This is a genomic window from Limnoraphis robusta BA-68 BA1, from assembly GCF_034932365.1.
Classification (GTDB): domain Bacteria; phylum Cyanobacteriota; class Cyanobacteriia; order Cyanobacteriales; family Microcoleaceae; genus Capilliphycus; species Capilliphycus robustus.
Genome location: NZ_JAYGHR010000083.1, coordinates 1 through 57,671 on the forward strand (window position 1 = coordinate 1; position 57,671 = coordinate 57,671).

At 40.1% G+C, this 57,671-nt stretch carries 60 protein-coding genes (1 of these 60 running past the window's edge); 35 read left to right on the forward strand and 25 right to left on the reverse strand.

Annotated features, from left to right (window positions below; all coding sequences use genetic code 11):
* Window positions 1–135 precede the first annotated feature (135 nt).
* The 3 genes from VB836_RS24325 (at window position 136) to VB836_RS24335 (ending at window position 8,449) form a co-directional block, all read left to right on the forward strand.
* Window positions 136–948 carry an FkbM family methyltransferase gene (locus tag VB836_RS24325; protein WP_323223340.1) on the forward strand — a complete coding sequence of 271 codons (813 nt, stop codon included), beginning with the start codon at window positions 136–138 and terminating at the stop codon, window positions 946–948.
* A gap of 281 nt (window positions 949–1,229) precedes the next feature.
* Window positions 1,230–6,317 (forward strand): PAS domain S-box protein, encoded by a 5,088-nt coding sequence (locus VB836_RS24330; RefSeq protein ID WP_323223342.1) that lies wholly within the window; start codon window positions 1,230–1,232, stop codon window positions 6,315–6,317.
* 14 nt (window positions 6,318–6,331) lie between these two features.
* On the forward strand, window positions 6,332–8,449 hold the full coding sequence (locus VB836_RS24335) for a diguanylate cyclase domain-containing protein (protein WP_323223345.1): 2,118 nt from the start codon (window positions 6,332–6,334) through the stop codon (window positions 8,447–8,449).
* A 38-nt stretch (window positions 8,450–8,487) separates the two neighbouring features.
* Here the strand turns inward: VB836_RS24335 and VB836_RS24340 are convergent, their stop codons facing one another.
* A complete protein-coding gene (locus tag VB836_RS24340; protein WP_046278066.1) occupies window positions 8,488–8,817 on the reverse strand; it encodes a four-helix bundle copper-binding protein in 330 nt (109 codons plus the stop codon).
* Window positions 8,818–9,425: 608 nt separating this feature from the next.
* On the opposite strand from VB836_RS24340, the gene VB836_RS24345 reads away from it, so the two are divergent.
* From VB836_RS24345 to VB836_RS30410, 3 genes are all read left to right on the forward strand, one after another.
* A complete protein-coding gene (locus VB836_RS24345) occupies window positions 9,426–11,507 on the forward strand; it encodes an elongation factor G (protein ID WP_323223348.1) in 2,082 nt (693 codons plus the stop codon).
* A gap of 289 nt (window positions 11,508–11,796) precedes the next feature.
* Complete coding sequence (locus VB836_RS24350) at window positions 11,797–12,420, forward strand: IS607 family transposase (RefSeq protein ID WP_046278629.1); 624 nt, start codon at window positions 11,797–11,799, stop codon at window positions 12,418–12,420.
* A gap of 3 nt (window positions 12,421–12,423) precedes the next feature.
* The gene (locus VB836_RS30410; protein ID WP_082172210.1) at window positions 12,424–12,480 is read left to right on the forward strand and encodes a helix-turn-helix domain-containing protein; all 57 of its coding nucleotides are present in this window, start codon (window positions 12,424–12,426) and stop codon (window positions 12,478–12,480) included.
* A 3-nt stretch (window positions 12,481–12,483) separates the two neighbouring features.
* Here VB836_RS30410 and VB836_RS24355 read toward each other — a convergent pair whose 3' ends face one another.
* Window positions 12,484–12,975, reverse strand: coding sequence for a pentapeptide repeat-containing protein (locus VB836_RS24355; protein ID WP_323223350.1), 492 nt, complete (start codon window positions 12,973–12,975; stop codon window positions 12,484–12,486).
* 227 nt (window positions 12,976–13,202) lie between these two features.
* Here VB836_RS24355 and VB836_RS24360 point away from each other — a divergent pair, with 227 nt between their 5' ends.
* Window positions 13,203–13,682, forward strand: a complete 480-nt coding sequence (locus VB836_RS24360; RefSeq protein WP_046278631.1) for an MEKHLA domain-containing protein — start codon at window positions 13,203–13,205, stop codon at window positions 13,680–13,682.
* 14 nt (window positions 13,683–13,696) lie between these two features.
* Here the strand turns inward: VB836_RS24360 and VB836_RS24365 are convergent, their stop codons facing one another.
* Window positions 13,697–14,203: a hypothetical protein gene (locus tag VB836_RS24365; RefSeq protein ID WP_046278632.1), complete on the reverse strand. Its 507-nt coding sequence runs from the start codon at window positions 14,201–14,203 to the stop codon at window positions 13,697–13,699.
* A 53-nt stretch (window positions 14,204–14,256) separates the two neighbouring features.
* Here VB836_RS24365 and VB836_RS24370 point away from each other — a divergent pair, with 53 nt between their 5' ends.
* The gene (locus tag VB836_RS24370) at window positions 14,257–15,174 is read left to right on the forward strand and encodes a histone deacetylase family protein (RefSeq protein ID WP_323223352.1); all 918 of its coding nucleotides are present in this window, start codon (window positions 14,257–14,259) and stop codon (window positions 15,172–15,174) included.
* Between the two features lie 343 nt (window positions 15,175–15,517).
* On the opposite strand, the gene VB836_RS24375 is transcribed toward VB836_RS24370, so the two are convergent.
* Complete coding sequence (locus VB836_RS24375; RefSeq protein ID WP_046278634.1) at window positions 15,518–15,721, reverse strand: DUF751 family protein; 204 nt, start codon at window positions 15,719–15,721, stop codon at window positions 15,518–15,520.
* Between the two features lie 148 nt (window positions 15,722–15,869).
* On the opposite strand from VB836_RS24375, the gene psb35 reads away from it, so the two are divergent.
* A complete protein-coding gene (gene psb35 / locus VB836_RS24380) occupies window positions 15,870–16,103 on the forward strand; it encodes a photosystem II assembly protein Psb35 (protein ID WP_407659748.1) in 234 nt (77 codons plus the stop codon).
* Between the two features lie 1,222 nt (window positions 16,104–17,325).
* A complete protein-coding gene (locus VB836_RS24385) occupies window positions 17,326–17,754 on the forward strand; it encodes a hypothetical protein (protein ID WP_407659749.1) in 429 nt (142 codons plus the stop codon).
* 236 nt (window positions 17,755–17,990) lie between these two features.
* On the opposite strand, the gene VB836_RS24390 is transcribed toward VB836_RS24385, so the two are convergent.
* The 8 genes from VB836_RS24390 to VB836_RS24425 all read right to left on the reverse strand — a co-directional run bounded on the left by VB836_RS24390 (window position 17,991) and on the right by VB836_RS24425 (window position 24,108).
* Window positions 17,991–18,251 (reverse strand): hypothetical protein, encoded by a 261-nt coding sequence (locus VB836_RS24390; protein WP_323223354.1) that lies wholly within the window; start codon window positions 18,249–18,251, stop codon window positions 17,991–17,993.
* A gap of 541 nt (window positions 18,252–18,792) precedes the next feature.
* Window positions 18,793–19,986 carry a hypothetical protein gene (locus VB836_RS24395; protein ID WP_323223356.1) on the reverse strand — a complete coding sequence of 398 codons (1,194 nt, stop codon included), beginning with the start codon at window positions 19,984–19,986 and terminating at the stop codon, window positions 18,793–18,795.
* Window position 19,987: 1 nt separating this feature from the next.
* Window positions 19,988–20,761, reverse strand: coding sequence for a hypothetical protein (locus VB836_RS24400; protein WP_323223358.1), 774 nt, complete (start codon window positions 20,759–20,761; stop codon window positions 19,988–19,990).
* A 5-nt stretch (window positions 20,762–20,766) separates the two neighbouring features.
* Entirely contained in the window at window positions 20,767–21,171 is a 405-nt protein-coding gene (locus VB836_RS24405; RefSeq protein ID WP_046280866.1) for a hypothetical protein, read from the reverse strand.
* On the reverse strand, window positions 21,171–21,548 hold the full coding sequence (locus VB836_RS24410) for a hypothetical protein (RefSeq protein WP_323223360.1): 378 nt from the start codon (window positions 21,546–21,548) through the stop codon (window positions 21,171–21,173). The genes VB836_RS24405 and VB836_RS24410 overlap by 1 nt, the downstream gene beginning before the upstream one ends.
* 37 nt (window positions 21,549–21,585) lie before the next feature.
* Window positions 21,586–21,918, reverse strand: coding sequence for a hypothetical protein (locus VB836_RS24415; RefSeq protein ID WP_323223362.1), 333 nt, complete (start codon window positions 21,916–21,918; stop codon window positions 21,586–21,588).
* The gene (locus VB836_RS24420; protein ID WP_323223364.1) at window positions 21,905–22,351 is read right to left on the reverse strand and encodes a hypothetical protein; all 447 of its coding nucleotides are present in this window, start codon (window positions 22,349–22,351) and stop codon (window positions 21,905–21,907) included. Before VB836_RS24420 ends, VB836_RS24415 begins: the two co-directional genes overlap by 14 nt.
* A gap of 170 nt (window positions 22,352–22,521) precedes the next feature.
* Window positions 22,522–24,108, reverse strand: a complete 1,587-nt coding sequence (locus tag VB836_RS24425; protein WP_323223366.1) for a hypothetical protein — start codon at window positions 24,106–24,108, stop codon at window positions 22,522–22,524.
* Between VB836_RS24425 and VB836_RS24430 the strand changes: the two genes are divergently transcribed.
* The 5 genes from VB836_RS24430 to VB836_RS24450 all read left to right on the forward strand — a co-directional run bounded on the left by VB836_RS24430 (window position 24,107) and on the right by VB836_RS24450 (window position 25,941).
* The gene (locus VB836_RS24430; protein WP_323223367.1) at window positions 24,107–24,421 is read left to right on the forward strand and encodes a hypothetical protein; all 315 of its coding nucleotides are present in this window, start codon (window positions 24,107–24,109) and stop codon (window positions 24,419–24,421) included. The genes VB836_RS24425 and VB836_RS24430 overlap by 2 nt on opposite strands.
* Before the next feature lie 97 nt (window positions 24,422–24,518).
* Entirely contained in the window at window positions 24,519–24,761 is a 243-nt protein-coding gene (locus VB836_RS24435) for a hypothetical protein (protein WP_323223369.1), read from the forward strand.
* Between the two features lie 48 nt (window positions 24,762–24,809).
* Window positions 24,810–25,424 (forward strand): hypothetical protein, encoded by a 615-nt coding sequence (locus VB836_RS24440; protein WP_323223371.1) that lies wholly within the window; start codon window positions 24,810–24,812, stop codon window positions 25,422–25,424.
* Window positions 25,425–25,433: 9 nt separating this feature from the next.
* Window positions 25,434–25,784 carry a hypothetical protein gene (locus tag VB836_RS24445; RefSeq protein ID WP_323223373.1) on the forward strand — a complete coding sequence of 117 codons (351 nt, stop codon included), beginning with the start codon at window positions 25,434–25,436 and terminating at the stop codon, window positions 25,782–25,784.
* A gap of 1 nt (window position 25,785) precedes the next feature.
* Entirely contained in the window at window positions 25,786–25,941 is a 156-nt protein-coding gene (locus VB836_RS24450) for a hypothetical protein (RefSeq protein WP_323223375.1), read from the forward strand.
* 50 nt (window positions 25,942–25,991) lie between these two features.
* Here the strand turns inward: VB836_RS24450 and VB836_RS24455 are convergent, their stop codons facing one another.
* Window positions 25,992–26,549 carry a hypothetical protein gene (locus VB836_RS24455; RefSeq protein ID WP_323223377.1) on the reverse strand — a complete coding sequence of 186 codons (558 nt, stop codon included), beginning with the start codon at window positions 26,547–26,549 and terminating at the stop codon, window positions 25,992–25,994.
* A 43-nt stretch (window positions 26,550–26,592) separates the two neighbouring features.
* Here VB836_RS24455 and VB836_RS24460 point away from each other — a divergent pair, with 43 nt between their 5' ends.
* From VB836_RS24460 to VB836_RS24470, 3 genes are read left to right on the forward strand one after another with little or no spacing between them, the layout of a single operon-like run.
* Window positions 26,593–26,955 (forward strand): hypothetical protein, encoded by a 363-nt coding sequence (locus tag VB836_RS24460; RefSeq protein ID WP_323223379.1) that lies wholly within the window; start codon window positions 26,593–26,595, stop codon window positions 26,953–26,955.
* Window position 26,956: 1 nt separating this feature from the next.
* Window positions 26,957–27,532, forward strand: a complete 576-nt coding sequence (locus tag VB836_RS24465; protein WP_323223381.1) for a hypothetical protein — start codon at window positions 26,957–26,959, stop codon at window positions 27,530–27,532.
* Complete coding sequence (locus VB836_RS24470) at window positions 27,532–29,070, forward strand: hypothetical protein (protein ID WP_323223383.1); 1,539 nt, start codon at window positions 27,532–27,534, stop codon at window positions 29,068–29,070. Before VB836_RS24465 ends, VB836_RS24470 begins: the two co-directional genes overlap by 1 nt.
* Before the next feature lie 1,200 nt (window positions 29,071–30,270).
* Here VB836_RS24470 and VB836_RS24475 read toward each other — a convergent pair.
* Window positions 30,271–31,689, reverse strand: coding sequence for a recombinase (locus tag VB836_RS24475; RefSeq protein ID WP_323223385.1), 1,419 nt, complete (start codon window positions 31,687–31,689; stop codon window positions 30,271–30,273).
* Window positions 31,690–31,963: 274 nt separating this feature from the next.
* On the opposite strand from VB836_RS24475, the gene purS reads away from it, so the two are divergent.
* The 3 genes from purS (at window position 31,964) to VB836_RS24490 (ending at window position 34,686) form a co-directional block, all read left to right on the forward strand.
* Window positions 31,964–32,242: a phosphoribosylformylglycinamidine synthase subunit PurS gene (gene purS, locus VB836_RS24480; RefSeq protein WP_323223386.1), complete on the forward strand. Its 279-nt coding sequence runs from the start codon at window positions 31,964–31,966 to the stop codon at window positions 32,240–32,242.
* Window positions 32,243–32,269: 27 nt separating this feature from the next.
* Complete coding sequence (gene purQ, locus VB836_RS24485) at window positions 32,270–32,944, forward strand: phosphoribosylformylglycinamidine synthase subunit PurQ (RefSeq protein ID WP_046280471.1); 675 nt, start codon at window positions 32,270–32,272, stop codon at window positions 32,942–32,944.
* A gap of 245 nt (window positions 32,945–33,189) precedes the next feature.
* Window positions 33,190–34,686 (forward strand): pre-peptidase C-terminal domain-containing protein, encoded by a 1,497-nt coding sequence (locus tag VB836_RS24490; RefSeq protein WP_323223388.1) that lies wholly within the window; start codon window positions 33,190–33,192, stop codon window positions 34,684–34,686.
* Between the two features lie 114 nt (window positions 34,687–34,800).
* Here the strand turns inward: VB836_RS24490 and VB836_RS24495 are convergent, their stop codons facing one another.
* Entirely contained in the window at window positions 34,801–35,337 is a 537-nt protein-coding gene (locus tag VB836_RS24495; protein WP_323223390.1) for a hypothetical protein, read from the reverse strand.
* Between the two features lie 89 nt (window positions 35,338–35,426).
* On the opposite strand from VB836_RS24495, the gene ruvB reads away from it, so the two are divergent.
* On the forward strand, window positions 35,427–36,557 hold the full coding sequence (gene ruvB, locus VB836_RS24500; protein WP_046278039.1) for a Holliday junction branch migration DNA helicase RuvB: 1,131 nt from the start codon (window positions 35,427–35,429) through the stop codon (window positions 36,555–36,557).
* 231 nt (window positions 36,558–36,788) lie between these two features.
* Complete coding sequence (locus VB836_RS24505) at window positions 36,789–37,700, forward strand: mechanosensitive ion channel family protein (protein WP_323223392.1); 912 nt, start codon at window positions 36,789–36,791, stop codon at window positions 37,698–37,700.
* 86 nt (window positions 37,701–37,786) lie between these two features.
* On the opposite strand, the gene VB836_RS24510 is transcribed toward VB836_RS24505, so the two are convergent.
* Entirely contained in the window at window positions 37,787–38,041 is a 255-nt protein-coding gene (locus tag VB836_RS24510) for a hypothetical protein (protein ID WP_046278041.1), read from the reverse strand.
* Window positions 38,042–38,286: 245 nt separating this feature from the next.
* Between VB836_RS24510 and VB836_RS24515 the strand changes: the two genes are divergently transcribed.
* Both VB836_RS24515 and VB836_RS24520 read left to right on the forward strand, forming a co-directional pair.
* Window positions 38,287–38,616: a hypothetical protein gene (locus tag VB836_RS24515; protein WP_046278042.1), complete on the forward strand. Its 330-nt coding sequence runs from the start codon at window positions 38,287–38,289 to the stop codon at window positions 38,614–38,616.
* Between the two features lie 357 nt (window positions 38,617–38,973).
* Entirely contained in the window at window positions 38,974–41,421 is a 2,448-nt protein-coding gene (locus tag VB836_RS24520; protein ID WP_323223394.1) for an exonuclease domain-containing protein, read from the forward strand.
* 88 nt (window positions 41,422–41,509) lie between these two features.
* On the opposite strand, the gene speD is transcribed toward VB836_RS24520, so the two are convergent.
* Entirely contained in the window at window positions 41,510–41,923 is a 414-nt protein-coding gene (speD, locus tag VB836_RS24525; RefSeq protein ID WP_323223395.1) for an adenosylmethionine decarboxylase, read from the reverse strand.
* A gap of 254 nt (window positions 41,924–42,177) precedes the next feature.
* A complete protein-coding gene (locus VB836_RS24530) occupies window positions 42,178–43,095 on the reverse strand; it encodes a metallophosphoesterase (RefSeq protein WP_323223397.1) in 918 nt (305 codons plus the stop codon).
* 113 nt (window positions 43,096–43,208) lie between these two features.
* Here VB836_RS24530 and VB836_RS24535 point away from each other — a divergent pair, with 113 nt between their 5' ends.
* The 3 genes from VB836_RS24535 (at window position 43,209) to VB836_RS24545 (ending at window position 46,661) form a co-directional block, all read left to right on the forward strand.
* Complete coding sequence (locus tag VB836_RS24535) at window positions 43,209–44,156, forward strand: hypothetical protein (protein ID WP_323223399.1); 948 nt, start codon at window positions 43,209–43,211, stop codon at window positions 44,154–44,156.
* Window positions 44,157–44,244: 88 nt separating this feature from the next.
* A complete protein-coding gene (locus VB836_RS24540; protein ID WP_323223400.1) occupies window positions 44,245–45,669 on the forward strand; it encodes a protein adenylyltransferase SelO in 1,425 nt (474 codons plus the stop codon).
* Between the two features lie 68 nt (window positions 45,670–45,737).
* Window positions 45,738–46,661 carry a M28 family peptidase gene (locus VB836_RS24545; RefSeq protein WP_323223402.1) on the forward strand — a complete coding sequence of 308 codons (924 nt, stop codon included), beginning with the start codon at window positions 45,738–45,740 and terminating at the stop codon, window positions 46,659–46,661.
* A gap of 5 nt (window positions 46,662–46,666) precedes the next feature.
* Here the strand turns inward: VB836_RS24545 and VB836_RS24550 are convergent, their stop codons facing one another.
* Complete coding sequence (locus VB836_RS24550; protein WP_323223404.1) at window positions 46,667–47,083, reverse strand: hypothetical protein; 417 nt, start codon at window positions 47,081–47,083, stop codon at window positions 46,667–46,669.
* 391 nt (window positions 47,084–47,474) lie between these two features.
* Between VB836_RS24550 and VB836_RS24555 the strand changes: the two genes are divergently transcribed.
* From VB836_RS24555 to VB836_RS24575, 5 genes are all read left to right on the forward strand, one after another.
* Window positions 47,475–47,891 carry an AbrB family transcriptional regulator gene (locus VB836_RS24555; protein ID WP_046278050.1) on the forward strand — a complete coding sequence of 139 codons (417 nt, stop codon included), beginning with the start codon at window positions 47,475–47,477 and terminating at the stop codon, window positions 47,889–47,891.
* 130 nt (window positions 47,892–48,021) lie between these two features.
* Window positions 48,022–48,459 (forward strand): secondary thiamine-phosphate synthase enzyme YjbQ, encoded by a 438-nt coding sequence (locus VB836_RS24560; RefSeq protein ID WP_323223405.1) that lies wholly within the window; start codon window positions 48,022–48,024, stop codon window positions 48,457–48,459.
* Window positions 48,460–48,532: 73 nt separating this feature from the next.
* Window positions 48,533–50,299: a vanadium-dependent haloperoxidase gene (locus tag VB836_RS24565; RefSeq protein WP_323223407.1), complete on the forward strand. Its 1,767-nt coding sequence runs from the start codon at window positions 48,533–48,535 to the stop codon at window positions 50,297–50,299.
* Window positions 50,300–50,427: 128 nt separating this feature from the next.
* Window positions 50,428–51,564, forward strand: coding sequence for an RNA-guided endonuclease InsQ/TnpB family protein (locus tag VB836_RS24570; RefSeq protein ID WP_407659751.1), 1,137 nt, complete (start codon window positions 50,428–50,430; stop codon window positions 51,562–51,564).
* Window positions 51,565–51,627: 63 nt separating this feature from the next.
* Window positions 51,628–52,404, forward strand: a complete 777-nt coding sequence (locus tag VB836_RS24575; RefSeq protein WP_046278053.1) for a cysteine hydrolase family protein — start codon at window positions 51,628–51,630, stop codon at window positions 52,402–52,404.
* 98 nt (window positions 52,405–52,502) lie between these two features.
* Here VB836_RS24575 and VB836_RS24580 read toward each other — a convergent pair whose 3' ends face one another.
* From VB836_RS24580 to VB836_RS24595, 4 genes are all read right to left on the reverse strand, one after another.
* Window positions 52,503–53,375: a hypothetical protein gene (locus VB836_RS24580; protein ID WP_323223409.1), complete on the reverse strand. Its 873-nt coding sequence runs from the start codon at window positions 53,373–53,375 to the stop codon at window positions 52,503–52,505.
* Window positions 53,376–53,586: 211 nt separating this feature from the next.
* Window positions 53,587–53,805 (reverse strand): hypothetical protein, encoded by a 219-nt coding sequence (locus VB836_RS24585; RefSeq protein ID WP_046278055.1) that lies wholly within the window; start codon window positions 53,803–53,805, stop codon window positions 53,587–53,589.
* Between the two features lie 343 nt (window positions 53,806–54,148).
* On the reverse strand, window positions 54,149–54,958 hold the full coding sequence (locus VB836_RS24590; RefSeq protein WP_323223411.1) for a glucose 1-dehydrogenase: 810 nt from the start codon (window positions 54,956–54,958) through the stop codon (window positions 54,149–54,151).
* A gap of 115 nt (window positions 54,959–55,073) precedes the next feature.
* Window positions 55,074–55,466, reverse strand: a complete 393-nt coding sequence (locus VB836_RS24595; protein ID WP_323223413.1) for a CsbD family protein — start codon at window positions 55,464–55,466, stop codon at window positions 55,074–55,076.
* A 267-nt stretch (window positions 55,467–55,733) separates the two neighbouring features.
* Here VB836_RS24595 and VB836_RS24600 point away from each other — a divergent pair, with 267 nt between their 5' ends.
* On the forward strand, window positions 55,734–55,916 hold the full coding sequence (locus VB836_RS24600) for a CsbD family protein (protein ID WP_323223415.1): 183 nt from the start codon (window positions 55,734–55,736) through the stop codon (window positions 55,914–55,916).
* A gap of 544 nt (window positions 55,917–56,460) precedes the next feature.
* A complete protein-coding gene (locus VB836_RS24605) occupies window positions 56,461–56,937 on the forward strand; it encodes a response regulator (protein WP_323223417.1) in 477 nt (158 codons plus the stop codon).
* On the opposite strand, the gene VB836_RS24610 is transcribed toward VB836_RS24605, so the two are convergent.
* Both VB836_RS24610 and VB836_RS24615 read right to left on the reverse strand, forming a co-directional pair.
* Window positions 56,861–57,265 (reverse strand): DUF2294 domain-containing protein, encoded by a 405-nt coding sequence (locus tag VB836_RS24610; RefSeq protein ID WP_323223419.1) that lies wholly within the window; start codon window positions 57,263–57,265, stop codon window positions 56,861–56,863. The two genes, VB836_RS24605 and VB836_RS24610, sit on opposite strands and share 77 nt — an antisense overlap.
* A 50-nt stretch (window positions 57,266–57,315) precedes the next feature.
* Window positions 57,316–57,671 carry the 3' portion of a DUF2294 domain-containing protein gene (locus VB836_RS24615; protein WP_323223421.1) on the reverse strand. Its footprint extends 64 nt past the window's final position, so the window shows 356 of its 420 coding nt (coding positions 65–420); its start codon lies off the right edge, out of view — the gene reads right to left on this strand; the stop codon is at window positions 57,316–57,318.

Below are 57,671 nucleotides of genomic sequence, written 5' to 3' on the forward strand. Positions count from 1 at the left end.
GGGCTGGGGTCACGGGGCTGGGGGATTTAGGGGAATTTAGGGAGATATTTAAGGAAGATTGATCATCTGTAGCATTTTTTCAGTATTTCATATAAAATCGGGTGAATTAACTCAATCAACCTTCAAATAAACTCAATGCGTGTTGAACCTTGTTGTCAGGCTTTGTTGAAGAATATTATACCTGAAATAGATCCAAGTCGAGAAGGATTTTGTTTGGATATTGGAGTGGGAACTTTTGCTTTTTACTGTGAGTTGTTTGCCCGTTTGAATTATGCTACTGTTGCGGTTGAACCAGTGCCTGTAGCCAAGCTGTATAAACTCTGTCAACAGTATAATATTACTTTAGTTGAGAGTTGTTTGTCCGATAAAAATGGGACTCAAACTCTGTATATGGGTCAATTTGCCAAGCTGATTAATTCAAATTTTAATTCACTCTCTCCAAGCTGGTTCGGTTCTTCCAAAACAGCGCGAGAAGTTCCGACTATTGATTTATTAGGACTTTTGGAAAGAATCAAAGCTGAAAAAATTACCTGTTTTAAGATTGATGTAGAAGGCTGGGAATCGGTTATTATTAAACAATTTTTGAACTTACCTGAACATCAACGGCCCAAGGTTGTTATGTTTGAATATGGAGGCGGGGGTAGTCGTTTAAGTGGCGAAAAAGGTTGGTCTCCTAAGTTTTTAGAGGCGACAATGAGTTGTCTAAAAACTTTAAAAAAATCGGGCTATAGCTTCAGTATTATGATTGATTATGCGTCTAATACGAAAGCAAAAGTATTTGATTTGCAATCCCTATCCCTAGAGGATAACACCCTCTTTTATTCCAACGCCATCTATGGAAATATCATTAGTTTTTACAACTGTGTCTACTCAGAATCATCTGTTACTCAGATTTGTCAACCCTATGAGAGTAGTTTAAGCAGTTGGTTCGTTGAAAGATTTCTCTAATTCTATTAATCTCATGTTGGCGAGAGATGAATTGAATTAACCCTCTGAAAGCCTGACTAGAACCTTCTGATCAATACAGAGTCTATAAAATTTGCACCCGGATATGAAACCGGGTTTCTGACAACTGCCTTTAGCTTATAGGCAATATTTTTCGTTATCGAAACCCGGTTTCTCAGGTTTTGTTGAGATTGGTGGAAAATGTTAGTTTTTCCTAACTCTCTCCAAAAATTATCAGGATAGGATAGGGAGAGGTACTCCTCTGTTGAGAAATGCTTTGCTGTATGGTGATCAAACGCTTCAGCCAGTGGTTAACAAAAGTCAGTGTGATTCCGCTTCGCACTTTATTAATTGTACCTGTTGTACTCCAAATTATCGGTGCAGTAGGAATTGTTGGTTATTTATCCTACCGTAGTGGACAGAATGCTGTAGAAGAACTAACAAACCAATTGATGCTGGAAATCGGTGATAAGATTACTCAAAGTCTCAACAATTATCTCCATATATCTGATGAGATTACCGAAATTAATGCTAAATTAATCGGTTTAGGTCTGTTAGACTGGCAGAATAAATCGCAATTGGAAGATTACTTTGTCGAACAAATTAACACGTTTGAGCAGGTCAGTTCAGTCTATATTGCGACTGAAGAAAAAGACTTTCTTGTTATTGCTAAACCTCAATCTGAATCTTTGGTGATTCGATTGGTGATTCGCGAGTGGAATCCCCGCACAGGTGATCTGGAAAATTATGTTGCTGATCAGCAAGGAAACCGCCTCTATTTACGGGATACTATTCCCAATTATGATCCTCATAATGATCCACCCACTCAGCCTTGGTATGCAATCGCCAAATCTGCAAAAAATGGCACTTGGCGAATGGTTGTTTCAGGTGTTAAAAAAGAAGAATTAATTTTAGTTATGGTTCGATCTTTACCCTTCTATGATTCACAAGGTAATCTTCAAGGGGTTCTGGGTGCAACGGTTTTTTTAGATAAAATGGGTGAGTTTCTGCGTCAATTAAAGATCGGCAAAACCGGACAAACATTTATTGTCGATGATCAGGGATTTTTTATTGCAACTTCAACCGATGAATTGCCCTTTCATCAACCTTATTCTTCTCCTAAACTAGAGACTTTTGATCCTCAAAACTTGAGAGTTTCTCTAGAAGATAGTCAAAATCCAGTCACGCAAGCAGTCGGGAAATTTCTGTTCAGTCAATTTAGCAGTTTAGATGCCATTCATCAAGCTGTAGACTTACGACTCAAACACCAGAATCAAGATTATTATATCCGAGTTATACCCTATTCATTAGATTCTAACTCTAATTGGTTCATTGTCGTGACGATTCCCGTATCCGACTTTATGGGAAGAATTAAGAATAATGTTCATCGAACAGTGTTGTTGTGTGTAGCCGCTTTTGCGCTTTCAATTTTGATAGCCCAATTAACCACTAAAATAATAATTAAACCCATCAATAAATTAAATAAAGCCGCTCAAGAATTAGCTCAAAACCATCTCAGTCTGTCTCTTGAAAAGACGAGGATTAAAGAAGTGAATCAACTCAGTCATGCTTTTGAACAGATGGCTGATAAACTGAGGGTATCATTTCAAGCCTTAAAATTAAGTGAACAGCGATTTTCTACTTTACTTGATAGTGTTCCGATTGGCATTAGTGTATTTGATAAAACGGGACAACATATTCTGATCAACCAAGTTGGTGAACAGATTTTAGGACAAGGAATTAAAACGATTCCAGCCGAACGGCTTTCAGAAGTTTATCAGGTTTATGTTGCGGGTACAAATCAGCTTTATCCCCCGGAAAAATTACCCGAAATTCGAGCTTTAAAAGGGAATACTGTTCACGTTGATGATCTAGAGATAGAAGTCAATAATCGTCGTATTCCTCTAGAAGTAACATCAATTCCCGTATTCGATGAATTCCGAATTGTGCGTTATTCTATAATAGCATTTCAAGACATCACCGAACGTCGGAAAAATGATAAACTTCGCCTTAATTATCAACAACAACTCGAACAGGAAATCACCGAACGAACATTAGCTTTACAAATAAGTGAAGAACGATTACAGCTTGTGATTGATGCTACACTCGATGGAATTTTGGATTGGGATATTATTAATAATACGGCTTGGTTATCTCCTCAATTTTATAAACTTCTAGGCTTTGCCGTTACAGAGATTGAACTTGCTCCAGCGACTCTATTTCAGAATCTCATTCATCCCGATGATCGTCATCACTTCCAGCAAATTCTAACAAATCATTTAGAGAATAATCATCCTTATATTATAGAGTTGCGAGTTCAACGATCCGATGGTAGTTATGGCTGGTTTCTCTGCAAAGCCCAAGCTTTAAGAAATAAAAATGGTGAACCCTATCGTATGCTTGGTTCATGTTCAAATATTAGCGATCGCAAACAAGCAGAAGAATTACTATATCAATCAGAAGCCCGCTATTTGTCGATTTTAGAGTATCAAACTGAATTCATCACCCGATTTCAACCGGATGGCACTCTGAGTTTTGTTAATGATGCCTATTGCCGCTATTTCGGTGTTTCTAAGGAGGATCTGCTTGGACATAGTTATCAACCCATTATTTATCCAGAAGACCAACCGATTATTGATGGCTGTCTTGCTTGCCTTTCTCCTCAACAACCCGTTATAAAAATTGAAAATCGAGTGATTGTCAATGGCACTGTGCGTTGGACGCAATGGACAAACCAAGCGATTTATGACACACAAGGAAATCTGGTGGAATTACAGTCTGTTGGTCGTGATATTGATGATCGCAAACAAGCTGAAATCGCCCTACAAAAAACGAACCAACAACTACAAGCTTTTTTGGATAATGCACCTGCGGCGATCCATTTATTTGATGTTGAGGAGCGTTATCTGCGGGTGAATCGAGCCTTTGCTAACCTGTTTAATTTATCTGAAGAACAAATCGTCGGCAAAAGGTTTGCGGATTTCTTTACGGAAGAGGTTATTAACATCTTTAGAACTCGGATAAACCAACTTATTGAGATCGGTCAACCCGTGACAGTAGAAGACGAACTGTTAATTAATGGCGACCTCAAAACCTTTGAATCTATTCTCTTTCCCGTGATAGATGAAGGCGGTAGACTCAGAGAAATTTGGGCGATTGCGACCGATATTAGCGAGCGCAAACAAGCAGAAATTGAACTGCGTAAAAGTCGGGATTTACGAGATGCGATTTTCCATGAATCTGCGGATGCACTCTTTTTAGTTGATTCTGAGAGTCTCTTGACAATTGACTGTAACCGTCGTGCAGTTGAACTGTTTGAAGCCAAAAATAGAGAAGAATTAATTGGGATTGAAGGTCATATCTTACAAAAACGGCAATTTACTCCCCAAGAAGTTCAAAACAGTCGGGAGGCTGTTGATCAAAAAGGTTTTTGGGATTTAGAAATTGAATATTTAACTAAACAAGGACGTTCTTTTTGGGGGAATTTAGCGGCTCGAAAAATTTATATTGATGGTCAACTCTTTCACTTGGTGCGAGTCACAGATATTAGCGATCGCAAGCTTGCTGAACAAGCTCTCCGTCAAAGTGAAAAACAATTGCGGTTATTAGCGGATGCTTTACCTGTGTTTATTTCCTATGCTGATTCTGAGGAACGCTATCAGTTTGTTAATAAAAAATACGAAGAACAGTTTGGATTAAATCGGGAAGAAATTTGTGGTAAAACGACCCGTGAAGTCATTGGAGACATCAATTATCATCTAATTCGTGGATCTATTGAGCAAGCTTTAATGGGAGAATCCGTCAGTTATGAAGTGCAATTTCAGAATTTAGCTGATTTAGGAGAGCACTATCTTTCAGTGATGCTGATTCCGAATTTTGATGAATCTTTTGGAGTTCAAGGATATTATAGCTTAATTATCGATATTAGCGATCGCAAACAGATTGAACTACAACTACAAAAAGCCAAAGAAGCCGCCGAAGCCGCTAGCCAAGCCAAAGGGACATTTATTGCCAATATGAGTCACGAATTGCGATCGCCACTTAATGCGATTTTAGGCTTTGCTCGAATCTTGAAAAATGACTCCAAACTCTCATCCTATCAACGCAAGAACGCTGATATAATTTATCGCAGTGGAGAGCATCTCTTGAACCTGATTAATCAAGTTCTAGATTTAGCGAAAATCGAGGCAAACCGAACAACTCTCGACCTAACAGATTTTCATTTCGATGCTCTGCTTGATGATATTTATAATATGTTCTCTCTCAAGACTGAAAGTCAAGGACTGAATCTCAATATACAGAAAGCTTCTGATGTTCCAAGCTACATTTGTACCGATGAAATGAAACTCCGTCAAGTTTTAATTAATCTGTTGAGTAATGCTGTAAAATTTACAAAACAAGGATCTATTACTCTGCGAGTTTTTGTAGCATCCGAAAGTTCTGATCCTGTGATGTTAAATTTTGAAGTAGAAGATACAGGGGCTGGCATTGCACCCGAAGAACAAACTCATCTATTTGAAGCATTTAATCAAACAGAAGCCGGACGAAAAATTCAACATGGAACTGGACTGGGTTTAACTATCTGTCGAGAATTTGTGCAGTTAATGGGGGGTAAGATAAGCCTAGACAGTCAACAGAATGTCGGGAGTATATTTAGATTTAATATTGCTGCTAAAACCCTTAAATTACCTTCAAAAACATCGCCTTTGAAAATCGATAAAATTATCGGTTTAGCACCCGAACAACCTGCTTACCGCCTGTTAGTTGTTGATGATAATTCGGCTAACCGTCGATTATTAGTTCAACTCCTCACCCCTCTAGGGTTTGCTGTACAAGAAGCCGAAAACGGGGCTGAAGCGATTACCCTTTGGCAACAATGGCAGCCTGATTTAATCTGGATGGACTTACGAATGCCTGTATTAGATGGTTATCAAGCAACAAGACAAATTCGCCAGCAAGAACAGTTTCAAAATGTAACAAATTCAGTTATAATTATTGCAATCTCTGCCAATCAATTGCCAGAAGATCACCAAACCCTCGGCTTTAATCACTTTATCCATAAACCCTTTGAAGAGTTAGAAATCTTTACAGCCCTACAGCAGCATTTAGGGGTGCAATACAGCTATGCTGAAAGTATCTCAGAACAATGTGAAATAGCTGTCAACACAGATGGTTGGCAAACTGTTGCCAATTTACCTGATCACCTCCTGAAAAAACTTGAGGACGCCCTAATACTCGGCGATCCCCAGATTATTCAGCAAACAATCCAGTCACTAAATAACCCCAATAATCATCTAGCTGAGACTCTAACCTTATGGGCTGATCGGTTTGAGTACAGCCGGATACTAGATTTAATTCGTTCAGTTCGTTAAGAAATAGAAGTATTATGTCTCCAATTCATGATATTCTGATTGTAGATGATAGTCCGGCTGACTTAAACTTATTAATAAACATCTTGTCAACAACAGGATACCGTACCCGCATCGCACCCACAGGAAAGCTCGCTATTCAATCGGCTTTAGCGCATCCGCCTGATTTGATTATGCTGGATATCAAACTTCCTGATCTCGATGGATACACCGTTTGTCAGCAGCTCAAATTAGACGAGAACACTTTTCACATTCCGATTATTTTTTTGAGTGCGCTTGATAGAGTATTAGATAAAGTTAAAGCCTTTGAAGTTGGGGGTGCAGACTATATTACTAAACCCTATGAATCAGAGGAAGTTTTAGCGAGAATAAAGCTTCATCTGGCTCATCAACGACTCCTGCAACAACTCGAAGCCCAAAACCGACAATTACGACAGCAAGAAGAACGTTGGCAATTATTACTTCAAGGAACAGGAGACGGTATTTTTGACTGGAATGTACAAACAGGCGATGTGTTCATGTCAACCCAGCTCAAACAAATGCTGGGTTATACCGATGAGGAGATAGAAAATCGCTTTGAAAGTTTTAAATATCTTCTTCATCCTGATGATAAAGATCAGGTTTTAATGACTCTTGAGCATTATTTTAAACACCAAACTCCTGATTATCAAATTGAATATCGTTTACGCTGCAAAGATAATAGTTATAAATGGATTTTGGCACGGGGACAAGCCATTTGGACTGAAGATGCTACTCCTCTGCGGATGATCGGCTTTCATCAAGATATCAGCGATCGCAAAAATAATGAACTGATTCGTCAACAAATTTCTGATGATTTGCGCCGCAACGAACAGAAATTTAGAGGCGCATTTGATACGATCACCGCCGGAATGTGTTTAGTCTCTTTATTTGGGCAATTGCTCGATGTAAACATTGCCCTGGCTAAAATGTTGGGATATTCTCAGACTGAACTACTATCACTCCAACTCGCTGATTTGATTCATCCTGATGATCAAGGCATCGATCATCAGTTGACAAGGCAAATGTTTGCCCGAGAAATTCCCGGCTATCAGATTGAGAAGCGATTTGTTACCAAAACGGGAGAACTGATTTGGGGCGTGATGAATATTTCACTGATGTATGATACTCAAAAATCCCCTCATTATCTGATTGTTCAGATTGTTAATATTAGCGATCGCAAACGAATTGAAGAAGCCCTCTGTCAAAGTGCAGCTACTCAACGAGCAATTTTAAAAGCAATTCCTGATTTGTTGATCCGTCTGGATCGATACGGAATCTGTATTAGTATTAGTTTTAGTGAAAACATCCGAGAACATCGTTCAGTGCCATACCAGATGTGGAAATCGATCTACAAAACCTTACCTTGTCCTCTGGCTCATCAACAAATGCAGTCTGTTCGCCAAGCGTTAAAAACAGGTGAACGGCAAATTTATGAACAAGTGATCAAAGTCAATGGAGAACTGTGCTATGAAGAAATTCGGATTGTTAAACTCAATGATGATGAAGTGTTGATGATGATTCGGGATATTAGCGAACAGCAAGCTGCACTTCGTGATCGCATTCGAGCTGAAAAAGAGTTACAAGAGGCTAATAAAACCTTAGAACTGTTAGCCCATACAGATGGCTTAACTCAAATTGCGAACCGTCGTTATTTTGATGATTATCTCCTGAAAGAATGGCTGCGTTTAGCACGGGAACAACTACCTTTATCGCTAATTTTATTAGACATCGATCACTTCAAAGCTTATAATGATTACTATGGGCATCAAGCAGGTGATCAATGTTTAATTTCAATTGCTCAAGCGATTAAAAGAACTATAAAACGTCCAGCCGATTTAGTCGCCCGTTATGGCGGTGAAGAATTTGTGATTGTTTTACCCATGACGAACCGAGAAGGGGCGATTATTGTTGCTCAACAGATTCAGCAGAGCATTCATGATCTTGCTATTTTTCATCAAAAGTCTGAAGTGAGTAATATTGTGACCATCAGCATGGGAATTAGCAGCACAATTCCCGATTATCAAGCTCAACCTGATGTGTTAATTGCTCAAGCGGACAAACTACTCTACACTGCCAAACAACAGGGACGTAATCAGTATGTTGTCTATTCTTGATAGAAGGCCCCTTCCCTTCTTTAGATTACACTGAAATATTAAACCGCAGCACCAACCGTTGCAATTTTGCGGTATTCTTCTACGGCTTTTTGACAAATTTCTGCACAGCTTTGACAATGGGAATTATCATGTTTGGAACATTCTTTAGCACAAGCTTCACAAATTTCTGCACAAGTTCGACACAGTTGAGCAATAAACTTAGAACCTCGACCCATAAAACCTGCTATCGTCCAGCAAATTTGCGAACAGTCGCGACACAAACGAGCGCATTCAGGCATACTTCCAATACATTGATCGGCGCAATGTTCACATTCTAAGGCACATTGAACAGCAATTTCTAGGCTTGATTGATTTATATTTTGAGTCATTCTTTCAATCTCCATCAAAAATTTTTTGCTCTTACTAAGCCCAAGTTACCAAAGTGATAAAATTTTACTCATCTTCCTAAAGACATAAACAGTCACCAGCCTTGTCGGGAGGTGCCTGCGTATTGATGTCTGTCTTGTAAGATCAATTGCCCCTACCAGTCAGCAGTCACCATCTCCCCACCTCCCCATTGCCTTCAACACCCTAAATTTTGCAATATTCAGTTACAAAACTTGCAGAAAAGAAATATTGTATTTTTTAGTTAAGCAGTGGTTAACTCGCGACCAAAAGACTATAAATTATAGAAGTAGCGAACCTCGATCTCAGACGCATTGAGGATAGAACATTGCCGAGATAGAAGCGATCGCTAAAAATCACCAACATCTTCGATTGGATAGCCTTTTAGTCGATTCTTATCCGTAAGTTCGAGATCAACCGAAAGAAGAATTGACCAAACTCAACGTTTATCCAAGGGTCAAAATGTTGTTCTTTCTACAAATTCAGCCCGAGTAAAAACCTGAAAACATCCTTAAATTTTTAATCTTTCGTCCACAGTTCTGTTTGTAATTCTCACATTTTCATTCATTTGACGAGTACAGGAGACAAGACGATGACAACAAATATCCCTTCAGACAACCGTAATGTCGCTATTGTTGGCCCCTATCTTAGTGGTAAAACCGCACTGCTTGAAAGCATCCTCTACGTTACAGGCGTCACCACCCGTAAAGGCACCGCAAAAGATAATAACCGGGTTGGAGATACAGCGCCCGAGGCCCAAGATCGCAATATGACTGTTGAAGTCAATGCCGCTAGTACCCAGTATGGCGGCATTCGTTTTACATTCCTCGACTGTCCAGGTTCAGTGGAATTTGCCCAAGAAACCTATAACGCCCTGGTTGGGGCAGGGTTAGCGGTGATCGTTTGTGAACCCGATACCAACCGTATTTTAACGCTTTCGCCCCTGTTCAAATTCCTCGATGACTGGGAAATTCCCCATCTGGTTTTCATCAATAAAATGGATCGGGCGTTTACTGATGAAGAAAGCTGCAACAGCAACTACAGCGCACTTCTCGCCGCCCTAAAAAGCGTTTCTTCTCGCCCCATTGTTCCCCATCAATACCCCATCGCCCAAGGTCAAGAATTGGTGGGCTTTATTGATCTTGTTACCGAACAGGCCTATCATTATCATCCGGGTGCGCCTTCTGATCCGGTTGCACTCCCCGATGAACTCTCTGAAGCTGAACACCTCGCCCGTCAAGAGATGTTAGAGGAGTTAGCCAACTTTGATGATCATCTCTTAGAAGAACTCTTAGAAGACATTGAACCGCCCCAAGAAGAAATTGTCAAAGACTTGAAAATGGAACTGGGAGCTGATTTAATTGTTCCTGTGTTTATCGGTGCGGCTGAGGCGGAGTATGGTGTGCGGAGTTTGTTAGATGCGTTAGTACGAGAAGCCCCTGAACCGTTTGTTACCGCCCATCGTCGCGGACTCAAACCCAAGGCGGATCTGCCGATTGCTCAAGTGTTGAAAACCTATTATACCCCTCAAGGTGGTAAACTCTCCTTAGTGCGGGTATGGCAAGGTGAACTCACCGAAGGCATTGTTCTCAACGGCGTGCGGGCGGCGGGTATGTACCGTTTGATGGGTCAACAAACTGAAAGCACCCAGTTAGCGAAAACAGGCGAAATTGTGGCGTTAGCGCGGATGGATACTATTCAAACCGGAGACACCCTCTCAACGGAACCCCAACAGGTGAAAGCCTTACCAAAAGCTGAAGTTTTACCGCCTGTTTTTGCCTTAGCGATCGCTCCACAGCAGCGTAAAGATGAAGTGAAGCTGACGGGTGCTTTAAGTAAAATGTTGGAAGAAGATCCGGCGTTAGCTTGGGAGCAACACGGCGATACTCACGAAGTCATCTTGTGGGGTCAAGGGGAAATTCACATCCAAGTGACGTTAGATCGGCTGCGTCGCAAGTATAATCTAGCGATGACAACCCATTTACCCCGTGTTCCCTACAAAGAAACCATTCGCAAAACCACTCATTCTCACGGACGCTACAAACACCAAAGCGGCGGACACGGACAGTTTGGTGATGTGTATCTCGATATCCAACCGTTAGGACGGGGTGAAGGGTTCAACTTCAACGAAACCGTTGTCGGCGGTGTGGTTCCCAAACAGTATATTCCCGGTGTGGAAACAGGTGTGCGGGAATACCTGCAACAAGGGCCGTTAGGGTTCCCCGTCGTTGATGTGGCGGTAACACTCACAAATGGATCTTATCATGCAGTCGATAGTTCAGAACAGGCCTTTAAACAGGCTGCACGGTTGGCGATGCAGACGGGGATGATGAACTGTGATCCGATTTTACTTGAACCGATCGCTTTAGTGGAAATTTCGGCACCGAATGAGTTTACCTCCCAGATGTTCCAGTTAATTACCGGACGACGCGGACAGGTGTTAAATTATGAGGTGATCACCGGTTGGAAGGGTTGGGATAAAATTACCGCCTATTTGGCGATCTCCGAGATGCAAGATTTGATTGTAGAATTGCGATCGCTGACAATGGGAGTCGGTTATTTTCACTGGAAATATGATCATCTCCAAGAAGTTCCAGAAAAGTTAGCTGAAAAGGTTCTCGCGACTTATGGAAATTCTGAAAATGGCAATGGCAACGGCAATGGCAAAGGTTAAATAACTCTATTTTACAGTTTTTGCCTGTAGGGGCGGGTGAGGCAAAAATCCCTCGATCTGACCAACAATTTACATATACCCGCCCCGGTGTCAGGTCTGGTTTTTGGAGCGGGTATTGAATAAAAAATCAAGTATGTATTCAAGAAACCCCATATAAGCTTCCTCTTCCATTCTACTGAAAATACCCCAAATTGTCAAACTTTTTGATGCCGATTTTAGAGAGCAGTAACTAACTTGACAATTTACGGTACAAAACGATACTATAAGTATGTTGTAAACCGTGTTCTAGGTGACAAAGTATTTGAAACCAAGAGAAGCTGCGGAGTATCTGGGGGTTAACGTCAGAACGTTAGCCAGATGGGAAAATAAAGGCATTATCCAAGCGATAAAAACCCCATCAGGCCAACGTAGATATGACGTTGAATCCTATACTCAAAGCTTCTTGCCCACGAAACAAACCGTGCTGTATTGTCGAGTATCAAGCCATGCTCAAAAACCCGACTTAAACCGTCAAGTTGCTGCATTGCAAGCTTTGTACCCAGAAGCAAAAACCATTAAAGAAATTGGTGGAGGGTTGAACTTTAAGCGCAAAAAATTACTGGAACTTCTAACTCAAATAATGAAAGGTGAAGTGAATCGAGTAGTTGTTGCTCATAAAGATAGACTTGCTAGATTTGGGTTCGATTTGTTCAACTGGTTGTGTGAACAGAACAACTGTGAGTTGATTGTTCTCAACGAAAAAGAACTTTCCCCCCAAGAAGAAATGGTCGAAGACATTCTAGCAATACTGCACTGTTTTTCTAGTCGATTGTATGGATTGAGAAAATATCAAACTCAAATCAAGAATGACCCTGAACTATGCAACGAGCCTTTCAAACAAAACTCAAACTTAACAACCGTCAAAGAACCTTAAGGGCTGGGACACGCGGGATATTCTAGGTGGGTTTGGAACTGGGCATTAGCAGAAGATTGATTCTTAAGAAGAAGTAATGGCTGGCCAAAGTTCAGTTCCTAATAATAAAGCTTCACTTAAATCAGTTTCTTTTAAGTTAGTTTTCAGCAAATTCACTTTATACAACATTGTTCCTTTGAAGCTAGCCCCTCGCAAGTCTGCTTCACTTAAATCGGTATAAATCAGTTTGGCTTCATTTAAGTTTGCACCGCGTAGATCAGCCCCTTTGAGATTGGTTTTAAACAGTTTAGCTTGCGTTAAGTTAGCGGCTTTTAAATCGGCATAAATGAGTTTGGCACCGGTGAGATCTATCTGAGATAAGTTAGAATTACTTAAGTTAGCAAATAAATGAGCATCTTTAAGATTAGCTCGAGTCAGGTTTGCCCCTTGCAAATTTGCCTGCCATAATAATATACTGGTTAAAATAGCATCCTGTAATTCTGCCCCCGGAAGTTCTACTCCCACAAAACCTCGTTTTCCGGCGGCATAACGTTCGATCAGTTCCTTTGCATTCATGGGGCTGTTGGTGGGATTTTTTTCCTCGTTTGTCATATAAAATTAAAAATGACTGACTGATGATCTATTCTGTTATAACCTGGTATTCCTTCACATTGTATCGGTTTCGGGACTCTTCTCAACTCAAAAAAATAGATGATCCGATTTCGTGAAAAAGTGATAAAATTGATTGGGTTATTTTTATGATTACTCTTCAGTTTTTAGCTCATTTTGTCCGTTGAAGAACTATGACTTCTTTTAACGATTCTCCCTGGAAACAAGACAATATTATTATTCATAGCCAACGTTTGTTAAACAGTTTTAGACATTGGACAGGTCAAACGTTAATTGATGTCAATGGCACCCCAGAAGACATCGCTCAAGCCTTATTTAACGCTCCTTTTGTGTTAGTTTCTCATGGAACAGAAGAAAATCCCATTTTTAACTATGGTAATCGCACCGCTTTAGAATTGTGGGAAATGAGTTGGGAAGAATTGACTCAAACCCCGTCGTATAAAACGGCGATCAACAGTGAAGAAGTAACCAAACGTCAGCAAATGCTTGAACAAGTTAAAACCCAAGGCTACACGAACAATTATAGCGGAATTCGTCAGTCGAAAACTGGAAAAAAGTTTTTTATTTCTAATGGAACGATTTGGAATCTGAGCGATGAAAATTATCAATATTGGGGTCAAGCCGCTACTTTTGATCACTGGCAATTTTTGTGAATTGTTCGGACTAATTACATTAACTTGGCTTTCAACTGTTCTAACTTTTCGGGAGTGAGACTAATTTTAATCTCTAACAACTGTTGAGTATCTCTCAAGAGAATTGTACCATTTTTTCCCACCGCAATCTCTGGATTTTTCACCTCAATGTTCTGATATTTCACTTTAGGCGTTTCTACCCGAATCACAATATTGGCTTGAGATTGAGAATAAATGTATAATTGTTTGTAGAGTGGATCTAACTCCAACTTACTGGCTGTAATACTGCGTTCTTGATCATTTTTCGGCTTATACCAATACAGCGTAATTCCTCGCAATTGAGGATTAACAATCATAAACACTTCATCGAACTTTTGAGACTCCCAATTAATCTGGCTTAAATCTCCATTTTCTGGAATTAAACGCTGCTGCCAATTAATCTCCTGTCCTGCAAGATCAGCCCACCACTGACGAATGGTTTCTAAGTGAGTAGCATTTTCCGGGTTGCTGCTGCCCTGCTGCCAAATAATAGTTGATGTCATAATAACTTTCCAAACCCAGTAACCTATTTCTACTCTAGCCTTTAACCGCAATTATGGATTTACCGATTGTCTATCATTCCGATTATGTCGCCGCTTTACCACCGGGTCATCGTTTCCCGATGTCAAAATTTAGGTTACTCTATCAAATGTTACTGGCTGACGAAGTGATTGAACCCTCTCAAGTTCACATCCCCGAACTTCCGCCCCCAGAATGGATAGAATTAGTCCATGATCGCGATTATGTACAAGCCTATTGTCAGGGAACCCTTGATCCAAAAGCCCAACGTCGCATCGGTTTACCCTGGAGTCCCGCTTTAGCAAACCGGACTTGTATTGCAGTCGCTGGGACGGTTTTAACGGCTAAACTCGCTCTTTCTCATGGACTGGCTTGCAATACCGCCGGAGGCACTCATCACGCCTTCCCCAACTTAGGAACCGGATTCTGCATTTTCAATGATATCGCGATCGCAGCTCGCACGATGCAAAAATTAGGACTAGCGAAAAAAATTTTAATTGTAGATTTAGATGTTCATCAAGGGGATGCGACGGCTTTTATCTTTCAAGATGATCCGAGTGTTTTTACCTTTTCGATGCACTGTCAGGCCAATTTTCCTGCCCGTAAACAAAAAAGTGACTTAGATGTACCGCTTCCGGTGGGGATGGAAGATGAAGCCTATTTGCAAACCTTGGGGAAGTATTTAGAGGATATTTTATCAGAGGTTCAACCGGATCTCGTGTTTTATGATGCTGGTGTAGATACTCATGCCGAAGATCGCTTAGGAAAACTCGCTTTAAGCAATACAGGACTGTGGCGACGAGAAATGCAAGTTCTTAGCACTTGTGTGGGTTTGGGCTATCCAGTAGCGGGAATTATTGGGGGAGGCTACTGTGATGACATGAGTGCTTTAGTCTATCGTCATTCAATTTTATATCGAGCCGCCGCTCAAGTCTATCGCCAATTTCAACTCTAAACAATCAGCAATTGTTAACTTAGAGTCTCGACAAGAATGCGACGGCGTTTTACAATTTGATAGACAAGGTTGATCAATAACGACGATTCACCCCTTCTCGGTTGAACAGGGGCAGATCAGGGTGTAGAGTTTAGACTGAGAGGGATTAGCCTTTCTCCAGGCTCAGAAGTCTAAAATAGTAGCTTTCGTAAGAATCAGGGTGTAAAACGTTAAAAAGCGAGTCGTTCCGTCTTTTTTCGGGCTGTTGAATCACAATTGTTCAAAAAGAAAGAAATTAGGAGTCGGCGTTTATTTGACCATGATTCCGACTCCCAATCTCTAGCAAATTGCCAGTTGCCACCAACTAAACTGGACTTAATCCCAACATAGCTCGTAGAGTAAAAAACGTAAAGGCAAAAATTCCTCCCATTAAACCCACAAGGGCGATCGCCGTCAGGGGTTTATCCAAGTATGGCTTCAACTTGTCAAACAGAAAGAAAAATATCCCCAGGGTAAAGGTGATAAAGTAGCGGGGGTAGCGGGAGACGTTCTCGAAAAACTCTTTCATGGGTCGGCTTGATTAATTAAGTTATCTTATATTTTAGGGGTAGGAGTTGTCTGCCGTTTTAACAATACAATTAAAACCGACAATGTGATCCCCTACCCCGGATTTGAGTCGGTTAGACGAAAGTGGTAATCTAGGTAGGCTAGCAATATTGATCAAAGTTGATGCCAGTATGAGTATTTTAATGGAAGTCACGACAAACGTAGCTTATCAAAACTATGTACAATGGGCTTTATGGGGAATTCTCGCTGCGGGATTCCTGGCAGCCACGATTATTGGTTCGATAGCCTGGTATAATTCTAAGCGTCCGGCAGGTTGGGAAGATGCAGATGCTCCCGGTTGGGTTCCGAAAGTTGATGCCGATAAAGATAAACCCGGTCAGTAGACAGTGAACAGTAGACAGTGACCAGTGACCAGCTTTTACAGTTTACAGTGACCAGTGACCAGTGACCGTAGGGGCGGGTTCCGCAGTTATTGATGTCACTGACTGATAACTTATATAAACCCGCCCTCAACAGTGTTCAGGAACCGGGTTTTTACAGTGAACAGTTTATAGTAATGATCAGGGAGCGTGTTTATTTAGTCTCGTAAAACCCTTATCCTACAACACTTTCAATCAACAAACTTACTTAGCTTATTAACTGATTTACTCACTTTTTACTCAATTGAGTTAAGTCTAACTGAATAAATGAGTAACTGTCCATCAAGCAATTGATAGGATTTTTTAGTCAACTAACACAATACTGCAATCCTGTCAAATCAAACATTTAACCCATCTACCTTACCTGAACTCTTCAGCCTACTACCCTCACTCACTCTGTCAAGGTCAAGCCTACGGTGCTACGCAACCTTGACATCGTTCGTTTGAGGGTAGTGTCTGTCAGATATCAGGCAAGGTGAAGGGGAAAGTTGTATCTCTCTCACATTTTGAGCAGCAACGTCTGTTTGATTCTCAGTTTGAGACATCAGAGCTAAGTGTCACAACTAACATTCACATAAACCCATAGCAATCACCCATCAAGGATACAAAGTCTTCTATCCACCTAAGCTTCAAAATCAAGAATAGAGCTTGTGTCTAAATTGACGACCTTCAACTAGGCCCCAACGAAAACTTGTCAAGTTGACTTCAAGTTACTCATTGACTAATAGTTTTTCTCCCATTGATTCAATGAATTGATTCAATAGGGAAAAACCTTATCTCTCCCTACCTTGTCCAGTAGTCTACTTCATCAGTTATGTCTGTTGACTCAGCAATCAACGCTAAATAAAGGTTTGTTGGCAGGCTGTAACCCTTGCCCTGTATAGGTTCATTTTGGGACGTATTCTAGCTCGACTTGATTGATTAAAATTAGCCTATTTACGAAATGACTAGAATTCTTTCACAGTATAGGTTTCAAGCTTGATTTTTGAGTCAATATACCGTACTTGTATACTATTTGTATTTATATTGCTTATATTATTATTTTTATTTATGTTATTTATAGTATTTATAGGTATTGTTTATAATAAATTGACTTATGAGCCTTTTAATGTTAAACGTTCCGTATTATTCGCAGCGAGATAATGTATCTGAGCCACATAGAAGCTGCAACAAAAGTAGTTGCTGTATGGTAGCCGAATACATTAAACCTGGTATTTTTGGAGGTAGCGACAACGTTTATTCGATTCTGCTAGAAGGTTATGGAGATACAACGAACCATGAGGCTCATACTCGTTTGTTGAGCGCTAGAGACTTTAGAACCGAGTTTCGATATGATTTGTCTTACGAAGACTTAGACGAGTCTCTGTTTAGTCGTAAAATGCCCATAGTTATTGGAGTTTTGCATAGAGGGCATTACTTAACTCCTTATGGCGGTCATATGTTGGTAATTATTGGGAAAGAGAATGAGGACTGTTATATCTGCCATGACCCTTGGGGAAACCCGTTTGCTTACGATGACGACAATGGAGCGAGCTGCTTAATCCCTAAACAGTCCCTTGATACCCGATGGTTAGCAGATGGAATAAACAGAGGTTGGGGGCGCTTGTTCTATTAATAATTGCGATCGCAACTGCTCAATAGACCTGATCAACTTCCCTGCCGAGTTGGACGTGTAACCCCTCTCCCTTTTTAGTTTTGGGACTGTGTTGGCCAACCAATTTTCTAGCTGTATACACCTGTCTACACCACTGCCTACACTGTCTACACCTACCTGTCTACACCTGTCTACACTACTCTCTATGATGACTGTACTAACATCAACAATTTGCCTGAGTGTTTCTACCTCTTCACTCAGGCGTTCAGCTTTCCCAGGCGTTGCTCTAACTCCTCAAAGCGTTCATCCAGTCTTGTTTGTAGCTGTTCTAATTCCTCTCTTATATCAGGGGTGTCTACAGTGTCTACAGTTCTGTTAACAAGGGTGTCTACACCTTGACTGATGGACAGTAACAGTCTCTTGGCTGCAAGGTTGAGACTTTCACCCGGTTCACACTGCCCTCTAAGCCACTCCAGTTCACTATTTGAGAGTCTAAAGCTAATCAGTTCACTTGCCATGTCTACACCTGTCTACACTACCTGTCTACAGTGTATACAGTAGGTGTCTACAGTGTCAACACTATCTGTTAACAGGTGTATACACCCTACTAGCAGATAGACTAGACTAAAATATCATTGGCCATGTTGAAAGATTTAAGTTACGCCGCCTTCGGATTGTTGGTGATGATTCAGAGAAGGTTTGGCGATCGCAACTGACACCCCCTAACCTGTCAGGGTTAGCCCCCCCTAAAACACAAGGATAAGGGATTAATTTAATTAATTAAATTAATTGATTAAATCAATCCCTCTAGAGAACTACTTCCGTTTATCAAGCCTGTAGTCGCTGCATTTTTCTCCGTAATTTAGTGGATTAGCAGTACAGGGTAACAGCTCTATCCCTGTACTGTAATAACACCTTTCGCAAGGATTGTAATCATTCAGAATGTATGTATTGAACCTGGAAACCGGTAAATGAATCTTCACTGGTCTTTTGAAGCGTGGAAAACCGCACCAAATCGAGGGTGAACAGTAGATAGGTATTGTCATTTTTTTGATAATTTTATAGTGGCTTAACCCAAATCAAGCCTTGTTTAGTCGATTGCGGCTTAAAGCCTTGATTGATCATCAATTGGTGAATAGTGAGGTTATCTAGCCTAGGCAAATCTAAACTGCCATCTAGTATTCGTTTCTTGAGAAAATCTAACGCTTCTTGTGAGGTTATTCTTAACTCAGTCTCTATAAATTGTTCCATACCATCCTCTAAAAACAACTTGTTTTGAGTCAAAGTTGCCAAGGTTTTTTCCTCAACAAACTGAGAGAGTATCTCAATAGTTATTGATTTTTCTAAGAGTGGCAACCTGACTAACTCTTGATAGGGTATCAAGTATTCGTCAATCACTTCGTTGACTTTTAATTGCTTGTGCAAGGCTAAAGTTGTAAGCACGTCAAGAATCATTGTTTTAAATTCTCGATGCTTGCTAGATGTTTTGTGTTTGTTAATCCCTCGTTTTATCGCTTGATATTCTAAACAGATATCAGTACGATAAAATAATTTTAAATCTATCTCTAACTCAGTTACGTCTAGTAAATCTGGGTCAACATACTCTCTGTCTGTTTCGTTTTTCTTAAAGTGAAAAATCATTGCTCTACGCTTTAACTCTTCACATCCCGGAATAGACCAGTGGGTATGAATAGAGGAAATTATTTTTGTGCCGAATGTACAGAATTCTTGGATTTTAGCACCCGGTAAAGCGATTCTAGTTTTGCTAGTCGCCCTATTGCATCCTGATTTCAAAATACCAAAAATACTATCAGGAGAATTCGGAGAAATTCTTACGGGTCTAATATCATCCCAACATAGAATTGTATTACGCTCTAGCCTTTCCTCTGGCATATCAGGGTGTACAAGGTATTTTCTATCATTCAATGTGTTTCTAATTGATGCAGTAGTTGAGTTTTCTAGTAGAGGTTGCACCCCGTATAATTTACTCGCAAGTGAGCCTACTTTAGATTTACCTGAACCACTTTCACCCCACAAAAAAGTTATGGGCAAATTAGTTGCAATAGCAGATGGGGTTAATATTGTTGCTAGAATCAAATCTCTCTGCAATTCATTATGTGGCAACAAAAAACAAGCATCAAACAACAGGGACAAGTTGTCCCATAAGCTATCAGAATCGTTAGGAACCACTTCTCTCCAATCAATGAGAAAAGAGTCCCTAAACTGTGAATAGTCTAGGAACTTTTCAGACATTTTATTGAATTCCTCCTGTTGCTATTTTTATCAAAACTTCTAAGTATTTTTGGTTGATTTCAAACTCTTCACTAGGGAGTTTGTACATCGCCAAAAAGTAATAATGCAACGGCAACGTTTCACCCTCAGTACCATCTATTGCTGTACTAAAATGTTTAGCAATAAATGACATTCGAGCGTTAAGAACTTGTTCAGTTGTTTCCTTCGGCGTGTAACTACTACCGCTTTTCTTAAAGCTAGTATTAGCTAGTTTGTCAAAGCTGTAGTCACTTAACCCGTCTACCGATTCAGTAATAGGCTTAACATCTAAGAAAGCTTCTTTCAAGATTGCCTTCTTGTCCTCGTTTGTTTCTATTTTCCATCGATTAGCAAAGCCTAAGTTATTTTCTGTGCAGTCTAAAGTCCCCTCGACTAATCCATCAGGAAACTCGCTAGCCAACTCATCAAATCTGTCAATGAAGAACAAGTCCCATTCAGAAGGCTTGATAGTATTGTCGGGCTTACCATCTTTTCCTTTATAGGTTTGTTCAGTTTTTAGGAATCGCAGCAATACAGGGCTAGGCAGTTCGTTGATATTAATCCAATCGCCTCTACCGTTATCGTCATTTTTCCACTGTTTGCATTCAGTAGCCTTGCAGTTAAACAGTGCTACATAGTAATGCTGTTCATCTGACCAGGACTTAAATCCTTTGAAAGTCAATCTTTTTGATGATGTCTTAGTCCAGTCAGGAGTGAGAACCATCCCTACATCTTTTTTCTCAGATACTTTAAACATTGTGATTATTTCTCAGTTGTGATTTCTACAAGTTCAAAAAACAACTCTTTCAGTTGTGACTTTAACGTCTCTGAATAGGCTATGGAATAAGTTTGAATTTTACTTAGTCCAGAGCTACTTAAATCTAGATAACCCCTGTACTTGCTGCGAGGTTTAACGTCATCAAATAGTTCAATGATAGCCTTCAAAAACAGATCCTCCTTGCCTTCCGTTTTGTCTATCAACAAAAAGGCTGAATAATTGTTGAATTCATTACCAAATGAATTGTCGTCATTCTTGATTTTCAGGTTTTCAAAGTTTATCATGTAACTTGGGGTATCAAGTCGATTAATGATTTTGATTTTTCCTTCAAAAATCAAGAATTGATTACAGGGACGAATGAAATCAGGCACTAAAAAATTAAGAAACATTATTCAACCTCTCCATTAATATTGGATTTTTTGCAATCATTAACTAACCCATCTAAGTTGCATTGCGTGAGATACCTGTTGAATGTTCTTAAGTCGTAAGTCACAAAACCTCTAGCAACTGTTGTGATCACAGGACAAACAATCACTAATTTTTCAAAGATTTCTGGCTTAAGATAGGCTAAGTTTTTCATCTTCTCCTTAAACTCAGCTTGAATAAAGCCTTTAGACTCAACATAAAGAACGGGTTTTTTGTCTTGGCAAACTGTAAAATCAACCTTCCAATCTTGAGAAGGAAACCAGTTAGACTTGGGTCTAACTTCAATGGGTTGATGTACCTTGATTGACGGCAAAGGAAAGTATTTTTCTAGGGTTTTCATTGTTTCCAACTCAAACTGAGAATCAAAAACTATTCCTTTATAAGTCTCCCTTCTTGCTTGAATCATTCTCATTGGTTTTATTGTTTAATTGAAACAACGCTTCATCAATTAATTCTCTCAACAATTTTTCATTGGCATTGACTATCGGCTTTAACACTTTGGCTAGTTGAAACGAGATAAACTCTCTGTCAAATTTCACTAACCTTACTTGTGAGGGTACTAATCTCGGTGATTCATTGACTAATTGACATTTTATTTCGTCAACAAATCCATCTTTCAGCAACATTCGTTTATCAATGCTTCGGTTAACTATTCTGATTTCGGACCAATGGAAAACCTTCATCTCGTTGTTGTCATTAGAATTCATCATTATTTAACCTCTCTAGCTCTTTTTTTCGTTGATACTGAATGTCTGCAATCATTAATCTTGTCTCTAACAACTCAATTTCAGACACAAACAAATAGCGAATGGGTTTAATGAAATGAGTTGCGTCTAGATAAATTAACTCACAATAACGTTGAAAGTAGTTGTTATTTAAGTCAATTGCATTGATATCATTTATCTTGTGTTGCTGACAAATAACATCAACATAATTTGAGTCAAGCCAAGTATTAAACTCATTAATGAATCCTTGAACAGCAGTTTCTACAGCAAACTCCTCTTGATACTCCTTAAACTCATCTCTTGAATTAACAATCTCAGAAATCCAGTTTAAAAAATTCATTGGATTTTCAACAGGTGTATTCATTGCTAGCCTTACCTGTAAATGAGGTAATTTTTTCTCACTATTGTTGTTGGTCATACGCAAAGGAGTGGTAAGTGAAAAGATAGCGATAGTTCACTTACCACTCCTTTGCGTCAAGCTAAATTTACATTTTTTAATATTGTTGACAACACAACAATATTGTTGATAATCTCTATCAGGGGAGTATGTGTTTTCTCTAATTGATTCAATTAATTGATTCAATTCAGTTACAACGTCTTCTTAGTCGCCTCTAGCACTGTCTTGTTGAAAAACGATGGCTCAGTTTTATAGTGCATTTTTAACTTGACCGCTTGATTTTTACGTTGTTTGCCTAGTTCTAGAGCAACGTCCTTTTGTCTCTCAAACTTAGACAAAGTAAACCAGTTAGTTATTGTCATAGCTGAAAGATACTGAGGTTTAGGGGTAATTTGCAAGTTGTAACCCGTGCGCTTGCTAGTACCCTTGTGAGTTCTGACATCAATAGGGTAAACAAGCTTGGCATCAGTGAATGATGCTAAATTTTCTAGCATTTTTTCACCCTCGGTATCTGTAGAGGCATAAACTACAAGTTTTCTACCATTGCTTAAATGCGCTTCACATCTAGTATTTCCTTTGTTAAATACGTTGTTAGTACCAAAGGTTTGTTTAATGTTTGTCCAGGTTAGCTTTAATGGATTGACGTTAGGAACAACTAAACGTGAGCGAACTACGGTTTTTCTTCTCTCCTTAGTCCAGTACGGGGGTTCTTCATAATTGAAAAATTCAAACATTACCTCAATACCGTTATTTTCTGTTACTGGTATCACGTCCCAATCACCTGTTGATGGTAAGTTTAAGCCAATCTCTCTATTATCAATTAATTGAGTTGTATGTAAAATGCTACTAACCTGATTTTTAACAAACTCTTCATTGCCTGCTATTAAAAATGATTCTGATGGTACATCTTTGTTGGGAGTGAATTTAATTTCTCGGTGTTCCCCAAACAAGTCAAAAACACCTTTTGTCATACCGTCAAGTCCGAACCATTCATCTAATCCTTCTGCTACTACAAAGCCAGCTTCTATACACGCATCTGAAAACTCTTCGGTGAACTCTTCTAAGTTATTTTCCATCCTCTCCCCTAGCTTCTCCCTTTTCTCTTGTGCGGCTTTGGAAAACGTCCAGTTCTCTCCTTCTTTCTCTCCCCACTCTTTAATAGTGGATGCTGATACTCCTAAAATTGTTTGCCATACTTTGTTCATAGTTCCTACTGAGCCTTTGATAATCCGTCTAATCATCATATAACCTTTCAACAATAACCATTGCATTGTTGACTGAGCTACCATTAAAAAAAATCCCTGCAAATCTATTAACATTTCGTTAACAAATTCATCGCCAACCTTGTTAAGAAGCAAAGTAGCTAATGGTAGGTTAAATGTAGCCGTTACTAACCCTGGTGCTGCACCACAAACCAACCACCCTAGAGCTTTCCCCAGTACGCCATACATTCTAGTTTCTACAGCTAACCAAGTTTGCTTAATTCTCTCATTCAATTCTTTATCAGTAGCTTGCCAATTAAAGTTCCATATTGTTTGAAAAGCTTGAGTTATCCACTGCCATATCTTTTTAAAATTAATTTTTCTTAAAAAACCAATAATTTTAGAAGTTAAAAAACCAATTAAATTTTTAGCTTTACCTAGTAAATTGCTGAACCAATTATCTCCGCCACTAGATAACTGGATTTTTTTACCTTGTGGAGAGACAATCTTGCTGATTTTTCTGGAGTTTAAATGCGATAATTTAATTACAGTTTTTGCAACAATATCAGTAGCCATGATAAATATAAAAACAGAAGTGTTGATAGCAATTATATCAATAAGCATTACAATTTTTGTCAATCTTTTTGCAGTATTAAGACTAACTTGGAAAATTGCTTCAATGTATGGCGAGTTAAATCAGAGAATTAGTAAAAACAAAAATGATATCAACTCTATTGGTCAAATAATGAGAGGAGAAATAACCCGGTCATCAGAAACGGTAGAAGGAAACCTTCAAGCCCAAATCTGGCAAACAAGTGTTCGAGTAAATGGTATCGAAGATTTTTTAGAAGACAAGGGGTATAAGCCCCCAACATTCCAGAGACACTAAACTAAATTTGCGTCAATATTGACGCAAAACTACTAAGGTAATTTCTGAAATTTTTGTGCTATGACAATAGATATAGTTTTTATCGGAGAAAAAAAATATGGCATCCGCAATCACCACTGTCTCTACTACTTTAGAAGGTCAGTTATTGGAAATCATAGAATCAATTGCAAGTGTTCAAGTAGTTGCTGAACGCAACCCTGACAGCATTACTTTAGTAACTACCTATAGTCGTAACATGGCTACTGGAGCTATCACTTTTGCGGGAGCGGTTCCTACAACTGACGCCCTGGACGGAACCGGGAAAATTGTAGTTGGTGCTGCTACTGTGTACATTGATTAATTGAATTAATCAATTCCACAATTTAAAGAAGAGGAAAAATGAGAAAAGATGGCTACTAAAAAATCAGCCAAAGAACAGGTTAAAAAAGACATAGAATTTGCTGAGTCGAGGAAAGGTTCGCAGCGAATTATCACCTACGCAATGGTAGATAAGTCATCGTTTGTGACTTTCTATGTACCAGAATGGTTTATCGTCTTACAGGGAGAGGCGGCAGCAAAAACAGTCGATACTATTACTGCGACTGCAACACCTTATGTACCTAAAAAACCAATAAAAGAGCCGATTACAACTGATGAGAATTTACAACCTACAGGTGGAGCATCAAACACGGGCAACAAGCGTATCATCAGAAGTGTACCAAAAGGTCAAGCACCTGACTCCGAAGGCACGTCTAGCTTGAGCATTGGTAGGCGTATCAAGTTAATCTTGAAAAACAATACCATCTTAAAGTTAGGAACTAAAGACTACAGAGTTAAATCGTTTAGACCCCACAGTAAAATGAATGCTATGGCAATTAAATACTTTCTCCAACAAGCTGGCTTGAAAGATAAAGTAGCATCATTCTCTACTGGTAAAACGATTTATTTGTTAGATGATGTTGATGTTACTCTCGATCAATTAGGTGAGTTAAAAGACAACGTCGGACAAGCAACCGCAGTATAACAATAGTCAATGATTAATGAAGCAGAGTGGGAATTAATTTTCAGCGAGTTTCGCAGAGATGATGTTAACCCTCTGCTTTTAATTCCTTTGCCTAGAGATTTTTATCGACACACAATAAGAATCGAAGTAACAGCGACTGATATACCGTCAAGTTGGAGAACGGCAGGATGGTTGTATCACCGACTAACAGATTTTAACTCCCCTCATAGAGATATCCTTTCAGAAAATAGAGTCTTAGTTAATTGCAGGCAAGTCATTCAATTACATAAAGTTTCTCCCGTATTTTACTTAGAATATTTGCCCGCTAAATGGTATATCTGGCAAGATATAAAAATTTGGTATTGGACGCTAGGCGAGTAACATGAGCGACATAAATATTGGTGATAAAGTTTGGTGGGATAATCGTTGCTGGATTGTAGTAGCTGTTCATAACTGCGGTAGAATGGTAGACCTCTACAATCCAGATACAAAAGAAAAAGAAAACATGGTTTATGCGTCAGACTTACGTTATCCCTGAATTAAATCAATTAATTGATTCAATTAACCATAAACCTATATCTTAAGTTGTCAACCAAAATACGATATACCAGAGAAGGAAAATATAGCCGGGAACGGCCCCTGAAGTTCGCTAAACCTAGCTTTTAATTTTCCTCCCTCGCTAACAAGAAGGATATTATACGAAGACTGAACAGGTGATTTTATGGGGTAAATCCAAACTGTTGAATCTGTTTTTTCTACAAAGGACAAACCGCCTTCATTGCCGTTAAAAGTTGTAGCTATCCTATGAGAAATCAAGCCTACCCAGTATGGGGGAATGCTTTCTCCGTTGTACCAAGGTAGCTCAATTAATCCCGTCGTTAACGCGATTGAATATCCCCAGAAAAGATTTGAACCAAACTTGGCAAATGCTTTGCTAGGTTGACAATGTTGAGGCAAAGCATCCCAATCACTGGGGCCAGGAATACCCTGTGGCCCTTGCGCTCCGGTTGCACCTGTTGCACCTTTTAACTCAACATAAGTAAATGTTGATTCACCTTCAACCCTAATCCCCAACTGAGTACCTTGCCAGTCGAATTCTAAAAATTTTGGAGTAGATAAAACAATAAGTTCATCTTGACTTAGCATCTATTTAGCCTATAATCAATACAATAATTATAAGAGAGAAGAGATGAAACTTTTTAAATATAACGGAACTAAAATAGTTAGTATTGTTAACACTAATCTAGTCACTCTCAATACAAGCGGTTTAGATAACGAGGTTGCTTTTGTTATTGGTAGTAGAATGTTTGAATGTGAAATCAAAGTTGCTCATAAATTGCTTGCTGAAAATTTTATTAACCTTAAAATTGACAATGTTTTGTTAGCTGAGACTTACTTGCCGTCAACAAATTGGTTAGAGTCTACAGTAATTAGTAAAAATATCAAATTAGCTAACAATCAAAATGTCACTTTAAAACTTAATAACTTTAATGATAATGATATTATTTCTGTTATAATGACTTATACTGTTACTTTATTTATTGATAATTAAAATGATTATTGACGACATAGAAGGGATAACTATATCAGTCCCAGTAATGAGTTTTATAAACAATGGGATTATTGAGACTAACCCCATTGAAATAAATTATAAAAACTTAATTCTTGATTACTATAATAATTTTTATTATGGGATTAAATTGCTAGGGGGAAAAATAGCAGTTGAAAAGCTGCAATTAAATTATCGGCTAACAAGTTTACCAAGGTCAAATAAGTATCTTGACAATCCGCCAACAGTAATCCAAAGTGACTTAGATAAGATAGTTAATATCCTAAACTTCGAGCAGGATTACAACAGAAGTACAGGTTATGCAGTAGAGTTAGAGATTAAAAATAATAATTATCTTATAAATAGATTAAACTTTTATAATTTTGGTTTAAATAACAACGAACTAGACATGATAACTCCCCATCTAACGGTTAATAGCGTTGACATTCCATCGGTGTTAGATACGTTATCTTTTCAATTGTATAAACCTATTAACTTTAACCCATTAAGTAATAATTATTTTACGATATTTGGTAGCTTTATTTTCAAAGGTAAACTAGAAGTTCAAGGTATTAAATAATGGTTAGAGTTTCTTCGAGTTCCAACACAACTACTGCTATTAGTAAGCGCACTGGGTTAAGTAGAGAAGAAATCGAAACAATGCGTAGAGAGGCCTATCAAGAGACAAAGGGAATTAAATCTGGTTCTATCAAGGCAGGAGGTATTGGTAAAATATCAGCGAACACAGCAGGAGGTATTGGCTTAAGCGTGGCTGGATTTGGACTCAAGGTAAAACCTGACGGCAGTGGGGGGGAAGTTTCCTTTCCGGGAGGACTGAAAGTCAGCTTTAAAAAAGAAGGATGTTTTACCGTTGAGACACGAACTATTTTTGGTCAATATGCAGGTTCTAATATCACAAAAGACCCTAGTTGCAATAGTAACGACGATGACAGTAGCAGTGATGAACCTAAGCCGCCTCACTGCATTGGAAGTGATGGGAAGGCAGGTTCAGGAAATCCTAATCATCAACTTCCTGCGTGTGCTAATGATGGAAAAGTTCACACTTTCTACTATTTACATTCTAGTATCACTTCTAGAAAATATGAATATCACAACGGGGGATGGGGTAGTTATCGTACACTATCTTACAAACATTATTTATTTTCAAATATTAAAGGCATGTATGACTACAGTGAAGATGAACTAACCATAACTGAGTACATAGACGGCAATTTAAATACTAGAGATCATAATAACGTACCCACATTTGTTGCAAATAGGTTTAGAGGAACTTATGAACAATTTTTAGAAGTAATAGGGGAACCTGTTGACACAAAAACAACACGTACAGTAATACCTACTTGGAATCCCTACCCCTACACATATACCGATGAATATAAAAGTTGGGTTGTTGCAGGTATCAATGAAGCTGGTTACGATTGCAACCCGACAGGGGACGAAGGATGCGGTAGCGACAGCAATGGCAGCAACAACACTGAAAATGAAGGTAAAAATAATCCCCCTAGAAGTGGAAAAACACCAGGTAAACCGAGTAAAAATAAGAAAGGTGATAATAATGGAGACGATGACATGAGTAAATGCTGCGAAGAAACGAAAGAGTTATTGTTATTAATCCTTGACCATGTTGGATACAATCTCTCACCTATTGAAGTCCCATCATCGTTGATAGATGATGACAACTCTGAACCGACAATCATCCCGAATATCCCATCATTTTTAATTTGGTGGTTTGGTAGGTGGGACGATGCTACAGGAGTATTTCCACAAGTAATAAATATTGAAGATAGTGACCCATTAGAAGCGGGGAATCAATCGGGGGAGCCTGTGATTCTAAACAATCAAGCTGAAGCATTTAGCGAGTTATACGCTGAGACTATGATGGTACTACAACAACAACAAGTATTGTTAGAAGTGTGTTTTAAGGCATTACTAACATGGGGATTAAACAGAGAACAGGGAATGAGGCTAGAGTATCAAAATGATGCAATTATCGATTATTTATGTTTCGGAGTTAAGGAAAAAAATAAACAGATTAAACAATTATTTAATCCTGTTACTGATTCTGAAGAATGGAGTGAGGTTTTAAGTGAAAAATAAACTCCGGTTAGGGTTATTGAAATTGACGATAAAGCTAATCTTCAACTGACTTTAACTGAATTATTACAAGCAGCTTCAATTATTAGAGCTAAGTCATTTACCAAGATTAACCCTACTACTTTCGCTGAGGATACTAAAAAGTCAATGATAGATTCTATTGGTTTGTTAAACCGAATAAACGGTATGATTAACACTCCTGAAAGAAGAAGCGATGGTTGGATACAGTTCAAAAAGTGGGTAGATAGCCAGATACCTGATTCAGACATAACTGATGAAGTAGACTACTGGACAAGGTAGAAAGAGACAAGGTTTTTCCCTATTAAATTAATTCATTAAATTAATTCATTAAATTAATGGGAGAAAAACTATTAGCCTTGGTTGACTGAGTAAAATGTCCAGCTTAGTACAGGTAGCCTAAAATGAGTAACTTGAAGTCAACTTGACAAGTTTTCGTTGGGGCCTAGTTGAAGGTCGTCAATTTAGACACAAGCTCTATTCTTGATTTTGAAGCTTAGGTGGATACAAAGTCTTCTATCCTTGATGGGCGAACTGAGAGACAAACAGACGTTGCTGCTCAAAATGTGAGAGAGATAGTCAAATGATTTTTCTGTATTGATTCAATCCATTGAATCAATACCCAAAAAGGGATTAACCTTCTGACACTCAGATGTCACCTAACTCCAGAGAGAGAGAGATACAACTTTCCCCTTCACCTTGCCTGATATCTGACAGACACTACCCTCAAACGAACGATGTCAAGGTTGCGTAGCACCGTAGGCTTGACCTTGACAGAGTGAGTGAGGGTAGTAGGCTGAAGAGTTCAGGTAAGGTAGATGGGTTAAATGTTTGATTTGACAGGATTGCAGTATTGTGTTAGTTGACTAAAAAATCCTATCAATTGCTTGATGGACAGTTACTCATTTATTCAGTTAGACTTAACTCAATTGAGTAAAAAGTGAGTAAATCAGTTAATAAGCTAAGTAAGTTTGTTGATTGAAAGTGTTGTAGGATAAGGGTTTTACGAGACTAAATAAACACGCTCCCTGAACAGTTAAATTAGCTGTAACCCTTATAACTACGTGACTCACCTTTACTCAAGTCCAACTGACGTTAGAGATTGAGTAAACACAAAAAAAGACCCACTCGCTGGGTCTTGTACGTTACCTTACGCACTCGATTGGATCTGTTTGCTTTCTCTGTTTATTCTAGCTGATAAATGATTTTTAGTACATCCTTAATCAGCTTGTTTTCTAGGTCGAATCCCAAGCGCTCTAACTCTTCTTTAGCCAGGTCTAAAGATAGCGGTTGTTTAGAATGATTCAACAGAATGTCAACGGTAGTTTGTAGGTTCTTACGCTTCTTATAGGTGGTATCGTTTTGTTCGACAGAATGCCCCATAGACCTTGCTCTTATCTCTTGTGGCACACCGTACATTTCACCTAGTTGATTACCTAAATGCCTGAAAGCGTAAATCTCGGTTGCAGGCGCTTTGTGTCGTCTCATGTACTGCGAATGACTTTTATTAAACCCTGTACAGTCATTTTCCGGTAAGCTATTAGGCTTGGGCTTGTACTCGTGCAAACTAATTTCACGTATTTGCAACAGTTCAATAATTTCTGGGTTTGTTGTAACTGGTTTGCAGACACGTCCGCCGGTTTTAATTGATGTTCCAAAATAAGTGAAGTCACCTAACACTAACAACAGGGTTTTATTACTTGGGTCATTGATAGCAGGTATAGTTACACCGTCTTTTGTGTAAGGCTTGTCAAGGTTAATAGCGGCAGCTATCTCAGTTGGACGTAATGCGTAAAGGATACACATTGATGTTACCCATAACCAATTTTTACGGGCTAAAGTACCACGCCCCTTACCTATTTTTTTGGCTAACATTATTTCACGCCATTCTAAAAAATTTTTCCACGATACAGATTGTTTGTCTTTGAATATAGTTTGTCCTGGATCTATCTCTGCAAAGCGTTCTAGTAGCTGTTTATTGTTTGGACATTTTTCGGCTATTCTTCTCATTGCGTAATAACATTTTTCAAAGCTGTTAGTACCTTTTTTGTAGGTAAATAAAACAGTTTTAAAATCTTCCCAAATTGGTTGCTTATCCCAATTTGGTAGTTTTTCAAAAAAACACAGATTCCCTTGTTTCCACGTCAAAGCATCGTTAGAAATTTTACGCGAACGAGGTCGTTTAGTTTGTGCGTTCAACCCATTAAAGTATTCATTTTCAAGCTCTTGAATAATCTCACGGTAAGTTTTCAAGTCGTTGACAATTTCGTTTTTGCCTTCTATTTCTCGTTCGTACCATTCGTTGAATTCTGAGGCAGTAGTGAACTTACTGAGTGCGTCTTTAATTTTCCAAGCCTTGTCTATCGCCTGGTAAACTCCTGATTCGTCAAACGGGACATTAATATTTTTAGTGGTACGCCCCCCGGTTACAGGGTTACTCCATTGTAAGTATAAATACTTATTGCCTTGCAGCTTGAAACTTATCCCCTTGGGCAACCGTCCTTTGAGTTCATCACATTTGTCCTTAACTTTTTTAGCGTTGGCTAGAATACCCTCGTATCCCTTGTAAGACCCGGCTCCACCGATGGAATCGTTGTTACTCATTTTTTACTCAATCTCTAACGTCAGTTGAACTTGAGTAAAGGTGAGTCACGTAGTTATAAGGGTTACAGGTTAGCTCTACGTTCAGGGAGCGTGTTTACAACTTTTTTGTGTTCTTTGTGTCGAGCGTGGTTAAATTAGGCTTGCTGCTTGTCAAGATACCAGCGATCACTGCTATATCAGTGATCAATATTTACGGGTGACTGGTGACTGAATTTGTGTTAGATGTCTCCGTTTGAGGGATAATGGAGAATGTTTGGTTAAACTGGGGTTGATTGTGACTCAAAAATATTACGCTCAAATTTATGTCACCCTTCGTCCTTCTGTTTTAGATCCGGCAGGCGTAGCTGTTCGCTCCGGGATTCAACAAATGGGTTATGATAATGTTGAACAGGTACGAATTGGCAAATATATCGAACTGACTGTTAATGCCAGTAATCTAGATGAAGCGAAAACTCAATTAGATCGCATCTGTGATTTACTTTTAGCTAATCCTGTTATTGAAACCTATCGATTTGATTTGACTCCGGTTTCTGCGGAAGTTCAAACCCCTTAAACTTCGATTATATTTAATCATTTATCCATGAAATTTGGCGTTGTTGTTTTTCCGGGTTCTAATTGCGATCGCGATGTAGTTTGGGTGACTGACGGGCTTTTGGGTCAACCGACTCGTATGATTTGGCATCAAGATACAGATATCTCTGATATTGATGTGATGGTGATTCCGGGCGGGTTTAGCTATGGGGATTATCTGCGGTGTGGGGCGATCGCTCGTTTTTCTCCGGTGATGCAAGCGACGGTTGAACACGCTAAACAAGGAAAGTTTGTGATTGGCATTTGTAACGGCTTTCAGGTGTTAACGGAGTTGGGATTATTACCGGGAGCGTTAGTCAGAAATCGCGATTTACACTTCATTTGCGATCGCGTCCCGTTAACGGTTGTCAATACTAAGACGCCCTGGACTGCTAGTTATTCAGCGAACGAAGTGATAATGATGCCGATCGCACATGGAGAGGGATGTTACTATTGCGATGAGAATACTTTAACACAATTAGAAGCAAACAATCAAGTTATTTTTCGCTACGGTTCAACTCCGACTCCGAATGGGGCTGAAAACCCCAACGGTTCACTGAATAATATTGCGGGAATTTGTAACGGCCAGGGAAATGTTTTAGGGATGATGCCGCACCCTGAAAGAGCCTCTGATCCGAGTTTAGGACAAACGGATGGGATGAAGTTATTTAAAGGTTTATTATAAAAAGTCAAGAAAATTGAATTAAAATTTCGAGCCGATGATCTAAAATCCTATTAGCAATGTAAAATTCGATCTTTGCTAATATCTTTATTTGTTTTTTTTTATAAAAACACTGTAATAAACTCTAAATTAGTTAAAAGTAAAAGTTAGAATTGAAACAAGCAAGCATAAATTGTGTAGTAGATAAACCCTAGAAAACAAGGTTGATTTATGTTGAGTGCTAGGAACAATGATGGAGGAAGCAAAAAATGGCAGGTCTACAAGATTCAAGGACTATTAATAGTCTGGGAACAGAATTTACAATACCGGTGGAGGCATCGGATCTGAAACCGAATGTACCGATTAAATTTACAGCCTATCCGCTAGGCCCCGCCCCCAATGTTGCCCCAACTCTTGATATTGAGTTTATCCCTAATGCCAATGTACCCGGTTTTCCTTCTGGTACCCCGGTTAGTGGGTGGGGGAATGGCATTGAGGAAACCTATGAATTTCCCAATGGATTTCCCGCAGGAACAGGTGCGACTGTAACAGTAAAATCGGTGGCGAATACGGGGCCTTTTCTGTTTGAAGTCAGTTCAGAAACGGCGAATAACAGTTCTTTTTCTGCGGAAGCCCAAGGGATTATCAATTCTTCTCGCAGTTTAAATGGATTTGTGGGTCGGAGTGATACTGAAGATTGGTATCAGTTTGTAGCACCTCCCACCGCCGGAACGTTCACATTCCGACTGTCAAACTTAGAGGATAATGCGGATTTAAAAATCTTCAGAAGTAATGGATTTTCTCTGCTGAATCAAGGCACAAATACCGGGACAACCAACGAGCAAATACCAGTTCCTCTCGAAGCAAACCAAACTTATTTTGTTCAAGTTTCTAATCTTCCCAATGGTTCAAACTTGAGCGATGCGGGTGCAACATCAACTGCCTACACCTTAGAGATTATTCCCGGAACTGGGGAACAAACATCAGTCTCGGTGAGTGCATTGGGTAATCCTTCGGAGGTTGGACCTACTCCGGGTACATTTCAAATCTCGCGGACAGGAGATACAACCACTCCCCTCACCGTTAACTTCAGCGTTGGAGGAACGGCAACTTTTGGAAACGACTATAATCAGACAGGCGCGACACTTAACGGTACAAACGGAACGGTCACTATTCCGGCTGGACAAAGCAGCGTTGGCATTACGGTTAATCCGGTTAATGATGGTGTGAGTGACCTCAACGAAACGATTGAAATTGGCTTACAAGCGGCTACAGGTTATACGCTTGGCGCTCAAAGCAGTGCAACTCTGACCATTATTGATACCTCCTCACCGGTCGTGACAGGTGAGCGTGTGGCTCGTTACTGGGATACGCTAGCAGGTTCTCACTTTTTTACCTCCGATCCGAGCGAGCAACAAAACACAAACGGGAATTCTCGATATAGTCCAGAAGGGTTTGAATTCCTCTCAGAAGGAGATGTCACCCTACGACGTTATGTTAACTCACAAGGGGGCTATTTCTACGCGAGTAACCCCGGTGAAATTGCTTTTGTGAACACCTTACAAGAATGGCGAGCTGATCCTTCTGTCGTACAAATTCAAGTGTATTCGAGTCCGCAAGTGGGAACAAGCCCTGTATTTCGAGCGTTCAATTTAGACACAAACGGTCACTTTTACACGATCGATCCAAATCAAGCGGCTTTTGCAGACTCACTTCCTGATTTTAGACTAGAACCTGGAGTTGCCTTCTATGCCAAACCCGCTTAAATAAAAATAGCCATTGCTCAAACAATGACTTGATGAATATTAACAGTCTAAAAAACAGGATTCTATCATTAAAATTTGAACAGCGATCGCCGGATAATTTCCAACGGAATTCACTTACATCAAAGGTTGTAAAGCCTGGGCGATCGCTTCTCGTTGTTCGCTATCATATCCCCAACGTTCGAGAAAACTTTGATATTCGCCTGAGCCTGTTTGAATGGTTTCTAGAAGTTGTTTAACCATTGTATCCAACACGGGAATATTCAGAGATTGTATTAAATGAACGGAACGCGATCGCACCCGATCTGAACTCGCAGCCATGTCTTCCTGTTGGTTACGACGGTGATAAATGACCATAGCCGCCGACATTGCCATATTTTTGATCAGCAAGTCCGGTACAATCTCAGGAGCGGCTTCTAAACCCCGTACAACGGCTTCTGAGGGGCGATCGACAAAGACCCGAGGATCGCTAAGATAAGTAACAAAAAACCCTCTGGCGCCATTGTGAGTTTTGACTAAATTCGCGATCGCGGCTTCAGTTTCCGACTCAGAAAGGTCATTCGCCGCTATATTTTCGAGTAAAGTCTCAGTTTGGGCGATCGCCTGTTCAAAGGTCAGATCTTCAGAAGTGGACTCGGTAGAGGGAGAATTCATAAAAAAGGCTGATAATTCGACACCATTTTTGAGATTAACAGCATTGTGACACAATGAAGGAATCCGACGGAAGGTAAAATTAGCCCGTCATGGCAATTATTTCATCAAAATCACAACCGACTGACCCCAATTCCCCAAAAAAGCGTGCATCTGTACCTTCGGGAAAGGCTCAAAAATCTCAATCTGGATCTGAAGATGAACATTTACTTGTCCCGGAAGCAACAACTGATGAACAAATTAACCCCAAACAAGATGAATCCATTCGACCTCAGCGTATTTGTGATTATATCGGTCAAAAGGATTTAAAAGAAGTTTTAGAAATTGCGATCGCTGCTGCAAAATCTCGCAAGGAACCCCTCGATCACTTGTTACTTTACGGGCCACCGGGGTTAGGAAAAACAACGATGGCGCTGATTTTAGCATCGGAAATGGGAGTGACTTGTAAGATTACCACCGCACCCGCTATTGAAAAACCCCGTGATATTGCCGGATTATTAGTGAATCTCAAACCGGGGGAAATTTTATTTATTGATGAGATTCACCGCTTGTCAAAAATGGCGGAAGAAATTCTCTATCCAGCGATGGAAGATTGCCGTCTTGATATTACCATTGGTCAAGGTAGATCTGCGAAAACGCGCAGCATTCCTCTGACTCCATTTACGATTGTTGGGGCGACAACTCGCATCGGGGCGTTAACCTCTCCTTTACGCGATCGCTTTGGGTTAATTCAACGGTTACGATTCTATGAAGTTGATGAATTAAGTTTAATTGTACAACGAACGGCTAAATTATTAAATACACCGATAAATTCAGAAGGTGCGGAAGAAATTGCTCGTCGTTCACGGGGAACTCCACGTATTGCGAACCGCCTGTTAAAACGGGTGCGTGATTATGTAGAAGTTAAAGCTTCTGGGCCGATTACTGGGGAGATTGCAGCCATCGCTTTACAACTGTTTAATGTTGATCCAATGGGGCTAGATTGGACAGATCGCCATCTATTAAGCATGATGATTGAAAATTTTAATGGCGGCCCAGTCGGTTTAGAAACAATGGCAGCAGCAACGGGAGAAGATGCCCAAACGATTGAGGAGGTTTATGAGCCTTATTTGATGCAAATTGGCTTTTTACAACGCACGCATCGGGGACGGCTAGCAACGGCTTCGGCGTGGAAACATTTAGGGTATTCGCCGCCTGAACAGCAGTTATCGCTGTTTCCTTAGAGAGTGATAATACTAGACAACCATTTCAAAAGGCTAGGGTGAAGTTTCTACCCTAAGATAGACGCTAAAAATTAGGGATCTCAGTAAGCTGTAAAAAGCCTGATATCGTGACGTTTTAACAATAGATATTCAGCTTAAAATTAGAGGTAATTTCCAATTTGAAAATCAAACGCATCTACTAAAATTTTCAGGTGAAAAAAATTAGCATAAAGGCTAAAAATATATAGGATTATGGATCAATTGTTTCAAACCGTAAAAGACAGTATACAGGAGTTAGTTGCCAGTGGGGTTAAACTCATCCCTGCGATTTTCACCGCTCTAATTGTCCTTTTTTTGACTCGTTATGCTGCTCAATTTGTACAACAGCTTGTTGAACAAGTGAGTCGTAAAACAGTTCGCAGTCAGTCTTTACAGTTACTCTTAGCCAAAACCAGTCACATCGGGGTTTGGGTTATTGGTGTTGTTTTGGCTTGCGTAATTACATTTCCTGGCTTACGTTTAGGAGATGTGATTGCAACTTTGGGTTTAAGTTCAGTGGCAATTGGTTTTGCATTCCAAGACATCTTTAAAAACTTTTTAGCGGGAATTTTGCTGCTTCTTCAAGAACCCTTTCGGATTAACGATCAAGTAATTATTGGAGACTATGAAGGAACAGTCGAACGCATTGATATTCGCACAACCAAAATTCACACTTACCAGGGAGAACAAATTTTAATACCCAATTCTACCGTCTTTACCAGTGCAGTTCAGGTGAGAACCGCTTTCACTTCTCGACGAACAGATTTAGCCGTTGGTGTTGATTATAATACATCTTTGCGTCAGGCTTCTCAACTGTTAGAACGAACGATTTCTCAAGTTGAAGGGGTGTTAGAAACTCCAGAAATAGAAATAGATTTAGTCAGTTTTGGAGACAGTTCAATTGACTTTATCGTTCGCTATTGGACTCGACCCCAACAAAAGACGGTTCGGAGAGTTCAAACTCGAGCAATTATCGCCATTAAAGAAGCTTTTGATCAAGCAGATATCAATATTCCTTATCCCATTAGAACGCTTTATTTCTATAATCAGGATCAGTACAATGATGATATTCCTTCGCACAATTCTGATGGTCATTCTCAAGAGGCGTTGCCTCTCAAGAGCTAATCAAATGCAATAGGATGGAGTGAGCGTTATTCTCAAAGCTCACCCCATTATCTAACCGAAAATTAGTCAATTTTTTGAGATCATCTTTAGAGAGAACTTTTACTATCGGGTGCGATTTCTATTCCTTGTCCTTGTTTCATTTGGTTTTGAGGAGTAACGAGATCACTTAAGTTATCAATATTAACGCCAATCTGTTGACAAGCTTGCTTCAGTTGGCTTTCAAAGGTGTTGATATCCTCAGCATAACCGCAGTTTTTAGCGGCTTCTTTGACTCCTAAATTCGCACTGGCTTTTGCACAGTCGATGAGTTCTGTTCCGTGCAGGGGTTCAGTCTGAGCCATGAACATTGCTCCTGAAAACTTATAGTACACCCTAATAGATGATTTCAGATTTAAACCTTTTCATCCTCTATCTGAAGGCAGATCTTAATCCCCCCAGTTGTAATGAATAAAGATGAAGGCCTAAAATTCAGCTAAAACTCACCAAATTTGCAAGTTTAGGGTTCAAATCCCTTTCCTTAGACAGATTTAAATTTTCTATTTCTATTGTTATAAATGTTGTGTAATCTTAGTTTAAAAGAAAAAAGATGAAAACTATTGTATCGCGTTTTGCTCGGGTTTTACTCATGCTTTGTATCTGCACCGTATTACTGCTTTCTCAAAGTTTTCCTGCGGTGGCGGCTAATCCTTCCAATAATCACGGAGAAGACGCCCTTAAAGACATTCAGAAAAAATCAGAAGATGTTCTCAGAACCCCCCCTCGTTCTTTAGATCAAGCTAAAGCTGATGCTCCTTCGGGTTTGAATTTAGTTCAGGGAGACGCGGATAAAGACCAAATGAAAACCCCTGAAAATTCCAGTGGAACTTCTGTAGAAGAACAAATTGATGAAGCTTTGAAGAAGACAATCGGAAGATAGATAATTAATGATTTAATCTTGTTGACTGCACCGTTATTATAGCGGTGCTATTTAGTTTTAAAAATTAGTTTTTTAATAAAATTATACTCACTCAACACTATCATCAATCTAACGTTCTTTTCCGCGAAAGTTGACTTTATCTTCATTTTGATGGGTTTTCATCACGCCTTGTTTCCCGATTAAAGACTTGCTTTACGATTCATTGCATTGTGTAAACAGTCTGCGGACAGTGTAACCCCTTGTGTCACAATAACACTAGGTTGAACCTTAGGATGCCCTGCTTGTCTCAAAAATCCGGATTCAACGAATAACACACCGCATCAGTTTCAATGAGTCGTATTTGTACTTAAAACTCCTATGAAATTTCATCCTAACTTTATTGTAATTGATACCGAAGGACAGCCAATTTTGCGGGAAATTGCAATTGTTGATCATCAGGGAAAACTGATTTATGAAGCTTGGGCAGATAATCATCCGAATAATCCTCAAATTTGCCCTCAAACGAAACCCCTGAAAACGATTATCAAGGATTTTCTAGAATTGGCTCATTCTCAAACAATTATCTGTCATTATGCCAGACATGATATGGAAGTGCTGCGAAAAAGCTTTCAGGCGGTGGGAATTCCGACTCCCCATTTAGTATTTGAATGTAGTTTTGAACTCGCTCAACGTCATCTCCCTGAACTCGGTAGCCATTCTTTAGAAGCACTCAGTAAGCATTTAAATCTAAAATTAGATGGTAAAATCTTTAATAATGATTCCGCTCATCGTGCTAAATATGATGCGTTGTTTACCTATCAACTCTATAGACGGATGATTAATGAATTTTTAAAAGTTAGACTTCAGAAAAAATCCAATCCTTTTGGTTCGAGTCGCGTTGATACACCGTTTCAAGATCATGTGGATTTTCGCTCGATTTTTCAAGATGAGTTTGAACGCTTAAAGTCTATTTTAATTGATATCAAACAAGATCCAAATCATCAAAGTAAAGGAGCCGTTGTAATTGGGGAACCCGGTTCAGGCAAAACCCATTTAATGATGCGTCTGGCCAAGGATTTATTAAAAACTAATCGATTATTATTTATTCGTCAACCCAATAATAAAGATGCGGTTATATTTCATACTTATAGCCGAATTTTAGAGTCTTTGATTCAAAATGTTCCGGGAAGCGATCGCACGCAACTCGAACATCTGTTAGCTAATAGCTTTGCAGAAATTATTAAAAACAAAGACTCCTATTCTACACCCAAGACTCAAAAAGATGATAAAATATTAGAAGTCATACAAGATAATAACCTCAATTTATTAACTGAGTTAGGACAAGAAGAAACTAAAATTAAACGAGACTATTGGGAACATATTGAAAAACGGGCTTATGATTGGTGGCTGCGAAACTTTTCCTCAGCCGGATACGCCCCCCAAATTCTCAGAGGAATTATTCGTTTTTGTGGCTATACCGACTTTAACCGTCGTCAAATTATTACGCAATGGTTGGCTTTAAATGATTTATCTTCCGAAGAACTTGATAAAGTTAGACTGGAAAGCTGGGGAGAAGATTGGAGTCGGGAAGAAATCGCATTAGCGGCGTTAGAAGTCTTTAGTAAATTGTCTTTACTGGATGAACCTTTAATTATTATTTTTGATCAGTTAGAAGGATTGGGTTTAAAACACAACGAACCCCTTTTACAAAGCTTTGGAGAAGCCATTAAAGAAATATTTACCCATGTTCCGAATAGCTTGATTATTTTAAATCTATTTCCAGATCGTTGGCAACAGTTTCAACAAATCTTTGATGGTTCGATTGTAGATCGGGTTTCTCAATCTCAGATTTTCCTGTCTAAACCCTCAAATCAACAGCTTAAACAACTGCTTAATTTAAAAGCAAAAACGGCGGAAGTTTCTCTTGATGAATTGTTTGAACCCGATGAAATTCAAGCCCTTCTTGAACAACCTTCGATTCGTTCCAGTCTGAATGCGGCGGCGGATTATTACCGTTATAAAATTGATGGGATTTCTCTCCCCAAACGTTTGTCATCTGCTAACCCAACTTCTCCCATTGAACCCGAGTTTGAACAACAAATTCAACAACTCACCGCAGATGTCGCCCAAATCAAACAGGTGATTCTGCAAATCACCCAAGCATTAAATATGAGTGAAAATGGGAACGGAATATTATCTGATCCACCTGCTGTTATTACCCCTCATATTCCGGCGAATTCTCCGATCAAGCGACAGGTTCAAGACTATTTAAGTCAGCAACGCCTCAGTTTAGAAGAAAACTATAGCAAACCGCAAATTATTACTGAAAGTGATGATCTTGGAAAATTAACAATGATTCTTGAATCTCTGCGATCTGTGATTTCTCCCCTTGATTTTCAGGTTTTACGGTTGGGGCGACGGGTTCTTCCTGAACATTTAGTCATCCAAACTGCGACTCATCAATTTGCGGTAGGATTTTTACATCAAGGCGGAAGTCGATTTTATCACCGCATCCGCAACTGGAATGAATTAGTGATCAATCACCCTGAAATTCAATTTAATCTCTGTCGAGAATCTCGTGAAGGCTTAGTGACGGCGAAAAAAAGTGCAGAATTTCTCGAACAATTCCGCAATGCTGATAATGGTAATTTTATCTTTATGGATAAAGAACAGCGAATTATTTTTGAACTGGTTTATCAGATGATTGTTGATATCCAAAATCGAGATTTAGAAGTGAATCTCAGCGAAGCGTTGGATATTGTTTTATTTGATTATCGCAATTATTGGTTATTCAAAAATCTGACGCTATTAACTTTAAATGCCTAACTTCAGGACTACGCCAAGAGGGGAAGAACAACTCTAAATACCTTACCCCTCTTGAATCTATCTAGCTAGAACATCAGAGCATTCTAGATTAAACTGGACAGATCTCTTTTTCGGAAATCACCTGGGAATTAACTTGATCACTGTCGATCATTGTCTCAGGTTCAAACCCTCGTTTAAATTCTCTCAGCTTCACCTGTTTGGCTTGTAAAGCTGTCTTTAAGACTTCAACAGCCTTGCGGGGTTCTCCCTGACCACAGAAGAAGAAATCAGCCGCAAAATAACCGTATTCAGGCCAGGTATGAATAGCGATATGTGACTCGGCTAGTGTGGCGGTTGCCGTGACTCCGTGGGGACTAAACTGATGTACACAGAAGTCAATTAAAGTAGCGTTTCCTGCGGTGATAGCTTCTAGAATTGAGTTGCGAATTCGTTCAGGATCGTTGAGCAGTTCAGCAGGACATTGCCACGCATCGAGAATTAAATGAGTACCTAATTTTTTCATTTAGTTGGGTTCCACCTCCCCTAGTAATTCAGATGAGTTTAAGCATACTCAGCTCTGTAGACCTATGACATCCCACAAAGGGATGATCTTTAGATAAGCTGAGATTTGCTTCCTTTTCTAGTGTATAGTCTTTTTGGAAAAATGATCACTCTTGAAAAATAATTTTTAATCGAGTTCGACTCAACCCTTGTCCCCTATGGATGAATCTGTCAAAATGTCCATGTCGTGCAGATGAAGCGATCAAAATGTCCAAATTACCCAGATATTGATGAATTGGGGATGACAGCTTGATCAAACACTTTATTTTCGGTATTGATCGCCCGAACCATCATCTGATCAGCATAGACCTCAAAGGTAGCAAAGCTCAGTTCTGGCGTTGAATATTCTGTCCATTCTGAACGTTTAACAAATCTATTCATAGCACCTGCACCACAAGTTAAATAAGTAGTACCATTGAGAGAACGACTGCGTTCATAGTTGTGATCGTGGCCATTAATATAGAGTTGAACGCCATATTTTTTAAACAAGGGTGTTAAACTTTCAACTAATTTTTTGTTCCCGCCATGAACTCCCGAAGAATAAACGGGATGATGACCAAAAACCACTTTCCAAGGGGCATCGCTGCGACGGAGTTGTTCTTCTAACCAAGTCAGTTGAGTTAACCAATCTGCATTACTATTGGTATCTAACGCCAAAAAATGTACCGGATCTTGACGAAACGTGTAATAACGTCCCTTCATATTAAAGCCCGGATAACTCAGTTGTAAATTCCCGTTTTCTGTGCGAATATCGTGATTTCCTAAACAGGCTTGAAATTTAACGCTACTTTGCAGTAAAGTTTTATAGGGCTTCTCAAAAACCTCCTCGATCCGTTCAATTTCCCCATTCGGATAAATATTATCTCCGGCTAAAAGGGCTAAATTAAAAGGGTATTGTTGATGATAACGAGTCAGGGCTTCAGCCACTGCATATTGCCCCGGTTCACCTGTTCCGGTATCGGCTAGAGCAACAAAACGGAACAAAGGTTCTGTCGTGGGAATCGATGCAATGGGAGTCGGACTCATTGTCGTTTGACTGTTCGGAGTTCCGGCTTGTAAATTCTCAAATCTCCAAATCGAACCGATTACACTTCCACAAACAAGACTAGAGAGAATAAATTGACGGCGTTTCATCTGGAAAAACTTAGGTATTCAACAGCTACAATAAAATGATACATTAGGATTAAAAATTCCAGACTTGAGTCTAGCACATTTGACCTCGCTCAACGGTTAGCCGGGAATTAAAAATGTCTGAAGAACAATTCACCTCTCCTCGCCCTAAAAAACCACAGACACGCCCCCCTCGACGCAATATTTTGATCAACCTGACCCTTCAAGTTTTACGGGGCTTGATTGACCAACTCGAAGGGATTGTCGCCCAATTAGAAAATCCATCTTCCCCGGAAAATTCCCGGAACCCAAACGAAAGAAACCGCTCTCGACATTATAGCTCTAAAATATTATCACCGATTCGGCGATTTTTGCCCCCAGTTGTCAATCGAATTTTACCTGATCCGATTTTAGGACTCGTCATTGGGGCAATAGTTGTTATCCTATTCAGTCAGATTATCAAACAGTTTCCCAGTCGTGAACCCCCCCCTGAACTTGCAAAAATAACCGTTCCCTCGCCCCAACAACCAGAAATTATTATCGAGAAACCCTTACAAGAAATCCCCAGTGAACCGCCATTGTCCGCCCCAGAACTTGAACGATTCCCGACAGAACTTGTTCCCGAACCCCCGGCGAGTTTAGAAGAAGTCCCCTCGATTTCAGAACCTGAAAATGTTAGCGAAAACCCTGATCAAATTCCGCAGTTGATCGTTGAAACAGCACCCCCTCAACCTGTGAAATTTATTTCCCCCCCGAACCTCGAACTCACACCCGAACAGTATTTGATTGCCGCAATTCAAAAGAAAATGAACGAATCGACCGCGAAAATTAGCGCAGAAATTATTGCCTCAGTTCAAGCCAACTTTCCCGCTAGTTTATTACGAGTTGAACTCAGTCCGGCTTGGTATGAACTCAGCGAAGACAAACAAACTCAACTGGCGCAAGTCGTTTTTGAACAAGCACAGAACTTTGATTTTACCCGACTCGAACTGATCTCCCCAAGCGGAAAACCCATCGCCCGTAATGCAGTAATTGGCACAAACATGATTATATTAAATCGGACAAATCTTGAAAGCGATCATTAGAAATTCTTAAATTCTTCCGTAGTCTGGATTACAACACAAACTTCAACTTATAGAATATAAAGATTGAAATCAGCAGTATGAGTTTCTCATGGCGAATCCCTTCCTCTTCCTTGAATACGAACCTGCATTTGAAGCGTTAGGCCGTGATTACTACGATGAAGTGGTCGCCGCAGAATTTCCCCTCCATATCCTGCGCTTCCGCAATGATCAAATCCTCACCCAGTTAGGCCTTGACCCCCAAACGGTAACGGACGATCACTTTATCGAAGCCTTTGGCAAATTTGAAAGTGTACGTCCGGCTTTAGCGATGTGTTATCACGGCTATCAATTTGGAGAATATAACCCGCAACTCGGCGATGGTCGCGGCTTTCTCTATGGACAAGTTCGCGGCATCGATGGTGAACTCTACGACTTTGGCACCAAAGGAACGGGTCAAACCCCCTATTCTCGCAACGCCGATGGTCGCCTCACTCTCAAAGGCGGTGTCCGGGAAGTGATCGCCGCCGAAGCCTTACACCGAATGGGGGTGCGAACTTCTCGTACTTTAAGTTTAGTTGAAACGGGCGAAAAACTCTATCGCAGTGATGAACCTTCTCCGACTCGTTCGGCGGCTATGGTACGTTTTAGTAGGTCTCATATTCGCTTTGGCACCTTTGAACGATTACATTATTTTGGTCGTGCCGATTTAATCACAAAATTATTAGATCATGTGATTGAATATTATTATCCTCATTTCAAAACCGAGAGCGATCGCTATGCTTTATTTTATGGTGAATTAGTCAAACGAGTCGCTACATTAGTCGCCCAATGGATGGCTGCTGGATTTTGTCATGGGGTCTTGAATACAGATAATATGTCCATTACTGGAGAAAGTTTTGACTACGGCCCCTATGCGTTTATACCGACTTACAACCCTCGATTTACGGCTGCTTATTTTGACTCGAGTGGGTTATATTGTTATGCCAATCAACCCTGGGTTTGTAAGGGAAATTTAGAACGGCTGCAACAACCGTTGAAAATGGTTATTGATGCAGAAGCATTAGAGTCAGGACTTGATTTATTTGATCACCAATTTCGAGAAACTTATCGCCAACTGATGATCAATAAACTTGGCTTTGGACAATTACCCCTAGCGGAAGCCGAGGAATTATTAAAGCTAACGATTAATTTACTCAAAAACAATGACTTGGGTTATCACGACTTTTTTAGTCTGCTGACTCAAGAATTTTGCGCCGACTGGCAAGATAATTTTAGTCAAATTTGTAAAACAGAAGGATTACCTAAATTTGAAGGATGGCGGAAACTCTACCTGGAAAGTTGGCAACAGCTTTATCATCATTATCTGCAAACCCTCTCCCCGCAACAACTCGATGAAATGAAAGCCCGATTAAAACGATATAATCCGACTGTTGTCCCGCTACGTCCTCAAATAGAAGCCGTTTGGGAACCGATTTTTGTAGAGGACAATTGGGAACCTTTTTATAGTCTGTTGAAACGAATTAAAACAGAATGATATGATCAAAATAATCTCCCAAAATTGCCCCTCTGCTTAAATTCAGCGAAGAAACAACTTAAACCTTTATGATCCCCTCCATGCCGGGTGAAAGTTATCATGGGCCTTTGCCTGCGTTAACGACCCATGAATTCGAGTTACAAATGGCACTTGAACGCGATATCAAAATTTTGGCAAAAGAGATCGGCGAACGCAACTATCTCAACTATGATAATTTGAGAGCCTCAGCCGATTTTTTAGAAACAGAGTTTTTAGATTGCGGTTATCACGTTCAACGTCAAGCCTACGAAGTCAACGATCAAACCTTTGAAAATCTCGCCGTAGAAATCAAAGGAAGCGATCGCCCCGATGAAATTATCGTCATTGGGGGTCATTATGACTCAGTAGCCGGATGTCCAGGCGCCAATGATAACGGTTCCGGCGCGGCGGCGGTTTTAGCATTAGCGCGATTATTTGCCAAGAAAACACCCCGACGAACCTTAAGGTTTGTTGAATTTGTCAACGAAGAACCCCCATTTGCCATGACAGAGGGTATGGGAAGTTTAGTTTATGCCCGTTATTGTAAACAGCGTCAGGATAATATTGTCGGGATGTTGAGTCTAGAGACAATGGGATATTATTCTAACGAACTCGGAAGTCAGCGCTTTCCCTTTCCGTTGGGGAATTTTTATCCTTCGACGGGGAATTATGTCGCCTTCGTCACCCATTTGAAATCCACTTCTCTCGTGCGTCAAATGGTGGAATCCTTTCGCCGTCACACTCAATTTCCCTGTGAAGGTGCAGCCGTTCCGGGTATGATTACCGGAGTGAGCTATTCCGATCATTGGTCATTTTGGGAGCAAGGATATCCAGCCGTGATGGTGACAGATACCGCCATGTTTCGCTATCCCTATTATCACGCCTGGAATGATACACCCGAACAGGTAAACTATGACTGTTTGGCGCGAGTGGTGGCCGGGTTAGAACGGGTAATTGAGGAGTTAGTCTCTTAGTCTATCTAGTATGAGTAACCGGGGACTCGAAAATTTAGTAACTGATCGCAAGTGTTGGTTTCGCTTGAGTATTCCTCACTTTCAAGATCAACGGGGTAATACTCATAGCCGTCTTGATCACAACATTCTAATTCAATCAAGGGTTCAGCATTTTCGGATTCTTCTTTATAGAATAAAAAACGGTTTTCTTCGCATCTATCTAAAGGTTGAAAGTTCCTCACAGTTGTCAGGTATTGATCACGTCCAGAAATGGCTCTAGGGTTGGCAAAATTAGACACTTGTTGCAGTCCATCATAAGCCGCAACGGGAGCTGGAACTTCGATATACTCGATTTTATCTCCGCGATCAATCAGTAGTCCCAATTGACCATTATTGTGACCAACCGCCACAATCTGACTTAAATCTATTTTCGTTAGTTTCATGGAAATTCTCCGGCAAGCCCTATCTGATCAATTTCAGTTTTGACCCCTAACTCTCTAAGAGTCTATCATTTTTTGATTTTTTAGTCAAGTTTTTGAGAGTAACAACACAGATGTAACAGTAAGAAAAGAACTTCTGTTACGCTTTACTCAATCTTTCTATGTAAAAGAGATGTTACAACTTCAGCCTATCCCGTTTTGGGGTTCAAAATGGCTGTAAACTTTTAACAGTAAGAACAGATCACAGAGTTTGAGGAGATTTTCGGGAGAGTTGAGGCGTTAAGATATCAGAAATTGCAGAAATATCTGACACAAAAATGCGCTTCTGGTTATATCATGTAAAAAACAACGAAATTACGTGTTAGGATTGTTTAACTAAGTTCGGAGTAGACTAATGGCAAAATCAGCAACAGAGAAAGCATCAATAGCTCCACTGACGGGAAAAGCTTTACTTCAGAAAGTTAAGTCGCTTGGTAATATGCCAAGACGAGAGACTGCTAAACTTTGTGGCTATTACACCACCACAAAAGATGAGCAAATGCGGGCGAATATGACGGAATTTTACGACGCGCTGTTAGCCGCGAAGGGAATTTCCTTAGATCCCGGTCGAACAGATGGTCGAGGTAGAGAAGCCAGTTATCGGGCTTGCGTACATAAAAATGGATCTCTGGTTATTGGTGCTAACTACACCCAAGCAATGGGCTTAAGACCGGGTGATCAATTTGAAATTCGCTTAGGTCATAAGCATATTCACCTCATTCAGGTTGATGCGAAATCCGGTCAAGAGTTAGACGAAGACGAAGAAGAATAAATTCGCTGATTCATTTCTATGTGATTGACGAAAACAGTTAAATCTGTAGCCCAAGTGCCTCATAAGTTATGAGGTATGGGCTACGGGGTTAATTTATATATCATTCGAGATTAATCTTGAGAAGCAAAGCATGGTGATCATTCATCAGTTGATCTCCGTTGAAACCCAAGCCGGGATAAGCATTTACAACATTACACCGGAGATTGTAAGCCGTCTAGAGTCGAGTGGGATTAGCAACGGCCAAGTCCTGATTTTCTCCCGACACACCACAACAGCCTTAGTGATTAATGAGGATGAAGAACGGTTATTAGAGGATATCAAAGTCCACCTGAAAACCTTAGCCCCTGCTGATGCCAAATACCTGCATAACGATCTACACTTAAGAGACGTTCCCCCCGATGAACCGATCAACGCTCACTCCCATTTAATGGCGATGATGCTAAGTACCAGCGAAGTCATTCCAGTGGTAGAAGGAAAACTCGGTTTAGGAACTTGGCAGTCCGTGTTATTTTTGGAGTTAGACGGGCCACGAACACGCAGCGTATCCCTACAAATCATGGGAGAATAAAGCAAAAGACTTGACAAAATTTAAAAAATAGGTAAATGATTAGTCTAGAGATCTGACTCATGGCTAGATTTTTATGCTGGAACTCCTAAACCTGTTTGATGTGAGTTTCTATCTGAACCAACATTCGGATGCTATAGAAGTAGTAGAAAATACAGTATTAAACCGCCAACTCGATCATTGCCGACTCAAAGATCAGTTTGCCGACTGTCACCCCCATTTGTTTGAAGCGAAACAACAAGAGCAACGTCGATCTCCAGAGATTACCAAAGCCATACAACTCCGTAAACTATACTCAGGACTTGATCCTCACCTCCAATGGAGTAAAATTACAGAACAGCTCGTAATACCCCCATTGAACGAGCGCATTGCTCGCCACAATCACCCCAAGATAGATTCTATTCATTCTCTCAATTCTGAAAAAATTGTTAGAGGACTCACACCCTTAATTGATCCAGAAAAATCAGCAAGCCGCGATCGCACCACTCAAACGGTGATTCTCTGGAATGAAGCCACCCAGCAAGCCGTCCGCAACACTTCTCCAGGCCCTACGGTGTCTTCTCGCGCCTATTCAGTCGTGCATACCGCCATGTTTGATGCTTGGGCGAGTTATGATCCCGTAGCCATCGGTACCCAACTCGCAGATCAGCTACAGCGTCCCCCCAAGGAAAACACCCTCTCTAATAAAAGTGAAGCCATCAGTTATGCTGCCTACAGCACCCTGATCGACTTATTCCCGACTCAACAGCAAGTCTTTGATGATCTGATGCAGCAACTCGGCTACAGCCCGACAACTGCGATCGCCAGCCCCCAAACCCCCAGAGGAATTGGACAAGCTGCCAGCACTGCTGTGCTTCGCTTTTGCCACAAGGACGGATCAAACCAATTAAACAGCTACGCAGACACAACGAATTATCAACCCGTTAACCCTTCGGAGAGTCTAAGCGACCTCAACCGTTGGCAACCCCTACGAGTTCCCCTCAACGACCCCAAAGGCCGCCTACAAGCCTTCCTAACGCCTCACTGGGGGACTGTTATCCCCTTCGGTTTAACCTCCGGTTCCCAATTTCGACCCCCCGCCCCGCCTGACTTGGCAACACCGCTATACCGTCAACGAGTCCAGGAAATCTTAGACTACAACGCCAACCTCACCGATGAACACAAAATAATCGCCGAATATTGGGAAGACGGCCCCGGAACCTCTTTTCCTCCCGGTAAATGGATGGCTATTGGGCAGTATATTTCCCAACGCGATAACCATAGTCTCGATGAAGATGTCAAACTATTTTTTATGCTTGCCAACGCCCTTTTTGATGCGGGAATTGCGGCTTGGGACTCCAAACGGTTCTATGATTATATTCGCCCTGTATCGGCTATTCGTAGCCTGTTTAACGGTCAACAAATTCAAGCTTGGGCAGGCCCCGGTAAAGGCACACAAACCATTGACGGTAGCCAGTGGCACCCCTACCAACGCCTGAATGATCCGACTCCCCCTTTTCCCGAATATGTCTCGGGACACAGCAGCTACAGCGCCGCCGCCGCCGAAGTGTTAAAACGGTATACTAAAAGTGATCACTTTGGGGCTTCCTATACCGCCCCCGTTGGAAGTTCCCGCTTTGAACCCGGTATTACCCCCACTCAAGAAATAACACTCTCCTGGCCGACTTTTTCCGCCGCCGCCGATCAAGCGGGAATTTCTCGGTTGTATGGTGGGATTCATTTTCGCGATGGCGACTTAAACGGACGAATACTCGGACGAAAAGTTGGGGAAACAGTCTGGAATAAAGCCCAAACCTTCATTAATGGAGGAGGTAGGAGCGGGTTTATTGACAGTCAAGAGTAACCAGTAAGCCGTATTTTCAGTTTACAGTTATCATTGAGCAGGGCAATAATCCTCTAAAATAGAGCAGTAACTTAGTTGACAATTTATGGTACAACACGGTACTATGTGTAAGATAACAGAATACATCTATGCAACGAGCCTTCAAGACCCAACTCAAACTTAATAACCGTCAAAAGACCTTAATGGCTAAACACGCGGGATATTCTAGATGGGTCTGGAATTGGGCCTTAGCGATGTGGAACGAGGCTTATAAAGAAGGACTAAAACCTTCAACGAACAAGCTCAAAAAATTCTACACCAATTACATTAAACCTCAATACTCGCAGGCTACAACCCTAAGTTCTAGAGTTTATCAATTTGCCTTCATGCACTTAGGGGAAGCTTTCAGTCGCTTTTTTCAAGGCGTTGCTGAACATCCTAAATTCAAGAAAAAAGGTAAAAATGATAGCTTTACTTTAGATAATTGCGGTAAGGTAATGAAGTTTTCAGGAAGGAGGTTAAAACTTCCTTTTATTGGATGGGTTAACACTTACGAACCCCTTCCCAGAATCCAGACTAAACGAGTTACAATTAGTCGAGTCGCCGATTCTTGGTATATCTCTGTAGGCTATGAGTTTGAGCCAGAACCGACTGTTAAATCAAGAGTTTATCTGGGTGTTGATGTTGGAGTTAAGGCATTGGCGACCTGTTCAGATGGTACTGTTTTTGCCAATCCAGCAGCCCACAAAAAAGCGCAAAAAAATCTAGCCAGACTTCAGCGCGAACTCTCTAGAAAACAAAAGGGTTCTAACAACAGGAATAAAGCTAGACTAAAACTAGCAAAAGCACATCAAAGAGTGGCAAACATTCGCAAAGATACAATTCACAAACTAACCTCATGGCTATGCAAAAACCACGCAGTTATCGGGTTAGAAGACTTGAATGTTTCTGGGATGTTAAAAAATCACAAGTTAGCGGGTGCTATTGCTGATTCTGCTCTTTCTGAAATTCGTCGCCAAGTCGAGTATAAGTCTGAGTGGTACGGTTCAAGAGTAGTGTTTGCTGATAGATTCTATCCGTCAACTAAGACCTGTTCTAATTGCGGTCACGTTCAAGAAATAGCACTGAAAGAACGAGTTTTTAACTGTAATAATTGCGGTGTAAGCATTGACCGTGATTTGAATGCCAGCCTAAATTTATTACATTATGCCGAGGGCTTCTCGGTAAAAAGCCTGTCTGACCGGGTGCTGCCGACAGTCCGGGGTGAAGCAGGAAGTAAACATTAACACGGTTTGTACCGCGTTATATCAGTTTTATAAAGCAGTCCAAATCTCAGTAAACTTAGGGCAATGAATTCCCCTTCTCTACGAACTTTAGGTGTGCCTCCCAATGCTTGGGGCGTGACGGATGCGATCGCGGATCTGACTCGTCCAGTTGTTGAACCTCAACCTATTACCCTCGCTACGGAAACGAAAACCCTGCGACTAGACTTAGCCAAAGCTGCTATTTTAGTCATTGATATGCAGAATGATTTCTGTCATCCTGATGGTTGGTTAGCCCATATAGGGGTAGATGTCACACCCGCCCGTCAACCCATCGAACCTTTACAAAAGCTTTTACCCGTGTTGCGATCGGCAAATGTTCCCGTTATTTGGATCAACTGGGGAAATCGGCCTGATTTACTGAATATTAGTCCAGCAACGCTTCATGTTTATAATCCTACAGGCGAAGGGGTGGGTTTAGGTGATCCGTTACCCAAAAATAATTCACCCGTTTTACAAGCCGGAAGTTGGGCGGCGGCTGTTGTTGATGAACTCGAACAAAAACCGGAAGATATTCGAGTTGATAAATACCGCATGAGTGGCTTTTGGGATACGCCGCTTGATAGTATTTTACGAAATTTAGGCAAAACTACGTTATTTTTTGCCGGGGTAAATGCCGATCAATGTGTGATGGCGACGTTGCAAGATGCCAACTTTTTGGGCTATGACTGTATTTTAGTTAAAGATGGCACTGCAACCACATCACCTGAATATTGTTGGCAAGCGACGCTTTATAATGTTAACCAATGTTTTGGTTTTATTTGCGACTCCGAAGGGATTTCGCAAGCGATCGCCCAACTTTAAATCTATAAAAACCCGGTAACTTTTGAGAAACCGGGTTTTTTAGGGCTTACAGTTATACTTGACCGGACTGAAAACCGTTATAATTATTGCTGTTTTAATTATTGCTTTTTCCAACAGAATTTAGGGAATAAACCCACTAAGAATAAAGCAACTAACGCTGAAGGTTCAGGAATTTCTTGGGCGACTTCCGGTTCAGCATAAATAAAATCATCAGTTGCTACTAAGTCTATGCCATTTTCGGGGTCATCAGCCGGGCCGGATGTAATTGTGTTACTGTCAAGATCGACATCAAAAATGGTATTGTTGCCTAAAATAAGTTCAACCTCAGTGATCACAGGTTCATCAAATAAAACCCCTAAAAAAGACGGTAGACCACTTCCGCCCGGTTCCACAAAATATTTCCCTAAACTGACTGAACCGTTAAAAAACTCAATACTACTGGTATTGGGAAGTTCAACATCAAGAAAAATCGCCCCAAAACCCCGAGTAGCAGCAGGGGTAGTAGTTCCGGCGAGAGTGAAACTTTGATCAATTTCGTTGTCGTCTTCGCCAAAATGAACGAAAATATTATTTGGACTAAAAGCCGGAAACTGACCCGCAACTCCCGAATTAACGCTTTCTAAACCATCGCCACTGACGATATAAACATCATCATACAAGGCACCGCGAGACAGAAAACGATCTTCAGGAATACCGACCACTTGATCAGGAACGATCACCTGAGTATTGCCACCAAAATCGGTTCCATCTAATAATACACCATCCCAGTTGACCGTGCGAAATCCGCCGATTTGCGGGCCGATAGCGGTGGTATTATCCAACCCACCAATAGCGGCTTTCATCGCTGCAAAAGCGGTTGCTGCATTGTCACCCACACCACTAAACAAAGTAGCGGCTTGTGCTTTTTGAAAAGGGATAGACACTGCCAATATTCCCGTTAATGCGATGCACAACGGTTTAAAAGTAGTCATAAAATAATCTCCTAACTCTAACAAAATCTTGAGTAGTCGAGATGAAGCCTACTGTTGTGCATCTTAGCCTATAACGTTCTGTATGTTTAGTGAAACTCTCCAAGTTTTACATGAACTACCCTTCTGTAAAGATAATTTAGATAAATTTAAAGGAATTGTAAAATAGTCAAATTACCATTGCTGGACTTTAGTTTTAACAAAATAATTAATTTTAAATCCGAAAACTGGGAATGCGGTGATTTGAATGATTCCAAAAATCAACGTGATTTTTGATAGATATTTCAACAATTAATGTTTCAGGAATATGAACCTTTCTTTCAAAAACAAACTCCCCGTAATCAGCCAAGTCATCAAGACCGATAAAATTGAGGATAATCTCAGCTACTATCCAAATAAAAAACTTTAAAACAGACTGATTTAAGTATTCCATAGCCTCTCACATCCTTGATTAACCTCCATTGAGGAATCATCAAAAAATCAACAACTTAACCTCATCCTTATTTTAAATAAGACCTGAGATAAATTTCTTCTTTCCCCTGAGAGATTTCTGAAGAAAGAGATTCAATAAAATATCCTCATTGATAGCAGTATCAAGGCAGATATTGGAAATTTTTATGAGGAGATTGACAAAAAAACACAAATTCACGAAGATTTTATCTCTTAGTGTCTCTGTGTCTTGGTGGTTTTTCTGATGTCAAATTAAAACCCACAAAAAATAAGCCAGATTTCTTCAAGAAACCCGGCGATAAAATTAACATAAATTTTTGAATCATTTATTCTCCGGCTGACCAAGGTTCCATAAACTTTGGATACAGCGTTAGTCCGCCATCAATATAAAGAGTTTGACCCGTAATATAAGACGCATCATCAGAAGCCAAAAAAGCTGTAATTGCAGCCATTTCTTCAGACGTTCCGACTCGTCCCATCGGAATATGCTGTTCAATTTCTTGTCTTTTTTTCTCATCTTCTGACCAAGAATTTATCGGTGTTGCCGTTGCGCCCGGTGCAATAGCATTAACCCGAATTCCATGTCTTGCATATTCTAAAGCCAGCGTTTTAGTCAGGTTTACCATACCCCCTTTACTAATAGAATAACTCACATATTGAGGTCGAGGAATAATCTCATGCACACTAGAAACATTAATAATTACACCGCCATTATTCTGTTTTAAAAACTGTTTAATCGCTTCCCGAGAACACAAAAAAGCACCTCGGAGATTCACCGAAATCACTTGATCAAAATCCTCTGTTTTTACTTGATCAGAAGGTTCTGCGATTTGCATTCCCGCATTATTCACTAAGATATCTAAACTACCCAATTTTTCGACAACTTCACCACACATTCTGATAATATCTTGCTCGTTAGAAACATCACCTTCGACGGGTATATCTTTACCCCCACAGTCTCGAATTTGATTGCAAACTTGATCAATCATTTCTTCTGTATCTTTAACTTTTTCAGGATTTCCCCGATAATTAATCGCTACATTTGCCCCTTCTGTTGCAAAGCGAACAGCGATCGCCTGACCTATTCCAGAAGTAGCTCCAGTGATTAACACATTTTTCCCTTTCAACCCTTTCATTATGATTTTAATCCTCCTAATATTTATTCTTGAATATTTAACGAAAATCCCAGGGTTTAACCTGGGAAAAATCAGCGCATCAAAAGTTATGACTCAAACCTATTCTTTCTCAGTTTTACTGTCCGAAGAAATCTTTAACCGCATCAACTACATTATCAGAAGTTCTTTCAAGATCATTGTGGGCTTCGCTGCTTTGACGTTGGATGTCGCCGACATTTTCTTGTGCTTTTCCTTGAGTTTGTTTGAGTGAACCTTCAGTTTTGGCTTGAGCTTCTTTCATATTTTTTTCTGCTGCTCCGACGGCTTGGCGTGCTTTACCTTCCACTTTATTTGCTGTACCTTCTCCCAATACATTGTCTACCATTGAAGAATTAGTTGCTAAGATAGAAGAAGTATTCAGACTCAGGGCTTGAGCCGGTAAAAATGAAGCGGTTAGTAAACCTGAACAAAATACAGCTAATGATACAAAAACACCAAATTTTAAAAGCAATTTACGAGCAAATCTCATAGTTTAATCTCCTCTGTTGATTTCACAACAGCTTCAGTATTTATCGTTGAATATTTGTTCCAACGTTTCACTTTCAGAATAAACGGGTTTGAGGTCAATTGACCTCACTCTTTAGAGATAACTAAATTGGAGGTTGGTGGACATTTTTGGTCAATTTAAATCCTTTTAATCTCTCTTTAGATAGAGTGATTTTTTTCAAAACTTTTGATATTCTTTGAGTTAGATAAAAAACGGTTTAACTGAAGATTAAATTAGGAGTGTTTAACAATGAGTTTAGAAGATAGAGTGGCAGCAACCGCTAAAAATTTAGAAGGAAAAGCTCAAGAAGCGATGGGAGAGTTTACCGGAAATCCCCAAGACAAAGCCGAAGGAAAAGCCAAGCAAACTGAGGCTCAACTTCAACAGACTGTTGAAAACATGAAAGATGAAGTCAAAAAGAAAATTGACTAACCGTCACCGCAGGCTCCGGCGTAAAACGACGGGGAACGGTTGACTGATTTAACAATTGATTTTGCATAAGACAGAAAGGATCTAATTCATTTTAGATCCTTTTTTCTGATGAAAATTTAACTCTCTTAAATTATACAGATTGAATTGAGTTTCAGAAAAGACATAAACCACTCCTCTTTCAATCACTTTAAAAACAACCCAAGTTCTTGAGTTCATTCTTTGCAAAAATGGATAAGTATAGATACTTATTTAATCTTCTCAAGCTGGTCAGATTGATCACATTTTGACGTTCAACTCACCCGTTTCTGTGTCATTGATTTAAGCTTCCTAACAGTTTGTGTACAATCCTAAAATAATATTTAAATCTTTGAAAAGATCCTGTATAATACAGCTAGCTTGTACTAGCTTATGCAATCTTCTCCTGAGCATTCTGCCAGCAGTCGGATGCTGACCTGGGGCAAGCGTCACGAACCTGTCCGAAATAAGTGCCTTTTAGCCACTTGGGGAGATGCTTCGTTTTCCCTTGTTATGGACGATACTGAGTATGACTACGAAAGCTTTAACGAGTTTAGCTCACCAATTGGTTAAAAAACCCTATGTTTTAGCCGTCGATGATAATCACGACAATTTACTTCTAATTGGTTGCGTCCTTGAAAATTTGGGTTATCCTTATCTGAGTGCGAGTAGCTCTCAAGAAGCTTTGTCCCTTTTAGAACATTACCAACCTCAGCTCATTTTACTTGACATTATCTTACCGGATATTGACGGCTTACAACTTCTGAGTCACATTCGAGCCGATCGCCGACTTGACCAAACAACTACAATTGCTGTAACGGGCTTGGCTTTCGGAAAAGATCGAGAACACTTACTCGCGAGCGGTTTTGATGACTACCTCAGTAAACCTTATCTGTTGAGCGATCTCGAAGATCTAATCTGTCGCCATCTTACAAAGCCTTCCGATTGTGCGTCCCATCGTCCGAGGTTTTTAAAGAAGCAGTGCGAGACGGAAATTCAAAAATAACAATTGCTCCAGTACGATCAGTATCAATCGCTGTATCACAAAGGAAGTCAGTCACCGTTACATTGATCGTCTTCTCAATCAAATCCTTAATTTTGGGCTGAATGATGCGATCCAATTCGCCTCGAACTCGGCTCACCAATCGGACATCATTATTTCGATTCAAGAAATGTTCAGGGGGAGTAATCACTCCCTCTAAAATAAGAACTAAAATGCGATCAAAAATATAACAACTAATCTCGATGAGTTGCTGTTCTAACTGTTGAGTATAGATCTTTTGAATCCCCTCACAAAGAAGCTGCTCTGATAATGCTAAATTACTTGCCTCCATTATTCCTCAAATCCAAGATTTTCAAGGGAACCTGTGATTGTTCATGACTGTCAAGAAACCTGAGATTGATTATTCCCCGAATGGAGTTTAGGCTTAGGAATCGATTCACAATTGCGAACTTGGGGAGATTGAGTTAATACGGCAATAATACCCATCCGACCCGTTTCTAACTTCGCTTCACTCAAGATATCAATCACATCCACTGCTAAGATTTCTTCGATCAAAGCTTTTAATTTCGGTTGAGTGGCATCTTTTAATCCCGCTCGAACCTCCTCCGCTAACTCTTCTTGTCCCGCATCTGATAAAAGCTGTTCTGCGGGGGTAATCGAATTTTCAACAATAATCGCGATTTTACAGTCAAAAAGCTGACAAGTCACCTTAGTCGGTTGATGTCCTAGTTCTTGAC

Coding starts and splice junctions, on each gene's coding strand:
- VB836_RS24335 (WP_323223345.1), top strand. CDS start 6,332: ATGTCTCCAATTCATGATATTCTGATTGTAGATGATAGTCCGGCTGAC.
- VB836_RS24530 (WP_323223397.1), bottom strand. CDS start 43,095: ATGAAACGCCGTCAATTTATTCTCTCTAGTCTTGTTTGTGGAAGTGTA.
- VB836_RS24595 (WP_323223413.1), bottom strand. CDS start 55,466: ATGAGATTTGCTCGTAAATTGCTTTTAAAATTTGGTGTTTTTGTATCA.
- VB836_RS24490 (WP_323223388.1), top strand. CDS start 33,190: ATGGCAGGTCTACAAGATTCAAGGACTATTAATAGTCTGGGAACAGAA.
- VB836_RS24405 (WP_046280866.1), bottom strand. CDS start 21,171: ATGTTTCTTAATTTTTTAGTGCCTGATTTCATTCGTCCCTGTAATCAA.
- VB836_RS24550 (WP_323223404.1), bottom strand. CDS start 47,083: ATGAAACTAACGAAAATAGATTTAAGTCAGATTGTGGCGGTTGGTCAC.
- VB836_RS24535 (WP_323223399.1), top strand. CDS start 43,209: ATGTCTGAAGAACAATTCACCTCTCCTCGCCCTAAAAAACCACAGACA.
- VB836_RS24330 (WP_323223342.1), top strand. CDS start 1,230: ATGGTGATCAAACGCTTCAGCCAGTGGTTAACAAAAGTCAGTGTGATT.
- VB836_RS24605 (WP_323223417.1), top strand. CDS start 56,461: ATGACTACGAAAGCTTTAACGAGTTTAGCTCACCAATTGGTTAAAAAA.
- VB836_RS24440 (WP_323223371.1), top strand. CDS start 24,810: ATGGCTACTAAAAAATCAGCCAAAGAACAGGTTAAAAAAGACATAGAA.
- VB836_RS24520 (WP_323223394.1), top strand. CDS start 38,974: ATGAAATTTCATCCTAACTTTATTGTAATTGATACCGAAGGACAGCCA.
- VB836_RS24460 (WP_323223379.1), top strand. CDS start 26,593: ATGAAACTTTTTAAATATAACGGAACTAAAATAGTTAGTATTGTTAAC.
- ruvB (WP_046278039.1), top strand. CDS start 35,427: ATGGCAATTATTTCATCAAAATCACAACCGACTGACCCCAATTCCCCA.
- VB836_RS24430 (WP_323223367.1), top strand. CDS start 24,107: ATGATAAATATAAAAACAGAAGTGTTGATAGCAATTATATCAATAAGC.
- VB836_RS24515 (WP_046278042.1), top strand. CDS start 38,287: ATGAAAACTATTGTATCGCGTTTTGCTCGGGTTTTACTCATGCTTTGT.
- VB836_RS24510 (WP_046278041.1), bottom strand. CDS start 38,041: ATGGCTCAGACTGAACCCCTGCACGGAACAGAACTCATCGACTGTGCA.
- VB836_RS24575 (WP_046278053.1), top strand. CDS start 51,628: ATGAATTCCCCTTCTCTACGAACTTTAGGTGTGCCTCCCAATGCTTGG.
- VB836_RS24450 (WP_323223375.1), top strand. CDS start 25,786: ATGAGCGACATAAATATTGGTGATAAAGTTTGGTGGGATAATCGTTGC.
- VB836_RS24585 (WP_046278055.1), bottom strand. CDS start 53,805: ATGGAATACTTAAATCAGTCTGTTTTAAAGTTTTTTATTTGGATAGTA.
- speD (WP_323223395.1), bottom strand. CDS start 41,923: ATGAAAAAATTAGGTACTCATTTAATTCTCGATGCGTGGCAATGTCCT.
- VB836_RS24455 (WP_323223377.1), bottom strand. CDS start 26,549: ATGCTAAGTCAAGATGAACTTATTGTTTTATCTACTCCAAAATTTTTA.
- VB836_RS24470 (WP_323223383.1), top strand. CDS start 27,532: ATGGTTAGAGTTTCTTCGAGTTCCAACACAACTACTGCTATTAGTAAG.
- VB836_RS24505 (WP_323223392.1), top strand. CDS start 36,789: ATGGATCAATTGTTTCAAACCGTAAAAGACAGTATACAGGAGTTAGTT.
- VB836_RS24340 (WP_046278066.1), bottom strand. CDS start 8,817: ATGACTCAAAATATAAATCAATCAAGCCTAGAAATTGCTGTTCAATGT.
- VB836_RS24420 (WP_323223364.1), bottom strand. CDS start 22,351: ATGACCAACAACAATAGTGAGAAAAAATTACCTCATTTACAGGTAAGG.
- VB836_RS24565 (WP_323223407.1), top strand. CDS start 48,533: ATGCTGGAACTCCTAAACCTGTTTGATGTGAGTTTCTATCTGAACCAA.
- VB836_RS24415 (WP_323223362.1), bottom strand. CDS start 21,918: ATGATGAATTCTAATGACAACAACGAGATGAAGGTTTTCCATTGGTCC.
- VB836_RS24475 (WP_323223385.1), bottom strand. CDS start 31,689: ATGAGTAACAACGATTCCATCGGTGGAGCCGGGTCTTACAAGGGATAC.
- VB836_RS24570 (WP_407659751.1), top strand. CDS start 50,428: ATGCAACGAGCCTTCAAGACCCAACTCAAACTTAATAACCGTCAAAAG.
- VB836_RS24345 (WP_323223348.1), top strand. CDS start 9,426: ATGACAACAAATATCCCTTCAGACAACCGTAATGTCGCTATTGTTGGC.
- VB836_RS24370 (WP_323223352.1), top strand. CDS start 14,257: ATGGATTTACCGATTGTCTATCATTCCGATTATGTCGCCGCTTTACCA.
- VB836_RS24325 (WP_323223340.1), top strand. CDS start 136: ATGCGTGTTGAACCTTGTTGTCAGGCTTTGTTGAAGAATATTATACCT.
- VB836_RS24545 (WP_323223402.1), top strand. CDS start 45,738: ATGATCCCCTCCATGCCGGGTGAAAGTTATCATGGGCCTTTGCCTGCG.
- VB836_RS24540 (WP_323223400.1), top strand. CDS start 44,245: ATGGCGAATCCCTTCCTCTTCCTTGAATACGAACCTGCATTTGAAGCG.
- VB836_RS24600 (WP_323223415.1), top strand. CDS start 55,734: ATGAGTTTAGAAGATAGAGTGGCAGCAACCGCTAAAAATTTAGAAGGA.
- VB836_RS24360 (WP_046278631.1), top strand. CDS start 13,203: ATGACTTCTTTTAACGATTCTCCCTGGAAACAAGACAATATTATTATT.
- VB836_RS24425 (WP_323223366.1), bottom strand. CDS start 24,108: ATGGCTACTGATATTGTTGCAAAAACTGTAATTAAATTATCGCATTTA.
- VB836_RS24355 (WP_323223350.1), bottom strand. CDS start 12,975: ATGAATGCAAAGGAACTGATCGAACGTTATGCCGCCGGAAAACGAGGT.
- VB836_RS24375 (WP_046278634.1), bottom strand. CDS start 15,721: ATGAAAGAGTTTTTCGAGAACGTCTCCCGCTACCCCCGCTACTTTATC.
- VB836_RS24580 (WP_323223409.1), bottom strand. CDS start 53,375: ATGACTACTTTTAAACCGTTGTGCATCGCATTAACGGGAATATTGGCA.
- VB836_RS24385 (WP_407659749.1), top strand. CDS start 17,326: ATGGTAGCCGAATACATTAAACCTGGTATTTTTGGAGGTAGCGACAAC.
- VB836_RS24610 (WP_323223419.1), bottom strand. CDS start 57,265: ATGGAGGCAAGTAATTTAGCATTATCAGAGCAGCTTCTTTGTGAGGGG.
- VB836_RS24365 (WP_046278632.1), bottom strand. CDS start 14,203: ATGACATCAACTATTATTTGGCAGCAGGGCAGCAGCAACCCGGAAAAT.
- VB836_RS24495 (WP_323223390.1), bottom strand. CDS start 35,337: ATGAATTCTCCCTCTACCGAGTCCACTTCTGAAGATCTGACCTTTGAA.
- VB836_RS24395 (WP_323223356.1), bottom strand. CDS start 19,986: ATGTCTGAAAAGTTCCTAGACTATTCACAGTTTAGGGACTCTTTTCTC.
- VB836_RS24390 (WP_323223354.1), bottom strand. CDS start 18,251: ATGGCAAGTGAACTGATTAGCTTTAGACTCTCAAATAGTGAACTGGAG.
- purQ (WP_046280471.1), top strand. CDS start 32,270: ATGAAATTTGGCGTTGTTGTTTTTCCGGGTTCTAATTGCGATCGCGAT.
- VB836_RS24400 (WP_323223358.1), bottom strand. CDS start 20,761: ATGTTTAAAGTATCTGAGAAAAAAGATGTAGGGATGGTTCTCACTCCT.
- VB836_RS24465 (WP_323223381.1), top strand. CDS start 26,957: ATGATTATTGACGACATAGAAGGGATAACTATATCAGTCCCAGTAATG.
- VB836_RS24445 (WP_323223373.1), top strand. CDS start 25,434: ATGATTAATGAAGCAGAGTGGGAATTAATTTTCAGCGAGTTTCGCAGA.
- VB836_RS24555 (WP_046278050.1), top strand. CDS start 47,475: ATGGCAAAATCAGCAACAGAGAAAGCATCAATAGCTCCACTGACGGGA.
- VB836_RS24435 (WP_323223369.1), top strand. CDS start 24,519: ATGGCATCCGCAATCACCACTGTCTCTACTACTTTAGAAGGTCAGTTA.
- VB836_RS24410 (WP_323223360.1), bottom strand. CDS start 21,548: ATGAAAACCCTAGAAAAATACTTTCCTTTGCCGTCAATCAAGGTACAT.
- VB836_RS24590 (WP_323223411.1), bottom strand. CDS start 54,958: ATGAAAGGGTTGAAAGGGAAAAATGTGTTAATCACTGGAGCTACTTCT.
- VB836_RS24560 (WP_323223405.1), top strand. CDS start 48,022: ATGGTGATCATTCATCAGTTGATCTCCGTTGAAACCCAAGCCGGGATA.